The organism is Rhodococcus sp. P4_E4, assembly GCF_056401575.1.
In genome coordinates this window covers 1-56,973 of sequence record NZ_JBFUJB010000031.1, presented here as the reverse complement: position 1 = coordinate 56,973, position 56,973 = coordinate 1, and the positions used below count along the sequence as shown (strand labels likewise).

The following is a 56,973-nucleotide window of genomic DNA, read 5'->3' as shown; positions in this document are numbered from 1 at the left end:
CGAGTACGTCGTACAGTCCGGACTCACGACGACGGAGATCGAGTTCGGCGACGTCCATCGACGGTTCGACCCGGCTGTGCTCGGGATCGATACCGAGTTCGCGCAGGCGCTGCCACGATCGGCGCACCACGTCCCTTGGGCGGGCCGGTGCGCGGTCTCCGGCCATCGTCGCGTCGTACACCGCGGCGAGGGTCCTCGCGTAGTCGCGAGGATCCTCGCCGGGCGGCATCGCAGGCTCTGGCAACCGCTTTTTCAGTGAAGACACCGCTTTCGGCGAAGACGCCGCTTTCAGTGAAGACACCTCGGTCAGCGGTAGACGAGACCGCCGTCGATGAGACCGGCCTGCCCGGTCATGTAGTCGGAATCGGGCCCAGCGAGGTAAGAGACGAAACCGGCTACGTCGTCGGGGGTTTCAGCTCGACCCAGCGCAATTCCGCCGACGAACTTCTCGTAGGTGGCGCCCTCTGGCGCACCGGTCAACTCGGCGAACCTCTTGTCGATCGTCACCCACATGTCGGTGCCCACGACGCCGGGGCAGTACGCGTTGACGGTGATTCCGTCGGTCGCGTATTCCTTGGCCGCAGCCTGAGTGAGGGCCCTGACCGCGAATTTTGTTGCGCTGTAAACACCTAACATGGCGAACCCGTCATGACCGGCGATGGACGACGCGTTGATGATCTTTCCGCGCTGACCGAGCGCCTGGAACTTTGCCGCTGCGGCTTGAATTCCCCACAGGACACCGTCGACGTTGACGCTCCAGATCTTGGAGACCTCGTCCGGCGTCGCATCGGAGATCGGGCCGACGAGAGCGATTCCCGCGTTGTTGACGATGACGTCGAATCCGCTCAACTCACTGTGCGCGTGTTCGACTGCGGCGTGAACCTGCGCGCGATCGCTGACATCGGCGATAAACGTCGTCGCACGACGACCGATCTGTCTGATCTCGTCGGCAACCGCATCCAGCTTGGTCTGGTCGAGGTCGACCAACGCGATGTCGGCGCCGTCGTGGGCGAGGCGGAGAGCGATTCCGCGTCCGATTCCTTGGCCGGCGCCGGTGACCAGTACTACCTTGCCCGTGATGCTCATGCAGATCTCCTCGTAAGCAGTGAACCAGTCGGTTGTGAACCGGTGAGTGATTTGTATGTGACGGCGACCACAATGCGGAAGGGTTGCACCGTGTTGCAATTCCGGAAAATCGGACAGCAGTTGCAACCCTCGGCAACCCTCCCGGTACCCCGCGCGACGGTTCCATAGTTGCGCCACCACTTCGCGAATCATCTTGCGAGACAATCTGGGAGAGGGCACATGACCGCTACAGTCGACACACCCACGGAACCGGCCACGCCGAGCCGACAACCGTCACGCCGCTGGATCGGGTTCGGGATCGCGAACCTCGTGATCGTTCTCGTGCTGGCCGTGGCGAGTTGGTACCTTCTGGCCGATCCGACCACCAGTCCCTGGAGTTTCTATCCTCTGCCGTTCAACGCGGCGCTTTTCTGGGCAATCCTTTTTGTTGTGTTCATCGGCTTCAATTGCGAGTTCGCCGGCTTCGATCGACTCCCACAGCCGGCGAAAGGCTTGGCGATCATGGTCGCGACCGCGGCCTTCGCCGTCGTGGTGACGTGGCTCCTGGCAAACGGCTTGGGGAGTATGTACCCGGATTTCGCGGCCGATCGTGAGGGCGGCCTCGGATATTTCGCGGGTGCGCTGTTCGTGCTCTTCGGCTTCGGGACCTGGGTGATGGTGGTCCTGAACTGGCAGCATTGGCCGTGGACTTCCCTAGGGATGAAGCAGCCGTTGGTGGGTTTGTGTGAGATCGCGTTTGTCGCCGTTCCGACGCTGGCGCTGTACTTCGTGTTCGGTCTGCCGTCCGTGTCGCTGTCCGCCACGGATCCGTTGATGCCCGTCGACACCGTACTCGGGTGGTTCTACTGCGTCGTGGTGGTCGTGATCCTGACTGGCCAGACGCTCGACAACTGGCCGTGGCGACTGTTCGGCGGCGGCGGTAAGACGGCGCTCGCAGCCACGATCGGTAACTTCGCCGTCGGAACCGGCTTGTACTTCGTGGCACTTCCGGTCGTGAAGGTGTTGGTGGGAAGCGATGCCGTTGCCGAGTTGGGTGGTGTGGTCCATCAGTTCCCGGCGCAGCTCGGTGTGTGCTGGGTCTTCTGGATGATCTTCTGGGCCAACGCCTTCGGTAACAAGCCCACGGGCTTTGCGGACGGGGTCAACCTGGCGATCCGCGCGCTGCTCACGTTTGCGCTCGCGGTGGTCACATTCTTGTTCTATTACCGCTTTGCGGCAGAGCACATTCTTCACGAGCCGGCAGTTGTCGACGGATTACACGGCAATGCACTGGGTTTCGTGGACTGGGCCGTGTTGTGGACGCTGTTCTACGTCGTGGGATTTCAGTCGCTGGGACTCGGCAAATTCAAGCCTACTGAGGGGTGAGTCGGTTGCCCGCACATCGGTGCGGGTAACCGGTATCGGGCGGCGGCACCGCGCCCGCTGATTGCAACAGACTGCAACGCTTGTGACCGGGGCCACTTATGGGATGTGCTGTGTGTCACATTCACAAACAAGGAGAAGTGATGACGCAAACCATCGATTCCGCAGTCACCCCCGAGGTGAAGTTGACGGCGGTGACACCTCAGGAACGCGTCGACGCCTGGCTGGCGGATTTCGAGTCGGCCCTCGCGGCTCGTGACATCGAGCGTGTGGCAGGCAAATTTGCACTCGACAGCTTCTGGCGCGACTTGGTGTCGTTCACCTGGAACATCAAGACCGTCGAAGGTCGCGAGCAGATTGCCGACATGCTCTCCGAGCGTCTCGACGACACCGATCCTTCGGGATTCCGGACCACCGAGACACCCGACGAAGCCGACGGCGTCACGTCGGCCTGGATCGAATTCGAGACTGCAACCGGTCGCGCGCACGGGCACCTTCGTTTGAAAGGAGATGAAGGTTGGACCCTGCTGACGTCGTTGCAGGAATTGAAGGGACACGAAGAAGGTAAGGGCACTCGCCGGCCTCGTGGAGCGAAGCACGGAGCAGACCCGAACCGCATCACGTGGGCCGAGCAGAAGGAGATCGAGGATCGCGAACTCGGTTACACCACACAGCCTTACGTCGTGATCGTCGGCGGCGGCCAGGGAGGCATCGCCCTCGGTGCCCGGATGCGCCAACTCGGAGTTCCGGCCATCGTGATCGACAGCCACGAGCGGCCGGGCGACCAGTGGCGTGGACGCTACAAGTCCCTGTGCCTGCACGACCCGGTTTGGTACGACCACCTGCCATACATGCCGTTCCCCGACAACTGGCCGGTGTTCGCGCCCAAGGACAAGATCGGCGACTGGCTCGAGATGTACACCAAGGTCATGGAGGTTCCGTACTGGAGTTCCACGACCTGCACCTCTGCGTCGTTCGACGAGAAGACCCAGGAATGGACCGTCGAGGTCAACCGCAACGGCGAGAAGCTGACGTTGCGTCCCAAGCAGTTGGTGATGGCGACGGGTATGTCCGGCAAGGCCAACGTTCCGACGTTCCCCGGGCAGGACAAGTTCCTCGGCGATCAGCACCACTCGAGCAAGCACCCCGGCCCGGATCAGTACGTGGGCAAGAAGGTCGTCGTGATCGGGGCCAATAACTCCTCGCACGACATCTGCGGCGCACTGTGGGAGAACGGCATCGACGTCACGATGGTGCAACGCAGCTCGACGCACATCGTGAAGTCGGATTCGCTGATGGATTTGGGCTTGGGCGATCTGTACTCGGAGCGAGCACTGGCCGCGGGCATGACGACACACAAGGCGGACCTCACGTTCGGTTCGCTGCCGTACCGGATCATGCACGAGTTCCAGATCCCGGTGTACGACGCAATCCGTGAGCGCGACAAGGATTTCTACGATCGCCTCGAGAAGGCGGGCTTCGAGCACGACTGGGGCGACGACGGTTCAGGTCTGTTCATGAAGTACCTACGCCGCGGTTCGGGGTACTACATCGACGTCGGCGCGGCCGAACTGGTTGCCAATGGAGACATCAAGCTCGCGCACGGCAACATTCGTGAGCTGACCGAGAACAGCGTGATCCTCGAAGACGGTACGGAATTGCCTGCCGACGTGGTGGTCTACGCGACCGGCTACGGCTCGATGAACGGCTGGGTGGCGGATCTGATCGGTCAGGACACCGCCGACAAGGTCGGCAAGGTGTGGGGCCTGGGCTCGAATACCACCAAGGATCCGGGACCGTGGGAAGGCGAGCAGCGCAACATGTGGAAGCCGACGCAGCAGGAAGCGCTGTGGTTCCACGGAGGCAATCTGCACCAGTCGCGCCACTACTCGCTGTACTTGGCGTTCCTTTATTAACCGCCCGCGGTTAATAAAGGCGCACAGCAGGTTCAGCGAAGGGCGTACTTCTTTGCTACTTCGGTGTTCTTGGTCGCGCGCTCGGTGAGGAAGGCGAATGCCAACCCGAGTACGAGCCAGAGCGTCGCCTGCGTAGCGAGCGAGGAAAGTCGGAACTCCCACAGCAGAGTTGCCGGGAAGTCCTCGCCCACCTCGTTGATGCCGGGAAGCGAGACGTAACCGATCGTGGCGATCACCAGGAACGCAGCCACCGGAGCAGCGATGCGCACGCTGAGGAACTCGTGCCCGGAAACTGCCTTTGCCGCCGCTGCTGCCGCGGTGACGGACAGTAGCCCGAGAATCACGGCGGCCAGCCACAGCAGTGTGCGCTGGTTGATGGTGTCGGGATCTCCGACGGCCGGCGGATTGGCCGGGTACTTGAAGAAGGGCACGGCCTCGATGGCCAGCCAACCACCGACGGCGATGGTGATCGCCAACAACGGCCCGGACATTCCGGTGAGTCGTCGAGCGTAATTGGCAACGACCGAGAAGATCGCCCCGAGTGCCAGTCCGGCCAGCGCTGTGGCCAGGAACAGCCCGGCGCGCTGCCCGTCGCGGCTCACCAGTGGTTCTTCTTCGTCACCGTGCGAATGCCCAGCGGCTTCGCCGGCAACCTCACCGGTGGCGCTGTTGGCTTCTTCGATCGCAATGGCGGCATTGACGTGCGGTTCACCCAGCACGAATGCAACTCCGCCGGCAAGGATGCCTGCGATCAAACCAGCCAACAAACCACGAATGAGAAGCTTCGTGAAATTGTCGACTAGTGGCACGGCAGGCCCATCAAGTGTCGACCGTCGTGCATCAATTCATGCATGTACATGCCGGTGCGAGAGATAGCGCCCTGGTCGAATCCGACCAGGTAGAGAGCGAGCATCGCGAACAGAACTACTGCAGCGGCGAGGAAAGCAAGACGAGTCGAATCGATCGACGTATCGGGAGAATAGGCGAGAGCCATCGAAGCCTCCTGGGATTTTCGCGTCCCCTAGGTCCATGCGATGGCCGAAGTGTCTGGCTGTCGAAATAGTCGTGCCGAAAAAGGCACTTCACCTCGAATTACAGTGGCGCGACCGCTCCGGGCTTTCACCGGATTCCTGTCGGACCATCGCGTTTACATGCGAACTTTTGCACTACTGCCCGCACCGTGTCAACGCGTAAGCCGAGATGACCGTCGATTGTGCCCGCCAAGGCGGGCACAATCGTTCTAGATCAGCTCTTTGCGGCGACGTCCAGAACAACTTCGAACTCGAGCAACGACGCACCCGAAGCGACGGGCTTCGCACGCTCGCCGGAATGGGCTTCGCGGGCAGGGCCGTCACGCCAATCGGCGAACGCCTGCTCGGACTCCCACTGCGTCACCACGAAGTAGCGGCTCTCACCTGCGGTGGGGCGGAGGAGTTGGAATCCGAGAAAGCCCGGGGAGTTCTCGACTGCATGAGCGCGTGCTGCGAAGCGCTTCTCCAGTTCGGGGCCGGCGCCCTCGGGGACCTCGATTGCATTGATCTTCACGACTGCCATGCAAGCGACATTACCCGCGCACCTTCACCGCGTACCGTGACACTCGTGTTGCATGACGAAGGTGGAACAGGACAACCGATTCTGTTGTTGCACGGCCTCATGGGCAGCTCGAGGACGTGGCGACGCCAGGTGCCGTGGATCCGCGAGTTCGGCCACGTCTACACGTTCGACGCCGCCGGTCACGGCCGGCCCGCGCCGTCAGAGCTGACCACCGAGGCATTCGTCGACGACCTGGCATCTGCCGTTGCGTCCATCGAGGAGCCGATGATCGTGATCGGCCATTCGATGGGGGCTCTGCACGCGTGGTGCTTCGCCGCATCGCATCCCGAAAAGGTTTGTGCACTGGTCCTCGAAGACATGGCTCCGGATTTTCGCGGACGCACCGCCGCGGATTGGGCTCAGATGATCTCGGCGTGGCCGCAGCCGTTTGCTTCCGAGGACGCGATGAAGGAATTCTTCGGGCCCGTCGCCGGCCAGTACTTTCTCGACTCTTTCGACCGCCGCGACGACGGGTGGTACCTGCACGGCGAGGTGTCGACCTTCCGCGACATCTCGGAGGAGTGGGGCACGAGGCATTTCTGGGATCAGTGGAAGGCGATCGACGTGCCGACCTTGCTGATCGAGGGAGAGTTCACCATCACCCCCGAGGGACAGATGCGAGAGATGGCCGAGAGGCCGGGAACTCGGTACGTACGTATTGCCGACGCAGGCCACCTGGTTCACGACGATCAACCGCAGCGCTATCGCGAAGTGGTGACGGAATTCCTTCAGACGGTGAGCTGACTGCGGATCGACGCGCCCACCTGCTCCAGTTCGACGGCTCGCCTGGCCAGGAGTCCGGCAGCGAACTTCGCCTTGTCGCCGCGATGGCGGGGGACGACGTGGAGGTGCGAGTGAAACACGGTTTGGCCCGCGGCACGCCCGTCGTTGACGAGAAAGTTGACTCCGTCAGCGGCGATGTCGCAGCGGCGTAGAGCTCCGGCGATGAGCGTGCCGACGCGGAACATCTCTGCGCCCTCGTGGCTTTCGAGAGCATCGAGGTTTTCTGCATGACGCTTGGGGACCACCAGGGTGTGTCCGCGACTCACCGGTCGGGCGTCGAGAAATGCAAGAGTCGTCTCGCTCTCGTGGACGAGAATCGCCGGCTCGGTCAGCGCGACGATCTTGCAGAAGACACAGGTATCGGTGCTCATGCCTACAGAATGTAGTCCGAATCAGATCCGACCCGGGACTACAGCAGGCGCAGCTGACGTGCCTTCGTGATCGCTTCGTTTCGATTGTGTACGTCGAGCTTCTTGTAGAGAGTGCGCAGTTGAGTCTTGACGGTGTTGACGGACACGTACAGTTTGTCGGCCATCGCGGCCGACCCCATGCCGAGCGCCAGGAGTGAGAGGACCTTCTGTTCGCGTTCGGTCAGCTCCACGATACGTACGAATCCCGGAAATGATTCCGCAGGAGCCCTTTTCGAGAACTCGGCGAGTGCACGCGATTTTGTTACTGCCATCGATTCGAGTTTCTCGACGTCCGCCGATCCAATGGTCGCGAACGGACGCAGAAGTCCGGTTTGGTCCGCGATACTGCACGCTCTGGACCACTCCTGAGAGGCGAGGCGTGGCTCACCCAGCTCGGAGTGTGCAACCGCTTGCACCAGAAGCGATTCCATCTGTGCCCGCGGATAGGATTCGCCAGACCAGTCGAACTGATGGCACAGCGCCACAGCGGCCTCGTTCTGGCCGATTCGCTGACGTAAACGCGCCACCGACGCGAGCGTCCACGGGTTGGCTGCAGGATCGGCAATTTCCTTGGCCAGAGCCGTCGCCTTGTTTCCCTCGCCGAGTGCGAGCAGGAGATCGATTTCTGCGGATTGCAGCAGAGGAAGCGCGAAAGACGTGGCCGTGTACTGCTTGGAATGCACTCCAATCGCGTTGTGGAGCAAGGACAGAGCGGAAGATGCACTGCTCTGAGTCAGGGCGAATTGGCTGTGCGCATAGACGACGAACGCCCATAGCTCCTCGGTGTCAGACGGAACGCCGAGGTCGGTCAGTGCGATACGTGCGTCACCGAAGTCGAGTGTGTCGAGAGCGGCGAGAGCCCGTGCCGTCAAGCCGGCGATCTTGACTACAGGTTCGAGCCAACCCCCGGGGTCAGGATGCTTCTGTTCGAGTTCGAACCAGTGTCTGGCCTGCCGCGGCTCACCTGCCAAAGCCCAATTCAGGGCGGCACTACCCGCAGAGTTGCGAGCGATGAAGTCGACTCCGTGAGACAGGGCGCCGTTGTATGCCATTCGAGCCTTGATCGTGGATTCGGTGAACCTGCCGCTCAATTGAAAATTGATCGCCCATTGAAGTCGCATCAGGGGGAGTTGTGCGCTGACCGCTTCCGGATTGTTTTCCAGCGCACTGCGGCTGAGGTGAGACAGCCGCCTGGTGGTCTCTGCCGAGAGCCCGTATTCACCGGCCATCCTGAGCATGATCGATTGAACGCAGGCGATGCTCAAGGCGTCCTTCGCGCTGGGTTGGGCGCCGAGTTCCCACAGTTCGGCCGGCGATTCGGGTAGCAAGTCGATTACCGTGGATCGCTTGCTCGGATGCATCGTGAACAAGGCACGCCCGGCCTGAACGGCAGAGTGCTTGTCGGCAGCTTCCGCCGGAATCCGTTGGAGGGCGGAGCGAACCGAGTCCAGGTTATGCACGATCATCGTCACCCAATGTTGTTCGACGATGTCTACTGCCAGGGTCCAGTTCTGTGCCTCGACCGCGTAGTCCAGCGCCGACGCGTGATGACCGTTGTCGAGTCGATTGTGAGCGAGGAATGAAAGACGTTGCGACGGATCGATTCCCGCGCGGGTGTGGTGCGCGAGTATCGATCGTCGAATGGCGGGAGGCAATGCCCATGTTTCGTCGGCTTCGGCCTCGACGCGCGACAACAAGCCGGCTGTCTCCAGCGTCACCAGCCGCGAGCGGATCTCATGAACGGTTTCGGCAGTGTCAGGGCGCTGGGACTCGAACAGCATTGTGGCGACGCCGACGGTGATCGATCGACCAAAGGCGGTCGCGAGTAGGAACTCATGTTGCTTTAGGCGCTCAGCGGTGGCGAGAACGGAATCAGTCACGTAATCGTCTATCTCTTGCGCGGTGTTCGTTTTGATCTCTCGCTCACGGTTGCTGTTACGTGAGTCCCTGACGGCGGCGACTGCGGCGCGAACCAATGCGGGCAGCCCACCCGTCAGGGATGTGATTTGTTCTGCATCACCTTCAGCCGTGCGCACCCCCGCCTGTTCCAGCAATTGGGCGGTATCGGATGTCGTGAACAACAGCTCATCGGCGCCGATGACCTCGTGATCCGTGTCGAGAAGGTATGGCTCGGCGAACATGCCGAATCCCGAGAGCGTGACCACGAGGTCCAGGTTGTGGCAGAGGGTGAGGAGATCGATCAACTGATCGTCCAACTCTGGTTCCGATATCAGATCCGGCCTGATCAGCACGAGCAGCACGGGGCGGCTGAGGGCGTTCAGGGATTTGGCGGCAGCGGTGAAAGGATCGGCGAGATCGTCGACGTCGGGCAGTGCGATTCCGGCAGCGTGGATTCGATCGAGGACAACGGCCCAGAAATCTTCGAGTGTCGACGAGGGCTCTGGGGCCGAGACCCAGACGAGTATTCGTTCGGATGCCAGATGGGCGCGCAGCCACGATGCGATCAACGACGATTTCCCGTGGCCGTTCGGTGCACGGACGATGGTCAGAGCGGCGCGTCGATCCAGTTTCGCGAACAGTGCTTGCCGAGGAATCGACTCGGTGAGAGTGCGCCTTTCGGGAATAGCTGCCCAGTCGTGGCCGTCCCTCCCGAACATCAACGCGGACCCTTTCTGCTTTCACGCCCCACGCTAATTGGCGGATTTGGGCGGATTGTCTCGATCCATCTATCTACAGGGAGGAGCGTAGCTGGTGCGAATCCAGAGCGTGTCATCCCGGGCAATTCACCCGCGACTTCACCCCGGGTGAGAGAAGTTCACCCACATAATCATGCCGTCACCATTGGCTTTCGAGTCCCTCGAGCGACTTCTATTGAACGTAGCTCGGGATTCGCCAAATCTGGTCGAGAGTGCCCGACCGGGCCCCGAGGGTCGGCCATCGAAGGAGTGTCGTGAGAACTCGTCTGTCAGTGGTGTGGTCGAAGGCGGTTACGGTCCGACTCCGACCGAGAGCGTGCGCCCGAAGAGTGCGAGGCGTAGTCGTGGTGACAGGAGTGTTACTTGTCGGCGCAGCTGCGCTCGGTGCGCTACCGATGCAGTCGGATGTTCGATTGGCAGCCGAGGGAGAGTCCGCTTCTCCCTTCACCGTCGAGTTGACGGCGATTGACGGTGCGCCGCCCTTCGACCCCGGTGACGGTCCAGGGCTCGATACCGGACCGTCCAACGGCATTGTCCGAGAGGGTGATCCGGTGACGTATGTCGTAGACATCGGCGTCCGGGGCAACCCGCTCTCGGACGTGGTCGTGCAGCTTCCGGTGCCTCGAGGTTTCGTTCTACCCTCCGTGCCTGACTACTGCGGAGACGGCTCGGGTGTCGACGAGTTCGGGTTACATTGCCTGATAGGCAATCTGGAAGCGGACCGGTACTTCACCCGGACAGCGACGATGACTGCGGGAAAGCGGGAAGACGCCGACGGTCTATCGATTGCTGCACTGGTCACCGCAGATCGAGGGACGGCTCGCGTGCGGTCGGACGATGTCACCGTGCGGGTGGCGACCACCCCGGGAGTGTGTGATCCACAAGGGAATTCTGTTGGTGGTCGGAGAGACCAGGGGACAGCTGTCTCGGCAGATGGTCGGATCTCAGGTCTGGTGACGTCGGGCATCTCGGAGGCGGTGGTGGTCAACGGCGTCGATCAATGCGGGCACGCGATAGCGCGGACGGTGAAACCGTTCGAGGGTCGCTTCTCGTTTGTCGGACTCCTGCCGGGGACGTATCGCGTCACGGTCGACGGCCGAGCGCCGGTGGACGTGGTGTTGGAACCAGGCGCAATGGCGGTCGGTGGCCTGACGTTCTGATACAGCTCCACAGTGATAGCAACACCTGAAACAGTTCAGAACCAGTTGGAAACAGTCAATGGAGGATCCAGTGCGTGAAAGCCTGGGCGTGGTATTCGAAAACAATTCCATTTCAACAGCTCTCGTAGATGCGGACACACCCCTTCTCGGCTCGATCGACGAGTTCCGTCATCCGTGGGGCGCGAACGGGACTGTTCCCTCTGCGCAAGCGTCGGCACGCGCGCTCGCCTCCGCTGCCGAGGTCGCCACAGGTCGGGCCCTGCGCTCGAACCTGTGCCCCACCGTCCTCGGAGTGCTGTGCGAGCGCGCGGACGTGCGCGAATTTGTCCCGGATTCATTGTTCTCCAGCACTTTCGAGAACATCGAGTTGGTCAACGGTCTGGACGCTCGCCTTGCCTACTTGCGGACGGTCGACGCCCTGAATGGTATTTCGCCGATTCTCGCATTCTGGCCGGACGGCAGTGAGACTGTGATCGCTGCCATCGATCCGCGCGCGGGCGTCGTGGACTCGGCGCACCGTTACGCTACCGCCGAGTTGCTTACAGACAGCTCGACATTTGCTGCGACATTGGACCTGCTCGTCGCTGAACGAAACCCCGTGCCCAAGATGCTCGTCGCCATGCTCGGCAAGGAAGAGTCACGGCAGTTGTCCGCCGAAGCCGCCGAATCGGCAGGGCTCGGCTTCCTGTATCTCGGCGAGCGCGCCCAACTGGCGATAGGCGCTGCGCTGGTAGCGGCCGGTCGGGGGAGTGAGGTCAGGTCCGCTGGCGGCGCGGCTGTTCAGCCCGTCAACAGAATCCGGTGGGCGGCGGCAATAGTGCTGCCGCTCCTGCTCATGCTGACGGGATTGCTGATCGCTCTGTCGCCGGACGGGTCGCGAGCGGTGTCCACTGATCGCCCGAACGTCGGCGCCGAGCCGGCGAACCCGACGAGCGGGCCACCGTCCGGAGCGGCCCTACCGATCCTGACGCTCCCGCCTTGTGACCCGGTGGTACCCGTCGTTCCCGCTGCGTTTCGGCGTTCGGATCCTGAAGTTGCACCACCCCAGACCGTCGAACCAGCAGAAGCATGCGACCCGATGCGAGTGGGCTAGGGCGTACCTTCTCCAGCCAGTGCAAACAGGCCGTCATCGGTCTGCTCGACCAGTCCGTCGACCAACAAGGAATGTAGTGCGCGGTCACGCTGACCAGGATCGGTCGGCCAGACGATGTCGAGTTGCGCGCGTTCGACCGGACGGTGGCTATCGCGCAGAACGGCCATCAATTTTCCGCGAACTTGGCGATCGGTGCCCGCGAACTTCTGCACCTTCTTGGGCGGTCCGGTGTGTGCCGGTTTGCCCGAAGCGACCCACGCGCAGTTCGGCAAAGGGCAGTTCTCGCAGTTCGGCGTCCGCGCAGTGCAGATCAGTGCACCGAGTTCCATGAGAGCGGCGCTGTAGGTGGCGGCGCGCGCTCGTGTCCGTGGCAGCAGCGCCGCGACGTCGGCGAGGTCTCGCGTGTTGGACGGATTGCCTGGTTCCGCATTGCCGTGGACGGCTCGCGCAACTACGCGTCGTACGTTGGTGTCCACCACCGGCACTCGCTGTCCGTAGGCGAAGCACGCCACGGCGCGGGCGGTGTACGAACCGATTCCCGGTAGCGAGAGCAGGGTGTCGACGTCTTCCGGCACCACGTCACCGTGCTCGGCGGCCAGGACGCCCGCGCATTCGTGTAACCGAAGCGCGCGTCGTGGGTAACCAAGTTTGCCCCACGCGCGAAGTACTTCTGCCTGACTCGACGCTGCCATCGCGGACGGTACCGGCCAGCGCTCCACCCACTCTTCCCAGATGGGCGCAACGCGCACCACCGGCGTCTGCTGGAGCATGATCTCGCTCATCAGGATCTGCCAGGCACTGACGCCCTCGCGTCGCCACGGCAGGTCACGAGCCGTCTCGGAGTACCACTTCAGTAGCACCGAAGATTCCACTGCCACTGCTACCGACACACTCCTCGAACCTGTGCTCCTGGTCGACGAAGGACACGTCGACTTGTGGGGGCCACTTTATCGGCAGTCACCGACACGGCTGCCTGTGACGCCAGACCTTCGGGTCACAACAACTGCACGTTACTCAGTTTCCACTCGCCGTCCTCGCGGACCAGAGAAAGTTGCATGCGGTTACGGTCGATCCTCGGATCGGGGGAGTTGGTATTGGTGATCGTCTGATCGAGGAACACGAGCACCTCGGCGTTGTCGCAATCACTGCTCGCCAGCCCGGCTGAAATGATCTGAGCGGACGAGGTCGCCTGATACTGCACGATCATGTTCTGCAGGTTGGCTGCCACCTGGGCGTACTGACCGGCGAACTCTCCGACAGAGTTGTCACGCACCACGGAAAGATTCTGATCGAGGTTCTGGAAGTTGTACGTCGCAAGATCAGTGGCGAATTGTCGTCCGCTGTCCAGTGCGCTGGTACGCGCGTCTTCGTCGGCCGATTTCTGCCAGGTCGCGAATGCGCCCCATCCGAGCGCCGCGACCACGACCAGGACGCCGGCAACGATCAACAAGGTCTGCTTGCGAAGCCGCTTGGGCTTTTCGACGATTGTGGGTGTCGGACTCTCGGGTGTCGGACTGTCGGGGGTCTGGGATTGGGGTGTCTCGGTCATTGCGTTCCTTGTACTAGTAGTGCGGCAAACGAGTTGTCACCGAGAACGGTGTTCTGACCACCGTTGAGGCCCAGACGAATCGACGTTCCGTCACCGGCCGCAACTGTGCCGAGAGCAGGATCGTATTCGGCAACCCCGTCGATCGTTCCAGTTCCGGTGGGGACGTTCTGCGAACCGCGATTCTGGATCCGGCCCGACTGGTCCGCGCAGTGTTGGTTCTTGTCGAGCGTGGTCGGTGAGGTGTCCTGTACCGATCGCCGGGGCGTGTCGTAGATACAGACCGGGCCGAGTGCTGTGATCAGATCAAGCTGTGCCCGTCCGTCTTTGACGATACTTCCGAACTTCTCGAATCCTTTGGGCACCACCACCAACAAGGCATCGACGGCAGGCATCCGTGCAGTGACGATCTGAGTGGAGACGAGAGAATTGGCCAACAGCAGACTGAACGGCTCACGACTCTGTTCGATGAGAGGCAGTATCTGATTGTCGAGAACACTCGGGCTTCGATCGAGGAGTGTGCGCAGTTGCGGATCGGAGTTTCGTACCTGATCTGTCAATTGGCGAAGTGTGAGTGCAACTTCGGGAAGAGCGTCAACATTTTCCTCGTTCGCAGTGAACAGTGAGCGCGAGTTCTCGACGAGTGTGTTGACACGCGGTTGATCGGCTTGGACAGTGCGCGCGAGCACGTCGAAGTTGTCGACGAGCGCCTGCAGATCCGGACCCAATCCGTTCAATCCCTCACCGAGTTCGTGCGAGAGGGTACGCAGATCTGCCGGATCGACGGTGTCGGCAGCAGCGTTGAAATTCGCAATCACGGTTCCCAACGCGACCGGGATCGAAGTGCGCTCAGTCGGAACAACCGAACCTTCAACCAGATACGGGCCGCCGTCGGTCTGCGAGGACAACTGAACTTTCAATACGGGAACGGCGGTGTCCTGGCTGATGGCCACATGCGAATCGTTGGGGATCTGTTTGTCGGCGGCGATGCTCAACGTCATCACGACGAGGTCCTGGGCAGAGTCCACCTCCACCGACTCGACGTCGCCGACGGTGACTCCGCGATAGGCCACTTCCGAACCCGGAGCGATTCCGGCCGCGTTCTCCAATTCGACGGTGACCGAGAACGTTCCGGTGAAAGGATCTCCGGCACCTACTTGTCGGAGCACATACGTCGTGCTGACCACCGCGATGAGGAGAAAGGCGACGATCTCGAAATAGACGGTTCGGTTCTTCATCGCGTTCCTCCTTGCAGGGGTGTCGTGATCGGCAGTTCCCGATCGGAGGCGGGCAGAGGTGGCAGTGGCGGTGCGGCGCCCGGAATTATCTCGTTGAGCACCCCGGTCACGGTGCCCTCGACATCGACGTCGAGGTCGATGTTCACGTAATCACCTGGGCTGGCGCGCTCGAGGAGCACTCTCGCGTTGTCCAGGTTGGACATGGTCTCACTCAGAGTCGGGCCCATTGCCGAGAACTGGTCGAGGATGGGTGACAGTCGTCCGGTGATCTCGGAAATCTGGTCGGCCGACTGGTCGAGCACGGAATTGGTTGCGGTACTGAGCCGATCGGTTTCGTCGAGAAGATCGAGGAGCGGTTGTCGTTGGTCGGCGATCACGCCCAACGCGGGTGTGAGTGTTCGCAAGCCTTCGTCGATGGTGGCGCTCTCGTCACCGATCAGAGCGCTGAGCCGGTTCAGTGAATTCAGTGCCGAATTGATCGATTCCTTTCGGTCGTCAAGTGTTCCGAGAAAAGTGTCAAGGCGCGCAAGCAGATCGCGGATCGTCTCCTCCCTGCCGTCGAGAATCTGATCAGCCTCACTGACGATGTTCTTGACCTGCGCCAACCCGCTGCCGTTCAACAGAGTTCCGACGGCGCCGAGCAGTTGTGCGACATCGGGTCCGCGCACGGTCTCCGATCGCGCGATGGTGGAACCTGGTTCGAGCCTGGGGCCCGTTGGATCGACCGGAACTTCGAGGTTGACAAATGCGTCGCCGATCGGGGTGGACAGCTCGATCCGAGCGCGAGTGCCGACGGGTAGTTCGATGTCCGATTCAATTTCTGTATGTACTACGGCTGCAAATGTTTCCGCGCTCATCGACGTGACTCTGCCGACCACTGCCTGGCCGATCCGCACCTCGCCGCCGACGGGGAGTAATGACGCATCGACGAATTCCATGTTCAGCGGGTACGACTCTCCTGGCAGACCGCGCCCGAGGGGGAGGTGCTGGAAGTTGAGACTGCAGCCGGTCAACGGCGCCGCGATGACAAGTGCCACGACAACGCTCACCACGGACTTGTTCGACGCCATCAGTTGCCCCCACCGAGGATGCGTGCCAGGTCGGAGCTGCCTGCCGAAGGAAATTCGATGGGATTGACGATCCCAGGCCCGGTGCACAGCGGAATCGGCATCTTCTCGCACAGTTCTCGCGTCGTGTCGAACTGTGAGAGATCGGTGGCGACGTTCAATCGCGCTCTGGCTCGGCCTTCTTCGGTGACGAGGTTGGCGACGTTCTCGAATCCCGTTGGTGCCGTTTCGATGATCTCGCGCAGTTGGTCCTGTTTGGTCGCGACTGCACCGGCCAACTGTGCGAGCGCACCCAGATCGGCGGTGACCGCCTCGCCGTGTTCGGCGAGTAGCGCTGAGACCTGTCCGAGCAACGTGGTCAGGGAATCGAGCGCCCCGCTGATGTCTTCTCGCTGGGTACTGAACGCGCGGGCGGTGACTGTCACCGAATTCGACAGCGAGTCGACCTTGGTCTGGTTGTCCGCGATCAACTGCACGAGGGTGTTCAGGTTCTTCACGAGTTCGGAGATTTCGGGACTTGCACCCGCCAGTACCGAACTAGCCTGTGAGATGGACCGAACGGCATCGTTGAATGCTTGCCCGTTGCCGTCCAACGCGTGGGCGCCTTCTCCGATGAGGTCACCGATCCCACCGCCGTCCGCGCCAGGGCCGAGCGCCACCGTCAGTTCGTTCACCGATGCGGTGAGCTGGTCCCATGTCAGAGGGGAGTGAGTTCGTTCGAGAGGGATCACTGCGCCGTCCGCGAGGAACTCACCGTCCTCGTAGCCGGGGCCGAGTTCGATCGTGCGGTCGCTGATGACCGAAGGAGACAGGACCCAGGCCTGCGCGTCGGCCGGTATGCGTGTTCCGGACGGCAGGCTCATCGCCACTCGTACCCGGGACCCTTCCGGCGTGACGCTCTCGACCCTCCCGCTGGGAACTCCGAGAATAGTCACCGTGTTTCCGGTGAAGATGGCGTCGGTCGAGGTGAATTCGGCAGTGAGAGTGAGTTGGTGTTCGTCACGCGTGACGAACAGGACCGCACCGATCGCGCAGATCATTATCGCTGCCAGCACGGCGAGCTTCTTGACGGTCGTGGTCATCGACACCCCTGAACGAGCCCGACGACGCACAACCAGTTGTCCGGGATGAGGGTGGAGGGTGAGTTGAGGTCGAGCCAGTTGCCGTTACCGGTCGCATTGGTGACGTACCGAACGCTGGGGGCGAAGTTGTCGAGCAACGTGGTCAGTGATTGTTCGTTCTCGGAAAGAACTCCCGTCACCTCGTGGATGTCTCCCATGACCGAGTCGACCAATGCCTGGTTGTCACCCAGGAACTGGGCAAGTGTGGTGCTCAACTGATTGAGGTCTTGTACAAGCGCATTCAGCACATCTCGCCGGTCGGCGATCGTGGCCATCACCAGGTCCGCATTTCCCAGAAGGGTTTGCAGAGTGTCCTTCTGCTCGATCAGTGTTGCGGTCGTCTGCTGCGCTCCGGTGAGAAGGGAACGGAGCGCAACGTCGTTGTCGTTGACTACTCCGGAGAGTGCGTCGATTCCCTCGAGCGAGCGGCGAATGAGTTCGGGATCGTCCGGTGAGTTGTCGGACACCACGGTCAGCATGTTTCGCAGTTGTTGCAGATCAAGGTTTTCCGAAGTGGATTGTGCTCCTCGTCCGAGATCGTCGAGAGTGAACGGAACACTCGTGTTCTCGATGGGAATGGTCGAACCTGCGGGTAACGAGCGCGATCCGTTCGGAGTGATGTCGAGCGAGCGTCGGCCGAGCAGAGTCGAGATCTTGATGTCCGCGCGCGAGTTTTCGCCGAGAGTGACGCCGTCGTCGAGTCGGAAGGTGACTTCAACGGAGTTGCCGCTGACCGCCAACGAGGTGACCACCCCGCTCGGGACTCCCGCGACGTTGACCGGATCGTCCTGCGTCAATCCGGTGGCGTTGGCAAACACGGCGTTGTACTCGTTGGTCTTGACCTTCAAGATCAGTTGAGGGACAACGAGTGCGGCCAGAACGACACAGACTCCGACGAGAATGCAGATCATTCCGTTGCGGACGGGGTTCTTGACGGTGAGCCAGTTCATCGGCACACCGCCGAACGCTCGGGGCCGCCGAGAGTCACCGATTGGTCCAGCGCGCTGAGCCGGAAGTTACAGATGTAGATGTTCGCCCAACTGCCGTAGCTCATTGCGATTCCCAATTGGGTGAACAGTTGATCGAATGCGGTGATACCGGTCGCCAGCGACTCACGATTGTCGACGACGACGCTGGCCGACTGATCGATCGAAGTCAGCGCGCCAGCCAAGTCCGGTTCCACGCGCGTCACCAAGTCCTGAAGGGAAGAAGTCAGGGCACCTGCGGAATCAACTGCGGCCGAGATCTGTTGGCGATCCTGTGCCAAACTGCCTACCAGCGTGTCGAGCGTGTTGATCATCTCGACGAAGTTGGGTCGATTCGTCGTCGTGACGGTGAGTACCCGGTCGAGGTTGGTCAGTAGTTGGTCCAAGATCGCGTCTCGGGACGTCAAGTTCTCGGTGACGGCAACTGTGCGCTCCAGCAGGCTTTCGATGGTGGAACCTTGTCCTTGGAATACCTGGACGACATGTGCGGCAAGCTCGTTGACTTCTGCGGGGTCAAGTGCGTCGAACAGGGGACGGAAACCGCCGAGGATGTCGGTGAGGTCGATCGCCGGCTGAGTCTGTTCCACGGGAATTGTGGCTCCGGGGGAGAGGTAGTTGCCGGCTACGAGTTCGCCCTGTCCGGGTTCGATCGAGATCGTCCGTGCCCCCAGCAGATCTGCATACCTCACCACAGCCCGACCGTCGGTCGGAATACGTTGTGTAGATTCGAGTTCGAAGCCGACGACGGCTTGGTTGTTCACCAACTCGACGCTGTCGACGCGCCCTACTCGCACCCCGGCGATCTGAACATCGCTGCCGGTGACCAGGCCGGAGGCATTGACGAAGACGGCCCGGTACTGCGAACTAGACCCGGAGACTGGGTTGATCAGAGTGCTCACCACGACCACGGTGGCGAGAATCGACAGCGCGGCAAACAGTCCGAACCTGATCAGCGATTTCTTCACGCTCATCCGCCCACCACCGTCGTGCCGCGAAATACCGGCCCCGCCACGAGAGTGTCCAAAGCTGTACCGCCCTGGGTGATAGCTGAGATCAGGGATTGTTCGGCAGGGCTGCCGACCGGGCCGACGGTTCCGCCGAACGCGGTCGCGGCGGCAGGGCAGTTGGGGCCGCGGGTCCCGTCGTATTGTGGGCAGTCGGTCTTTCCGTACGGATACAGATCTGTGACAGACAGGCGCAAGTCAGTGCTGAGCCAGGGACCGTGCGCCAATGCGGGCGGGAGTTTGATCGTGAGATTGCGCAGGCCGTTGTAGAAGGTGGTGATGTGGTCCGGCCGCGAAGTGATTGCACCGGTGAGGGAATCGGCGTCGTCGACCAAGGTGATCAGGCGGTCGCGATTGTCGCCGATCAGACTCGTGGCAGCAGATCCAGTGCTGGTGCCTGCTCGCAGAAGCCCCGCCAATCCGTCGGATTTCTCGACGACGGTCTTGGATGTGGTGATGGAGTTCTCGAATGCGGCGAGCATGTCGGGCGCACTCGTCGAGAGACTGTCGGCGAGCGTGGCTATGTCGTCGAGATCGTCACCGAGTCCGTCGATGACGGGCTGCGCACCGACCAACGCTTGGTGGACTGAATCGAGAGACTCACCGATCTGGTTTCCCTTGCCGCTCATCGCATCCGAGACTGCCGTGAGTGCCACGTTGATGTCGGCGGGGTCGAGGGAAGAAACGAGCGAGTAGATCCGTGAGATCGATTGGTAGAGCTGGACCGCGACTTCGGACTGATCTGATGCCAACTCGGTACCCGGCGCGAGAGCAGGACCGCGCGAGAGACCGTCAGGTTGAATCAGGTCCACGAAGAAGTCGCCGAAGATGTTGCGGGGCATCAGCCGCACCTGACTTGTCGACGGTATGTCCTCGAATGCACCCTCGTCGATTGCGAGTGAGATGGTGGAAGCGGTGGTGCCAGGCTCGATGTCGGCGACCGAACCGACGACGACGCCGCGGTACTGAACCGAGGATCCGACTCGCAGCGCACCGGCGCTGGCAGGGACGACAGCACTGACCTGCGGTGTGGAACTGAACGTGTCCGTGCCCCTGCTGAACAAGAAGACGTAGGCGACGATCAGGAGGACAATCGCAAGTAAACCACGCAGTGCCAGTGCAATTCGACTGGTGCCCGTGACGATCATCCGGTCAACCCGGGCACCTGAGGTTTGAGTCCCCAGAGCGCGATGGTCATGGCGACGTCGGTGAAGGCCAGGAAGACGATGCTGGTGCGCAGCGCTCGCCCGGCTGCTCGCCCGACGCCTTCAGGTCCGCCCGTCGCAGTATAACCGTAGTAGCAGTGCACGAGGGTCACGACGACCGCGAACACCATGACTTTGATCAACGACAACCAGATGTCGTTGGGAGAGAGGAAAAGACTGAAGTAGTAGCCGTATGTTCCCTCCGACTGGCCTTTGACCCGGATCACCGCGAGCGCCGTTGCCATGTACGAAGCAAACAGGCCGACCAGGTACAGCGGGACCACCGCGATGAGCGCCGCGATCATTCGGGTGGTGACCAGGTATCGCAGCGAGGGAATCGCCATGACTTCGAGTGCGTCGATTTCCTCGGAGATCCGCATGGCTCCGAGCTGCGCGGTGAATCCAGTTCCGACCTTGGCAGCCAAGGTGATTGCGGCAACGAGTGGTGCGACCTCACGAGTATTCGCGATGGCGGACATCACGCCGGACAGCGGTGCGAGGCCGACGAGGTTGAGTCCGCGATAGCCCTCGAGTCCGATCTGGGAACCTGCGAAGAACGAGATCGCGAAGATCACGACGACGCTGCCGCCGCCGGCGAGCAGGGTGCCCGAACCGAATGCCACCTGGGCGACGAGACGGGCGACTTCACGCCAATATCGCTTGAGGGTTGCCGGAATCGAGATGATGACGCGCGCGTGGAACGTGAACTGATCGCCGAGTCGACTCAGACCGTCGACGGTGCGCGAACTGGCCCGCTTGGCACGAATTGCGATGGGCAGGTGCATCAGTAGGCACCCTTCACCGAGACGAACAGCGGGTAGAACTGGGTAATTGCGAGGTTGGCGACGAACACGAGGACAAACGAGAGCACGACGGTCTCGTTGACTGCGTCGCCGACGCCTTGAGCTCCGCGCTTGACGGTCAGGCCCTTGTAGCAGGCCACGATTCCCGAGATGAGAGCAAAGGCAACGGCTTTGATACCGGAGACGACGAAGTCGCTCGGTTGACTGAATTGAACGAGATTGCGCAGGAAGCTCTGTGCGTTGCCGTCGAGTATCAGGACGTGAACGAAGAGGCTTGCGCCCAAACCGATCACGAGAACTATCGAATTCAGCAGGAGGCAGACGACGGCAATTGCGATCATCCGCGGCACGACCAGGCGTTCCAACACCGGCAGGCCCAGTACTTCGAGCGCATCGATCTCTTCGCGGATCGTGCGCGCTCCCAAATCTGCGCAGATTGCGGAACCGCCGACGCCGGCGATGATCAGGGCGCAGACCAGCGGTCCGGCCTGTCCGATGATGAGGAACGCGACGACTGCACCGCTGTATGAACCCGCGCCGATTTGGTCTGCGAGCGAACCGATCTGGAGAGCTACGCCCACGCCGAGGGGAATCATCACCAGTGCCGAAGCGACCGAGGTGACGTGGGCGAGAAACCACATCTGGTCGAGCGCTTCACGCCAGGCGAGGCGCTTGTGTCGCAGAGTTGTGAAAGCGGCGACGCATACGCGAACGGTGAAGGTGAACAGCAGTCCGATCTCGGACAGCAGGTTCGAGAACATGTTCGTCTTGGCGGGGGAGGCAGGCGTTGCGTCCCCGGTTGTTCCAACTTCAGTGCTCACGCCATCCCCCTTTCCGGCCGAATCGTTCTGGTCGGGTTTCTTCGATCACACTCGGAAGGTCGAAGTGCTCCAGGTCACGTTCGGAGACGGTATCAGGAAACTGACTCTGAAGTAAGTTCCAATTCGGGCACGCCATCACAAGGCGTGAATGTGGACGCGGAGCTTCCGTTTGCGTCTACGCAACCTTCCCGGCGAGAGTCCGAAATGCGACGGGTGCACAATGAGTGAATGCCACGATCAAGCCCCATTTCCGCTTGGAAGTCCCTTCGCGAAGGCAACGAGCGATTTGTCAACGACGCGTCCATTCACCCCAGCCAGGGAATCGCCGATCGCGCGAAGCTCGTCGATGGGCAGCACCCCACCGCGGTGCTGTTCGGTTGCGGTGATTCGCGCGTAGCCGCCGAGATCATCTTCGATCAGGGCCTCGGCGACATGTTCGTCGTGCGTACGGCGGGTCACGTGCTCGACGATTCGGTGCTCGGTTCGATCGAGTACGCCGTTCACGTGCTCAACGTGCCGCTCATCGTCGTCCTCGGTCACGACGGTTGCGGTGCGGTGAAGGCAACGCTCGACGCCCTGGACAAGGGTGCGGTTCCCGACGGCTTCATTCGCAGCGTGGTCGAGCGCGTTGCTCCCTCCATCCTGATGGGTCGCAACGAAGGCTTGTCCACCGTCGACGAACTCGAAGGTCGACACGTCGTGGAGACCGGCTCGTTGATCATGCAGAGGTCGCGGATCATCGCAGACAAGGTGGACAACGGTGCGTGCGCGATCGTCGGCGTCACGTACACATTGTCCGACGGTCACATGCGAGTTCAGGGCGCGGTCGGCGACATCGGCGAGAGCGTCGAGACCGTCGAGGGTTAGATCTTTCGGGGCAGTGATACCCGGTAGCAGACAATGGGTACCGACACGCCGCCTCAGCTGACGGTTAGTGGACCCTGCGCCAACTACCGTTGAGTCCGTGTTGGAACCGAATGGACCACTGCCCCCCGAGATCTACTGGCGTCGCCGGGCGCTGGCCATTGGTGCCGCCGTCATTGCACTGGCGTTGATCATCTGGGCGGCGTCCGCCCTCTTCGGCGGTGGAAGCGATACTCCTGAGGCCAATTCGGCCGCTGCGAGTTATTCGCTGACGACGGACGTCTCCTTCACCCCCAACCCTTCCGGCTCCAACGCGCCGGACGGTAACGGTGGTTCGGGTGGCGGTGCTGCGGGTGGATCAGGTGGCTCGGGCACGCAGGCTTCGGGATCGTCGACGTCGGCATCGTCCTCGTCGACCACCGGCGCTCCGGTCCCGGCTGGTCAGTGCGCGGACTCGTCGTTGGCAGTCAAGGCGACCGCAGACAAGGCGACCTTCGCTCCCGGTGAAGAGCCGTCCTTCACGATCGTCATCACCAACATCGGTTCGGCACCCTGTGATCGAGATCTGGCGGGCGGCCTGCAGCAGGTGCTCGTCTACAGCATCGACGGCAAGACCCGTTTGTGGTCCAACGTCGACTGCTATCCCCAGCCCGCAGCCGACGTACGCAATCTCGCTCCCGGCGAGCAAGCTGCGTTCAAGGTCGCCTGGTCGGCCACGACGTCGACCCCCGAGTGCGCGACCGCGCAGAACCCCGAGCGCAATCCGGTGGGCGCAGGCGCGTACACGGTTGTCGGTCAGCTCGGCGCACTGCGAAGCTCCCCGGAGCCGTTCAACATCGCGTGAGAGCGGGCAAGCCCGAACAGGCCCGCTAGTTGAACGATCCGGTGATCGACGTCTCCGCGAGCCGGGAAAGTCCCTCACGTATGTGACGGGCCCACAGCCCGCCGATGCCCTCGACCGACTGCAGATCGGCAGCCGTAGCGGCCAGCAGCGACTGGAGAGTGCCGAAGGATCCGACCAACCGGTGGATCTGATGGAACTGCAATCGAGGCACACGCATCAGTACGCGATATCCGCGAGGAGTCATCGGAGTGTCGAGGGCTTCGATCGTGCCCGGATAACCGAGGACACGCGCAAGAGTCGTGAGATCGAGTAGGTCGGCGTCGGTGACGCGATCGAGTGCGACGAGGACGTTGTCCATCGCCGCGGTGCCGATGGGTTCGGGGCCGGCAAGGTAATCCCGAACGATCAGTTGACGTGCAATGTCGTTGTCGCCGACCAGTTCTTCGAGCTGCAGTGCCAGCTGGCGACCGTCGGTGCCGAGCTCGAGGACATCCTGCTCGATTTCGATCGACACACGGCGAACCATTTCGAGTCGCTGTACGACGGTCAACGCGTCGCGCAGAGTCACGAAATCCTCGATCTCGACCACCGACAGTTGCCGTGTCACTTCGTCGAGTCGCGCTTTGTATCGTTCGAGCGTCGCGACGGCCTGGTTGGCGCGCGAAAGTATGGTGGCCGAGCCGTCGATGACGTGCCGGATACCACCGACGTACACACTGACGATCGACATCGACTGACTGACCGAGACCACGGGATAGCCAGTTTGAATTGCCGTGCGCTCGGCGGCACGGTGCCTGGTGCCGGATTCGACGGTGGGAATCTTGTGATCGGGAACCAGTTGGACATTGGCGCGCACGATGCGTGTGCCGTCCGTCGAGAGGACTACCGCGCCGTCCATCTTCGAGAGCTCACGCAATCGGGTCGGTGCGAACTCCACGTCGAGGTTGAATCCGCCGTCACACAGCGCTTCCATCTCCTCGTCGTATCCGAGGACGATCAGCGCGCCGGTACGTCCGCGCAGAATTCGTTCGAGCCCGTCTCGCAAAGCGGTACCCGGCGCCAACCTGGCGATGGTCTCTCGCAATGCCGACGACGACTGTGTGTCCGCCATCGCACTGATCATTGAGAAACTCCCTGCTGAGGTCGATGTCACTTCGGTCGGGTCCGATGCCTGCGCCGGACTGATCCCCGTTTAGATTACCTATCCATGAGTAGTACCTGGACCCTGCCTGATGACCTGACTGTCCCGGAGCCGGTCGAATTCTTTCCGGCCGCCGGCGAGAAGTTGCCTCAGCACTGGTCGAAATGCTTCGGCTGCGGCGACGACCAGCCTGCGGGAATGGCGATGAGTTTCAGGGCTGGTGACGGGTTGGAAGTGACGGGCCGTCTGGAGGTCGCCAAGAAGTATCAGGGCGGTCCGGGGGTCATTCACGGCGGCATTTTGTCGACGGCTTTCGACGAGGCGCAAGGCATGGCATGCATGGCTCTCGGCTCGCCGGTGGTGACCGGGCACCTCGAGATCGACTTCGCCCGACCGATCCCGTTGGGATCGGTGCTCGAATTTCGGGCTCGCATCGACGGCGTTGTGCGCCGCAAGGTCTACACCAGCGCGGAAGCGGTGATCGTCGAAGGTCCGACAGCGGATCCGGACACGGTGGTGGGAACGTCCCGCGGACTGTTCCTGACCATCACGTCGGAACACTTCGCCAAGACCAAGGAGTTCGTGGACGGCGAACCGACTTCCCCGTTCGGCACCTCGTCGGTCTGACGCGGTAGTCGGCCGCAGGCCGGTCACTTCACCGGAGTGAGCTTGGGGCGAGACGGGGCTTGTTTGCCGCCCATCAATCCGGCATAGGCGAGTGCCTCGGCCAGGTTCGCTACTTCGTTGACGCGCATGCCGGGAATGTTCGGGCCGGAATCGACCGGCACGATGGCGCTGGTGAATCCCAATCTGGCAGCTTCGATCAGCCGTCGGTTCACGCCGGCAACTCGTCGAACCTCTCCGGCGAGTCCGACCTCGCCGAGGATGACGAGCCCCTTGGGGACAGGTTTGGCTTTCACAGCGGAAGCGACCGCTATGGCAAGAGCCAGATCGGCACCCGGCTCGGTCATCCGCATACCGCCGACGGTCGCGGCGTAGACGTCGGCCTTCGAGATCGACACCCCGACGCGGCGCTCCAACACGGCCAGAACCATGGCCACACGGGCGGTGTCGAGCCCACTGACGGCTCGACGAGGTGTCGGTAGAGGCGTGGCGGCGACGAGGGCCTGAACTTCACCGAGTAGCGGTCGCTTACCGTCCATCATCACGGTGACGGCCGTGCCTTCCACGGCTTCTTCGCGGTGATGCAGGAACAGGCCGGACGGATCGCTGATCTCGTTGATGCCCTGCTCGCTCAGCTCGAAGCATCCCACCTCGTCGGCCGCACCGAATCTGTTCTTGACGCCGCGGACCATGCGCAGCGTGGAGTGCTTGTCGCCTTCGAAGTGCAGAACCACGTCTACGAGATGCTCGAGCGAGCGCGGTCCGGCGACGGCGCCGTCCTTGGTGACGTGGCCGATCAGAAGCACCGGGATTCCACTGGCCTTCGCCAGGGAGGTCAAGGCGCTGGTGACGGCCTTGACCTGAGTCACGCCGCCGACGACTCCGTCGACGTCGGCAGCAAGCATGGTCTGCACCGAGTCGACGATGACCAGGGTCGGCTTGACCTGCTCGATGTGGCCGAGGATGGTCGCGAGATCGGATTCGGCCGCCAGATACATCCGTTCGTGGACAGAGTTGGTGCGATCTGCCCGAAGTCGAACCTGACCGGCGGACTCCTCGCCGGTGACGTACAACGCTCGATCATCCGCGCTGCGCATCGCCCAGCGGTAGACGACCTCGAGAAGTAGCGTCGATTTTCCGACTCCGGGCTCGCCCGCGAGCAGCACCACCGAACCAGGTACGACGCCACCGCCGAGGACGCGGTCCAACTCGCCGATCCCGGTGGGCTTGGCCTGCGTCGAGGTGCTGTCGATCTGTGTCAACGGCGTGGCCGGCGTCGTAGGGAGTACGGCGCTCGATCCCGCTTTGGCGAGTGAGGCGCCGGCGCGACTGGCGACGGGTGCCACTACCGCGACCTCGGTCATCGAGCCCCACGAATCGCAGTCCGGACATCTACCGACCCACTTGGGCACTACCGACTGGCATTCGGAGCATCGGTAGTTCGATTTCACTTTGGCCACCGGGACAGACTAGAGGCGGGGTCCGACATGGACCCCGCCTCTAGTGTGATTCTGAAGTTGTTCTGCGAAGCGCAGTGTGCGCCTTGGTGATTCGGCGCTCAGTGCCCGGCTTCTGCGACGTCGGGCGACTTGTCCGACTCGTTGCGCTCGAGCTGCGGGCCTGCGTCGACCGGTACGTCGACGGTGACCGAGCCGGCCTTCTCGAACTTGAAGGTGATCGGGACGGTCAAGCCGGGGCGAACGCCTGCCTTGATGTCCTGCAGAACGACGAGAGTGAGCGCAGCGGGTGCGTCGTCGTTCTCTTCGTTGTTCTTGATCTGGGTCTCTGCCTCGGTCGCGGCACCTTCGCCTGCGGGCAGCTGGCCGGCCTGCAGCGACGTCTGCGGCTTGATCGTCAAGCCGCCTACCTCTTCACCTGCGATGACGCGTGCTGCGTAATCGGTGGTGATGCTGACGAGCTTGTCCGTGGTCTCGGCGCTGTCGTTCACGACGGTGAACGCGAGCACGGCGTTGCCGCCCGGCTCGATGCTGTATTCCTCGGACGAGGGGTAGGCGATGTGCACGTTGCGCAGTGCGATCTCACCGAGGTTGGCGCTGTTGCCGTTCACGGCGGCCTGCTGGACGGCGGTCTGGCTCACCTGTCCGGAACCGCAAGCGGACAGCGCGATGGCTGCGCCTGCAGCCAGTGCAATGGCGGTAGCGACTCGACGAGTCGGCTTACGGATAGCAGTCACGATTTGTCCTCCACGGCGTCAGGTTCGCACTCCACTAGGCAGAGTAGTAGATAAGGTCCCGCGGGCTGGCCGTCGGGTCGCCACAACGGTTGTCTGCGTGGGCTTTCAGTCGGTTATGCAGGGGTGCTCCAGACCAGTTGGATGCACGTACAACAAGCCCTGTCAACCCCTACGCTCGAGCAAGGATGCCCCTGACCTGCACAGTTGATGAGTGGTCGGTTCTTTCACGTGTTAAACTAGTGGAATCGAAAGGGGCACGGGACACATGATTTTCAAGGTCGGAGACACCGTCGTATACCCCCATCACGGTGCGGCGCTGATCGAAGCTATCGAAACCCGCACCATCAAGGGTGAGCAGAAGGAGTACCTGGTTCTGAAGGTCGCTCAAGGCGATCTCACAGTACGGGTTCCTGCAGACAACGCAGAGTACGTCGGAGTTCGTGACGTGGTCGGCCAAGAAGGCCTCGACAAGGTTTTCCAGGTTCTGCGAGCACCGCACACCGAGGAGCCCACCAACTGGTCTCGTCGATACAAGGCAAATCTCGAGAAGCTTGCCTCAGGTGACGTGAACAAGGTTGCAGAAGTTGTTCGTGACCTGTGGCGTCGTGAGCAGGACCGCGGGCTTTCCGCTGGTGAGAAGCGCATGCTCGCCAAGGCTCGTCAGATTCTCGTCGGAGAGCTCGCGCTCGCCGAGGGCACTGACACCGAGAAGGCAGAGACCATTCTCGACGAGGTCCTCGCGGCCGCGTCCTGACTGCAACACAACAAAGCTGACAGTGGCAGTAGTAGCCCTGGTACCTGCCGCAGGTCGGGGAGTGCGATTGGGCGAGAAATTGCCCAAGGCATTTGTCGAACTCGGTGGGTGCACCATGCTTGCACGCGCGGTCGATGGACTCCGGAAATCCGGAGCGATCGACCGCGTTGTTGTCATTGTGCCGCCTGAACTGGTCGAATCCGTCGTAGCCGACCTCGGTCGTGCAGCGGACGTCGACGTCGTCGGTGGTGGTGCCGAAAGAACCGATTCGGTTCGAGCCGGTCTCAGTGCTGCCGGCGACGCAGATTTTGTACTCGTGCACGACGCCGCGCGGGCATTGACACCACCGGCGTTGATCGCGCGCGTCGTCGACGCTCTCCGAGCCGGCAGCTCCGCTGTCATCCCGGTACTCCCGGTTACCGACACGATCAAGTCGGTCGACGTACTCGGCGCAGTCACCGGAACGCCTCTGCGTTCGGAGTTGCGTGCGGTTCAAACTCCTCAAGGCTTCTCCACCGACGTCCTGCGCAGTGCGTACGACGCCGGTGATGTCGCCGCGACCGACGACGCCGCTCTGGTGGAGCGTCTCGGTGTTTCGGTGCAGACGATTCCCGGCGACGCTCTCGCCTTCAAGATCACCACTCCGCTCGACCTCGTCCTTGCACGGGCGCTCCTGATCTCGGAGACAGAGTTGAGCGCGGACTCACAGGACGGAAAATAGATGCGCGTCGGTCTCGGCACGGATGTTCATCCCATCGAGGTCGGCCGACCTTGCTGGATGGCCGGGTTGCTGTTTGAGGAAGCAGACGGGTGCTCGGGGCATTCGGACGGCGACGTCGCCGTCCACGCGCTCTGTGACGCGTTGCTCTCCGCCGCAGGTCTTGGCGACCTCGGTTCGGTTTTCGGCACCGGCAGGCCCGAATGGGACGGCGTGAGCGGCGCTCGAATGCTTGCCGAGGTTCGTCGACTGCTCGAAGAGAACCAGTTCACCGTCGGCAACGCCGCGGTGCAGGTCATCGGCAACCGACCGAAGATCGGGCCGCGACGCGACGAGGCGCAGAAGGTGCTCTCGGACATTCTCGGCGCGCCTGTTTCGGTGTCCGCGACCACCACGGACGGGCTCGGCTTGACCGGTCGCGGCGAGGGGATCGCCGCCATGGCCACCGCGTTGGTCATGACAACCGAACACGACAGGTAAGATCGCTGGTCGTGACCCTGCGCCTATACGACACCGGTACGCGGGCCCTTCGGGATTTTGTTCCGTTGGCCCCCGGACATGCATCGGTGTACCTGTGTGGGGCGACAGTTCAGGGCGATCCTCACATCGGACACGTTCGTAGCGGCGTCGCTTTCGACGTGCTGCGACGCTGGCTGTTGGCGCACGGCAACGACGTTGCCTTCGTGCGCAACGTGACGGACATCGACGACAAGATTCTCAACAAGGCCGCCGGCGCCGGTCGACCTTGGTGGGAGTGGGCGGCGACGTTCGAGCGGTCGTTCACGTGGGCCTACGACCAACTGGGTGTGCTGCCGCCGTCCATCGAGCCGCGGGCCACCGGTCACGTGACGCAGATGGTCGAGATGATGGAACGCCTGATCGAGAACGGCCACGCGTACGCGGCGGGCGGCGACGTCTACTTCGACGTGCAGAGCTACCCCGAGTACGGCGCACTGTCCGGCCACAAACTCGACGACGTTCATCAGGGCGAGAGTGCGGCCGAGGGCAAGCGCGATCCTCGCGACTTCACCCTCTGGAAGGCCGTCAAGCCCGGTGAGCCCTCGTGGCCGACACCGTGGGGACCTGGCCGTCCGGGCTGGCACCTCGAGTGCTCGGCCATGGCGGAGTTCTACCTCGGGGCGGCATTCGACATCCATTGTGGTGGACGCGATCTCGTCTTCCCGCACCACGAGAACGAAATTGCGCAGGCCAAGTGCGCCGGCGACGATTTCGCTCAGTACTGGTTGCACAACGGCTGGGTCACGATGAGTGGCGAGAAGATGTCCAAGTCGTTGGGCAACGTTCTCTCGGTGCCGAACGTGCTCAAGAAGGTTCGTCCGCAAGAACTTCGGTACTACCTCGGTAGTGCGCACTACCGTTCCAATCTCGAGTACTCGGACGAGGCGTTGGACGAAAGCGCGAAGTCCTACCAGGGGCTCGAGTCGTTCGTCCTGCGCACACACAAGCGTGCGGGTGGCGTCGAACTCGGTACTTGGACCGAAGGTTTCGCGGCGGCTCTCGACAACGACTTGTCGGTGCCGATCGCGTTGGCCGAGATTCACGGCAAGGCGAGCGAGGGTAATTCCGCGCTCGCTGCCGGTGATCTCGACGCGGCTCGGGTGGCTGCCGGTCAGGTGCGGGCCATGCTCGCGATCCTGGGCGTCGACCCACTCGACGAGCATTGGACGCAGTCCGGTGGCGACACCGAGACGGCAATGGAAGCTTTGGACGTGTTGGTGCGGGCCGATCTCGATCGTCGGCAGCAGGCACGTACGGAAAAGAACTGGGCGGTGGCGGACGAGGTCCGCGATCGCCTCATCAAGGCGGGTATCGAAGTAACCGATACTCCCGACGGACCCGAATGGTCCCTTAAGGCAGGGCAGTAACAATGGCTGGAAACTCGAGCAGGCGCGGCGCAGTCCGTAAGGGCGGCACCAAGAAGGGCCAGGTTGCCGGTTCCGGTGGCCAGCACAAGCGTGGTCTCGCCGGCCGCGGTGCTACGCCTCCCGCCGAGGCACGCACCAAGCACCCAGCGGCGAAGCGTGCAGCGCGCGCCGCCCGGGCCGACGATAAGCAGAACCAGGGCCGCGGTGGCCGTCCGGGGCCGGGCCGCAAGGTTCTCGACGGTCCCGAGACCGTGCTCGGTCGCAACCCGGTGGTGGAGTGCCTGCGCGCGGGTGTTCCGGCGACGGCGCTGTGGGTGGCTGTCGGTACCGAGAGCGACGACCGGTTGAAGGAATCCGTTCAGCGGGCTGCCGACGCCGGTATTTCCATTCTCGAGGTGCCGCGCTCGGATCTGGATCGCCTCAGCGCCAACGGTCTTCACCAGGGCATCGCTCTGCAGGTTCCGCCGTACCGCTACGCGCACCCGGACGATCTTCTGTCCGAGGCACGTAAGCACGCCGAGCCGCCACTGCTCGTCGCGCTGGACAACATCACCGATCCCCGCAACCTGGGTGCCGTTGTGCGCTCGGTCGCAGCTTTCGGTGGACACGGCGTCGTGATTCCGGAGCGTCGTAGCGCGAGCGTGAGTGCTGTCGCTTGGCGTACCAGCGCCGGTGCTGCCGCTCGTCTGCCGATTGCTCGGGCAACCAACCTCACTCGCACGCTCAAGGACTGGGCGTCGAAGGGTGTTCAGGTCGTCGGTCTCGACGCCGAAGGTGACACCACTCTCGACGATTTCGACGGCAGCGGTCCTGTGGTGATCGTGGTCGGTTCCGAGGGCAAGGGCCTTTCGCGCCTCGTCCGCGAGAACTGCGACGCGATCCTGTCGATTCCGATGGCGGGTCCGGTCGAGTCGCTCAACGCCTCGGTTGCCGCCGGAGTCGTCCTGGCGGACATCGCCCGCAGGCGTCGTAGCAGCTGAGTTGTAACGGCTTTCAGGTGAGCCTGGCGGGGTTCTAGCTCCGTACCGACCAGGCTTCCCACAGTGCAGCGTAGGAACCGTCCGCGCCGATCAGTTCGTCATGTGTCCCGCTCTCGACCACGCGGCCACCGCTCATGACGAGTATGCGATCGGCGCGGACTGCTTGGCTCAGGCGGTGTGCGATCACCACGGCAGTCCTGCCGGTGACTGCGAGCTCGGCTGCCTGATCGAGTAGACCTGCTGCAGTGGTTCCGGCTTCGGCAGTCGCCTCGTCGAGGATGACGACGGGCGGGTCGAGCAGAGCCAGCCGGACGAGGGCTATGTGCTGTGCCTGTGCCGCCGTCAACTGGTACCCGCCCGCCCCGACCCTGGTCTCGAGCCCGTCCGGAAGCTCATGGATCCATTGAGCTTTCATCGTTTCGACGGCTTCGGTGATCTTCGCATCGTCCGAATCTGGTGCGCACAACCGGAGATCGTCGGCGATCGTCCCGACGAACACGTGAACTTCCTGGCTGACCAGGACGACTTTGTGCCGAAGTTCGGCATCACTCAGGTCGTCAATCGGTGTGCCGTCGACGGTGATTCGCCCGTCCCCGACGGGAATGATGCCGGCAATCAGTTTGGCGAGTGTGGTCTTTCCGGCACCACTGCTGCCGACGACGGCGATTCGTTCCCCCGGTGCGATCGAGATCGAGATCGAATCGATCACCGGGGTGGAGTTGTCGTACGAGTAAGAAACCCGCTTCACGTCGACTCCGATGGGTGCGGACCGAGCCGAGGCAGGATTGCCCGCGGGACGCCCGGGCATCGCGGTGACACCGATCAGGCGAGCCAGGCTGGCACCCGCATCCTGCAATTCGTCGATGTTCGAGAGAAATACCGCGATGGGGCTGAACAGACTGTGGAAGTAGAGCGCAGCGGCGGTAGCGGCCCCGATGGACACCGATCCCGTGGTCACGAGCCAGTAGCCGACGCTCAGGACCGCGGCCAGTCCGAGCAGTTCGGCGCCGTTGAGTTGAGCGAAGAAGTTGGTGCGCAGTCGAACTGCCTGCATGTCGAAGCTGATGGCATGCTCGGAGGTCTCGGCGATTCGGCCGATGTGCTCGTCGGTTCGACGCAGGGCAGTGACAGTACCTGCACCACCCAGGGTTTCGATGAGCTGCTGTCCCCGCCTGGCCTGCGCAGCGCGAGAGCGTCGGTAGACGGGTCCGGAGCGTCGGAGGAAATGGCGAAGAGCGAAATAGTGAATTGGTGCAACGGCAACGATTGCCACGGTGAATCGCCAATCGATCACTCCCACACCGACAAGCGTCAGTGAAATCATGAACAGGGCGGACACCGTTGCGGGCAGCACCCGTGCGATAACGGTGTTGACCGCTTCGACGTCACCCGAGACCCGGGAAATCAGATCACCGGTTCCGGCATCCTCGACCAGTGACGACGGCTGCGCGAGCGTGGCGGCGAACACGTCCTCACGAAGATCGGCCAGCACGTTCTGCGCGACATTCGCGAGAAGCTGTGTGCTCCACCAGGTCAGCGCAACTCCTGCTGCCGCTGCACCGAGCATGAATGCGGTGATACGCAGAAGTGAGACAAACGGTTTGCCCTCCGTAACCGCATCGACCATGAGCCCGAGCAGCGCCGGGGTGGACAGGCCGCAGGCCGTAGCGGAGAGAAGTACGACGGTCGTGAGTGCGAGCGCTCGCCCCCGTGGCCGAAGCAGTGCGATCAATGCGCGGACCGTCTGTGTGGTCGACGCGATCGGCAAGGCAGATGTAGCCGGAACAGCAGATGCATCCGGAAGGGTGTCGGTCACAGTGAGTCTCCGTCCCGAGCGGCGTGGTCGATCGTGACGACACGGTCACACGAATGGAGCAAGGTCGGACTCGAGGTGATCACCACAATGGCCTTGTCGGGAAAGTTTCTCAGTGAGTGTGCAATTCGATGTTCGGTGACAGAGTCCACGGAAGTGGTGGGTTCGTGGAGGACCAGGATCGGCTGGGGTTGATGCAAAGCGCGGGCGAGGAGAAGGCGTTGCCGCTGACCTCCGGAGAGTTTCTTTCCTTGCTCACCTACCTCGGAGAGGTGGCCGTCGGGCAGATGCGTCAACACGTCGTCGAGCGCAGATGACGTCATTGCCGACGAGTCGACGTTCGGTGCAGCCAGGTTGTCGAAGACGGTGCCGGTGAACACGGTTCCTTCATGAGCGGAGACGAACACCTGATCGCGAACTCCGTCCGGACCGAGTTCGGTTGCATCGGTGCCGAATACGAAGTAGCAGTCGGGGTCCAGCGGAGTCTGAAAGGCGAGTTGGCGTGCCAGTCGGTGAGCGGAATCGTGCGCGCGCACGCCCACCACCTCGCCGCGGCGAGCTGAGACGACAGTTCCGTTGTCCGTCGAAATCAGCAGGGCGTCTTCACTTCTGACAGCGCTGATCGGGGCGGTGGAGGGCGGCGATTCGATCAGGTGCGGCTCGGCCAGGAGTTCGGACAGCCTGCGTGCGGAGCCTCGCTTGGCAGCGAGTTCTGCACCGAAGAACCCCAGAGTTTCCATCGGACCGGCAATGACCCTGCTCAAGCCGACAACGGTGACGAAGTTGCCCACGGTGATCGTGCCTTGATGCGCCATCCACGCGGCTCCAAGTGCGACCGACGCCAGCACCAACGCGGAGACCCCGGAATTGAGCGCGGTCAGACTGGACATTGCTCTGACCGTCCGGATCGCTGCTTTCATCGACGCCCGGCTCGCCTTGACGTATCGCGACAGGGCAGTGGGCTCAGCCCCGAAACCCTTCAGTACTCGCAGGCCCAGCGTGAAATCAGTTGCAAGCATGCCTGCCTCGGCTGCCTTCTTCTGCTCTGCATACACACGCTCGTCCAGTGGACCGCTGATCTTGTGAATGAATACGAGCTGCGCAGCAGTGATGAGTACGACGATCAGTGCGAGCGGCCACGAGACGAAGGCAAGCGAAATCACTGCCGCGGCGAGCCCCGCAAAAGCTGAGCCCTGTTCGGCGACAACCCAGGAGAAGCCCGAGACGTGTGAGGCGTCCGAGGTGGAGATGGTGAGAACTTCACCCGTCGAGCGCTGAGCTTGCATGCCTCTGGCATCGAGTACCCGTCTGGCAGCGTTCAATCGTAGGTCGTGTTCACCGTAGACGAAGACCTGCGTGTTCAGGCGAACCGCGATGCGCCACGACAGAGCAAGTCCCACGAACAGAGCACACAACACAGCAAGCCACACGAGAAGTGCTGTGCTGTCGGACTTTCCGATTGCACGGTCGACGACGGTACCGATCAGCACCGGAATGAGGGCTTGAGCTACCTGATACGACGCCTGGCCGGTGACGGCTGCAACCAGTCGCGGGCCGCGTCCGGAGGAGAACGATCCGACTCTGATCATCTCCATCGGACCGGAACGAGTTTCGGGCAGCGCTGACACTCGTGAAACTCCTCGCCCAGATCTGAACACTCGTTGTGCAGTTCTACGGTAGAGCCGGAGCGGGTGCGGAAAGTGCTCGCAGATGCCAAGGGCTACGCGGCAGCGGACAGATGGAGTATCGACACCCCATTACCGGGATCAGGTCTCGATATACCTGCCTGGTCGAAACAAGTACGTTTGCGAAGAGAGCTGACAGAAGATGAAAAGCACTACCCGAATAGTGGCTGCGTTGGCCGCGATTGCCCTGCTCGCAGGCTGCCAGAGCAGCACCGAGTCAACAGCGTCGGAGGACACGACGCAGTTGGCCGAGGCCGGCGCTCTGCCGGTCACCGTAGATCACGCGTACGGCTCGACCACCATCGAGACCGAACCTCAGCGGATCGTGACCATCGGCTGGAACAGCCAGGATTCGGTCCTGGCACTGGGCAAGACGCCCGTCGCCATGGAGTCGTTCAGCGGGGCAGGCTTGGAGAACGGAATCCTGCCGTGGGACGAAGAATTGTTGGGCGACGTCGAACCCACGTTGCTCGACAGCACTTCCGGTGTGCCATTCGAGCAGATCCTGGCGTTGGAGCCGGACGTGATCATCGCGGTGGTCTCGGGAATCACCGAAGACGACTACGCACGTCTTTCTCAGATCGCACCCACGATTCCGTTCAAGGAGACCGCATGGGCGACTACGTGGCAAGAGCAGATGTCGACCATCGGTTCAGTACTCGGACAACCGAAGCGGGCGGCTGAGCTGATCGAGGAAACTGACGATTCCATAGCCGACCTGGCTGCTGGGTCCCCGAATCTGAACGGGAAAACCTTGACCTTCCTGTCGGGAAACATCGACGGCCTCACCAATTACTGCGCCGACGACGGCAGAGTCATCCTGATGTCCCAGCTCGGACTGAAGCAGTCGGCCGGAAGCGCAGAGCTGTGCGGGGACACCCAGGGGTCGGTGACTGCATCGCGCGAACAGTACAACGAACTGGACGCGGACGTGATCGTGCTCAACGACGCGAGTGGTCAGGGGCTCCCCGGATTGATGGGGGACAAGTTGTTTGCCGACCTGCCTGCAGTCAAGGACGGCAGGCTGATTCAGCAGCTCGGTCTGGCACGAGTCATGGCACTGGCTTCGCCCACGTCGCTGAGCGTCAAATATGCCTTCGCCGAACTGGTCTCGAAGATGAACGGCTTCTGACCAGTTAGGCTGACAATTCGCACGCGTCCGAGTAATAGTTCTTCGGTGTTCGTCCGGTGACCTTGCGGAACACGCTGGTGAAGGCGCTGGGGGTTTCGTATCCGACGCGACGGCTAACCGTCGAAACAGGAACGCCCGCAGCGAGATAGGACATCGCGGCGCGGACGCGGACTTGAATCCTCCACTCGGTGAAGGACATCCCCGTTCCCTGAGAGAACACGCGGCTCAGGGTACGGGGGCTTCCACCGACCACATAGGCCCAATCGGCAAGCCCGCGTTGATCGGCGGGGTCGGCGATCAAGCGGCGTGCAACGGCGAGGGCCCGGGGATCGGCGGGCATCGGCACTGCGACATCAGCCGCCTCGATGGGCGCGAGCGTGTCGAAGACTACGGATTCCGCCCGCAAGCGAGCCTCGGTAGGCATGTTTCGCTGGTGCAGATGGATGAGCATCGTCTTGACCACGTCGTCGATGCCGATGATCGCGGGTTTTGTCCACGGGTGGGGGAACGACTCGGGCCGGAAATAGGTGAAGCGAGCCTCGGTGGATGCGCCGAGCGTGATGCGCCGTGGAGTTCCAGCCGGAATCCACATGCCGACCGTCGGTGGGATCTGCCAACGAACGTCGTCGATGTACGCGCTCATCTCGCCGGAAGCGCCCCACAGGAGTTCGTGCTCGGGATGGCGGATCTCACGCCACGCGCGCTTCTGATCGCGCCCGATGGTGGACGTCGTCATGGCGAAGGGGAGCGGAACGTACCGGCCTGCCGGCACAGCCCAGTACGGAAATCCTGTGGAACTCATCGGTGGATCATACCGCGAATGACTTAGGTAATGCTTTCCTATTTGGTTCTTTGACGCAGGGCACGAGGGAGTGCGGTCGCGACAAAAGACCGAGGGTGGCACCGAGTCCGAAAACTCGATGCCACCCTCGATCACATTCCCCGACGGAGTGTTTACAGGTGGAGCAGGTGAATCAGCTGCCGTTGGCCAGGACACCGCTGATGATGTCGGAGATGAAGCCGGCCGGGTTGTCGAGGATGGACGAGCCGGCCGAACCGGTTCCGCCCTCGCCGTCAGAAGAGCCGAAGCCCAGATCTGCAGAGCCTGATGCGGCAGCCTCACCGGGGTTCTTGGCGCGGATCTTGGCGTACACGCCGCTGATGTTCTGCTCGGTGTTGAACGTCGAGATGCCGATCGAACTCGACATTTCCTGGTACGAACCGATCGGTGCATCGTCGGCGACGAGGTACTGCGCCTCGATCGTCACGGTCTTGCTGCCGGTGGGCGAGATCAGCCAACCGGTGCTGGGCACATTCACGGTTCGGGCGGCAGTGTCAACCGAAGGCGTGACGGATTCGGTCTTCTGACCGCCGATCAAATGCCAAGCGTTGACCGTCGCCGTGCCCTGGATGTATTTGAACGTGGCGGGGTAGCGGTCGACGAACTGGTCGACGTAACGCTCGGGGTGGCCGGTCGTGGAGATGACCGTGCGCACGGTGACTTTGCCGCCGGGTGCAACTTCGCCGTCGCCGACGATGTTCTTGGTGATCCGGACGTTGGAGGAGTTGACCGTTGCCGAGGACGGGTGGGTGGCATCGGCGCTCGCGGTGCCTGCGGTCATTACGAGCCCGCTGGTTGCAAGTGCAGCGATTGCTACTCCGGTGAGTGTTTTGCGCATTGAGAAACGTGACATGAAATTCTCCGTTCGAGGGGTTCACGCTGACGGCGATGGGGATGACTCTTCAAAGGTTGCGCCGTGGTAACCATTGAAACCTATCGGACGCTTGCCTATGTGTCAGTTCGGCAGAATTTACGGAAAAGTCCGAATTGAGAGGACTTTTTCGACCTTGATTGCCTGTTGTTAACTGATTGGCGACCAATTCGGCGAAAAGCTGGGCGAATGTCCAGGTCGACTGTATCGTACTTCGAGAATCGGGTTGCAATAAGTTCCAGTAATCAATGAATTCGGTTGTCCTGGAACCACACAGAGTGGAGATTGTTCGTGGCAAAGTTTGGATCCAGGAATCGTAGTCTGTCCACCGTTGGAGCTGGTTTGGGGGTGATTGCTCTTGCTGTGGGCGCAAGCGCGCTGGGTGCGGGAGTCGCGACTGCCGAGATAGCAACTTCTGGTGCCTACACATTTACTCGCACCGTGGACAATGCGTCCCCGAAGGTCGGTGACACGATCACCTACACGACAGTGTCGAAGAAGAGCGGAATCGACGGATATATCAGCAGGTTCACCGAGACGCATGCCGCATGCTTGACCTTTGTCCCGGGCTCGGCGAAGGTCACGAAGTTTCACGTTGGCGGGACGATGACCGAAACCACTGAAACGCCGGAACTGACAGCCACGACGCTCGAGGTGACCAGTGCCGGCTGGATCAACAACGGCAGCAAACCGGTGACCATGAAGACCAGCTACACGGTCACTGCTTCGTGTGCGCCGGGAACCGTGTACGGAAGTGGATTGGCGGTAGGTGCCACGGTGATGGGCAACGGATTCCAGTCGAGTGCGAATTTCGCCAACTTGGGCCCGTCCATCACTGTCCGCGCCGCGGATGTGGTCGATCCCGTTGACCCGGTTGATCCCGTTGATCCCGTTGATCCCGTTGATCCCACTGGCCCCGGAACCGGAACCGGTGGCGGAACCGGATCGCTCGGCGTCGTAGTCTCGGCCCGCCGCGGTTGTTCGGTGATCAAGTGCTCAAATCATGAGGTGCTCAGCCGAATTCGATCGAGGTGTTGATTTCTTCCACCTGGTTGGAGGTCTGCATGTTCGTCGTGTCGGTGAACTGATTCGCAAAGCTGACCAGGTAGACCGGCGAGTTGTCGTCGGCTTGGTAAGCGACGACTGTCATGACGGCGTAGAGCGGAACGTCCAGGTTTGGGGCGGTCCAGGTTCCGGAGAGGCGGAACCCCTGCTGTCCGTCGACGTCGATCTCGGTGTACTTCACCTCGGTCCATCCGTCGAGGGTGGCGATCGTTTCACGCTCAGCGGCAAGAGCCTCGTCTTTTGTTGTGGTGCCTTGGTTTTCGACCTTCACGGTGGTGTTCGGCATGAAACCGCTGGGTTCCTGGCTGTTGCTGGACAACGCATCCGTAACGCCGGCAGGGATGTTCTCGCCGTGAGTCCAGCTCGGCGGGAGGCTGACGCTGATGTTCGGCGCTTCGGGGTCGTCGCCGGTTTCGATCGTCGTCCGCTCACCGATGAACGGTGTCCCGTCCCGCAAAGTCGGCGTCGCGGCAGCGGCAGACGACGAGGATGCAGAACTTTCGGAAGCAGTGGTCTCACTGGTGTTGGTATCACTGGAGACAGCGTCTCCGCTTTCCGAACTGCTGCATCCGGACAGGACGAGTGCAGCAGTGATCATTGACGCTATTCCGAGAGCAAGTGTGCTGCTCTTAGGGCTCATAGTGTGAAAGTCCTTCAGGTTCTGGCGACGGCCGAGCGCCGCCGGCAGCATTGCTGGCGCGGCTGAGACTATCAGCGCTAGGACGGCCTGGTAGTGGCCTTCAAGGTAATGGTGCTGCCGGGCCGCAGCTGTGCCAGCGACGCAATCCCTGCGTCGGAAACGACGGCGATGACCGGGTATCCGCCGGTCACGGGATGGTCTGCCAGAAACACGACGGGCTGGCCGCCTGGCGGCACTTGGATGGATCCCATCACGACGCCTTCGCTCGGCAATTCCTCGGTGCGTGAGCGATGTAAAGGCCCTTGGCCCTGTAACCGGACCCCGACTCGGTTGGTGTGTTCGGTGACTTTCCACGTGGTGTGAAGGAGCGCGTGAACGGATGCGGCGGTGAACCAGGAATTTCGGGGGCCGAGCGTGATCTCGATCGGAACCGCGCCGAGTGCAGGTGCGGGCGGTGGAATCAACTCTTCGGTGGGCCACGTCCCTTCCTCTGCCCCGAGGAGGAGTAGATCGCCGGCGGCGAGCGGCGGCGGCCCGAGCCCGGAGAGTGTGTCGGTGGATCTGCTGCCGAGTACCTGTGGGACGTCGACGCCACCGCGTGCAGAGATATACGTTCTCAACCCGGTTGTGCTGTAACCCAATTCGATAATGCTGCCACCGCCCAGGTGGATGCTCGCGTAGTCAGGTGCCGGCCGTCCGTCGACGACCAGCGGCACCCGCGCGCCTGTCACTGCCACCGTCATCGAACCGACGGCCCGCATCGCAAAACCCCCAGTGGTGACTTCGATGGTTGCTGCTCGAAAAGTGTTGCCTACGAGTCTGTTCGCGCTGTCGTGCGAGATCATGTCGACGGCGCCGGATCTGCCGACCCCGAGAGCGCCGTAGCCTCTCCGCCCGCGGTCCTGAACTGTGGCGAGCGGGCCGGTACGCACTACCTCGAGCCAGGCCATGAATCCATTGTCCCGCAACAACGCGGTGAAGACACCAAAATTATCCTTGCACCTAAATCATGCACGGACAAAGGTGACTGTGGTGCCGGGTAGAAGCAGCGCCGGCGGGCGGCGCTCGGCATCCCACACCGACAGTTCCGTCGTTCCGATCAACTGCCAGCCGCCCGGGGAGCTACGCGGGTAGACGCCCGAGAACGGTCCGGCCAACCCGACTGCACCGGCCGGGACCTGCCTGCGCGGGTCCGATCGACGTGGAACTTCGAGCTTTCTCTCGTTGCTGGTCAGATACGCGAAGCCGGGGGCGAAACCGATGAACGCGACGGTCCACGACGCAGTCGTGTGAGCCTCGATGACACCGTCGACCCCGAGTCCGGTCAGCTTGCCCACTTCGACGAGATCGTCGCCGTCGTAGCGGACCGGAATCTCGACAGCAGGCCCGCTCTCATCTGCTGTGAGTTCGATGGGTACGGCCCCACGTACCCATTTCTCCACGAGTTTGTGTCCGGTAATCGTGTTGTCGTACTCGATCAGGATGGTTCGCGCCGCGGGAATCAGATCGATCACTCCGGGGATTCGACTGGCGTCGAGAGCCCTGAAGTTGCCCAGCACGCTCGGCAGTTCGTCGTACTCGACGAGGACTGCGGATTCACCGGCGGGCAGGATCGTGATCATGTGAACGGTGTGATCTCGACGTCGGAGGATTCGAGGAGATCGCGGATCGCTGCGGCCATGTCGACGGCTGCCGGACTGTCACCGTGTATGCACACCGACTCCGCGGTGATTTTGAGGGTGCTCCCGTCGACCGCATCCAACTCGCCGTCGACGACCATTCGTCGAACCCGTTCTGCAACAAGCGCCGGGTCGTTCAGAACGGCGCCCGACTCGGTGCGGGGGACCAAAGTGCCTTCTGCCGTGTACGCGCGATCGGCAAAAGCCTCGGCGACCACGTCGAGGCCGGCTTCGCGCGCCTCTTCCAGAAACACCGAACCAGGTAGTCCGAGAACAGGTAGCGAACTGTCGTAGGCAACGACGGCGGCGACCACAGCCCGCGCCTGCCGTCGGTGATGGACTATTGCGTTGTAAAGCGCGCCGTGGGGTTTGACGTACGTGACCCGCGATCCGGCGACGCGAGCCAAACCGTCGAGTGCCCCTATTTGATAAATGACGTCGGCGGTGAGGTCTTTCGGGGACATGTCGATGAAGCGTCGGCCGAAACCGGCGAGGTCTCGGTAACCCACCTGCGCGCCGATCCGCACGCCGCGGGTGGCTGCGGATTCGCAAGTCGCCAACAGCGTCGTCGGGTCACCGGCATGGAATCCGCAGGCGATGTTCGCGCTGGTGACAAGTTCGAGCATGGCGTCGTCGTCGCCCAGGGTCCAGGCTCCGAAGCCCTCGCCGAGGTCGCTGTTCAGATCAACGCTGTAGCCCATACCTCGATTCTAGGTAGGTATGGGCTCTCGGTGTTCAGGCGTGCGCCGGAATCCGTCCCGCATTCTTGCGGCGTGCGGATCCGAAGAGTCGGCATATCAGGTAGATCACGAACGAGACCGAGGTGACGAAACTCGAGACGGGAACGCCGGGTGCCAGCGAGAGAAGGATGCCGCCGACGGCTGCCAGTTCGGCGAACACGACGGAGAGAATTGTCGCCTTGAGTGGGCTTGCCGTGACGTACGCGGCGGCCGCTGCGGGGGTGATCAGCAGCGACATCACCAGCAGCGCACCGACGATCTGTACGCCGAGTGCTGCGGTGATGCCGACCAACACGGCGAACACGATCGACAGTGCCCGAACCGGAACACCGCGAGCTGCAGCAACTTCGGGGTCGGTGCTCGCGAACAGCAAAGGGCGATAGATGAATCCGAGTGTGCCGATCACGATGACCGCGCACAGCAGAAGAAGTTCGAGACCACTGTTTCCCGGCGCCACGATCTGTCCGACCAACAGTGAGAAGCTGGTTCCCGTGCGACCGTCGTACGCCCAGAGGAACAACACCGACAGGCCGAGACCGAAAGCCATGATCACGCCGATCACCGAATCTCGGTCGCGCGCTTTGGCTCCGAGCAGCCCGAACAGCACAGCTGCGACCACGGATCCGACGATGGCGCCGAAGCCGACGCCCACACCGACGAGAAGTGCGGCGGATGCACCCGTCAGTGACAGCTCGCTCGTTCCGTGCACCGAGAACGACATCTGACGACTCACGATCAGCGGCCCGATGATGCCTGCCAACAATCCGAGGATGGCACCGGCAATCAACGCCTGTTGGACGAAGTCGTACTGCAGTAGGTCGACGGTGGCGGACACGTCGAACATCCGCGACATCGCGTCGGTGAACTTGTTACTCACTGGTGGTGATCCTCATCAGAATGGTGAACGCCTTCTCCCGGGCGTAGTCCGCCTGCGCTGCCGAGTGCGTCGATGGCGTCTCCGGTGCCGATCACGACGAGGCGGCCACGAACCTGCAACACTTCGACGTCGGTGTTGTACAGATCCGAGAGAACCTCGGACGTCATCACTTCGGCCGGCGTCCCGATCCGGAATTTGCCGTCCACCAGATAGAGCACTCGATCGACCAACGGCAGGATCGGATTGATCTCGTGCGTCACGAACAGCACTGCGGTGTCATGGCTGCGCCGACGCTTGTCGATCAGCGTCGAGACCAGGTGCTGGTTGGCGAGGTCGAGGCTGAGCAGCGGCTCGTCGCACAGCAGGATCCGCGGGTCGCCGACCAAAGCCTGTGCGATCCGCAGTCGCTGCTGCTCACCGCCGGACATGGAACCGATGGGAGCGTCGGCAAACGACTGGGCGCTGACCTGTGCGATGGCGTCGTCGACGATCTTGCGGCGACGCCCCCGGCGCAGTAGGCCCGTACCCCACTGGTGACCGTCGACGCCGAGGCCGACCAGGTCGCGGCCGCGGAGCGGGAGGCCGTCGTCGATGGATTTCTGCTGCGGGATGTACCCGACGTGTGAGTTCCCGGCCCGTGCCGGCGTGCCGACGATCTGGGCGCTACCGCCGCTGAGTTGTAGTTGGCCCAGCAGAATCTTCAGGAGCGAGGTCTTGCCCGACCCGTTCGGCCCGAGTACGGCGATGAACTCACCTGGCTGTACCTCGAGATCGAGCCCGTCCCACAAAGTGCGGGCGCCGAAGGACAATCGAGCGTCCTTCAGCGTCACAGCGGGCACGGTGTTGCCAGAAGGCACGGTGTTGCCAGAAGGCACGGTGTTGCCAGAAGGCACGGTGTTACCAGGGGGCACAGGAGTATTCGCGGAAGTTTCTGTCACAAGCCGATCGGTTCTTCTCGGAAATGGTGGGGCAAATAATTACTGGGCAGAGAGGGCGTTTGCGAGCGACTCCGCGGTCTGCGTCTGCCACTGAATGTAGTCCAGGCCCTCGGGGAGAGTCTCCGTAACCTCGACGACGGGCACTCCGGCGGTTTCGGCTGTGGTGCGCATGTCCTGGGTCACTTTGTCCTGCGTCTGGATGTTGTAGACCAGTGCGCGGGCTTGCTTCTCCGAGAGGAGCTGGCGCGTTGCGGCGATTGCGGCCGGTGAAGGATCGTTGCCGTCTTCGATGGCACTGGTGAACTCTTCGGGAGTTGCGTCCTTCAGTTCAGCTGCGACCAGGAGGTAGTGCGCGATCGGCTCGGTCTGCGCCACCGGTGCGCCCGCGTGGGCAGCGGCGATGGAATCGGTGATCGCTGTGACGCCGGCGAGCTTCTGGCTGTATGCCTTCGCGTTGTCCTCGTAGGTCGCCGCGTTGTCCGGATCGAGAGCGCTCAGCTGATCGGCAACCGAATGTGCGACGGCGTCGACGGTCGGAATGTCGAACCAGACGTGTTCGTTGACTGCGCCGTGGGTGTGACCGTCATGCGATTCGCCCGCGGTTTCGCCGGCGTGGATGCCACCGTCGAGCAGGTTGTAGGCGTTGACCGTCTTCTGCTCACCCTTGCCCGCGTCGAGGACGTCGGTGATGAACTGGTCGTAGCCGCCGCCGTTGTAGACGACGAGCGATGCGTCGGTGATCTTGGCGGCATCGGCGGGAGTCGCCTCGAACGAGTGCGGGTCCGCGGACGGCTCGTTGATGATCGACGTCACGGTCAGCTTGTCGCCGGCGACGGCCTGCGCGACGTCGCCCCACACGTTCGTCGATGCGACGACGGTGATGCCTTCGTCTTTCGACGAGCTGGAGCTGCACGCGGTGAGCGCGAATGCTGCGGCGACCGAGACGGCCGCGAGGGCGGTGGCGGTGCGGAATTTCGACGACGAACGCACGTGCTTTTCTCCTGAACAAAGGCTGGGCTAAATGCTATTGGAAACCGTTACCGTTACACATTAGCGCATAGTCGCTGGTAGTTCACCTTCGGTTCAGCCCCAACGCGCCGTCTGCGGGCACTACGGCTAACGTCCGTTTATGCCCCGGTCCCGTCAGCCACGCCGTCAAGCCACTTTGGCGTCGCTTGCCGCCGAGCTCAATGTGTCGAGAACTACAGTCTCGAACGCGTACAACCGACCCGATCAGCTCTCCGTCGAGCTGCGGGATCGAGTGCTCCAAGCGGCCAAGCGACGCGGATATCCCGGACCCGATCCGGTCGCCCGCTCCTTGCGAACTCGCAAAGCCGGTGCCGTCGGTCTCCTGCTCACCGAAGCACTCAGTTATTCGTTCCGCGACCCGGCCGCCATGAGCTTCCTCGCCGGTCTCTCGGAATCGTGCGAGGACGCCGGCCAGGGCTTGCTGCTCATCCCGGCCGGGCCCGGCCGCGACGAGGTGGATGCTGCAGCCGTGGTCCAGCAGGCGGGCGTCGACGGCTTTGTCGTCTACTCCGTGGCCGACGACGATCCGTATCTCGCTGCCGTGCTCGAGCGTCACATTCCGATCGTCGTGTGTGACCAGCCGCGCGAGATTCCCGGTGCATCCCTCGTGGGCATCGACGACCGCGCTGCCATGCGCAAGGTCGCCGATTACCTCATCGGGCTCGGCCACCGCGACATCGGCGTGCTCTGCATGAGGCTGGGGCGCGACCGGATGGACGGCGTGGTCAGCCAGGAACGACTCAAGTCCCCGCACTTCCACGTCCAGCGTGAGCGCATCGAAGGAGTGCGCGACGCGATGGTGGCGTCCGACATGGACCCACTCTCACTCACGGTGATCGAGCGGTACGTCCACACATCGCAGTCCGGGCACTCGGCGGCGGCGGAAGCTCTCGCGACCAACCCCGAGATCACCGCACTGGTCTGCACCACCGACGTGCTGGCTCTCGGCGCCTTGGACTGGGCGCGCTGGCAGGGCATCGATGTACCTGGCCAACTGTCTATCACCGGATTCGACGGCGTCGATGAGGCGCTGCGCGAATCACTGACAACGGTGCGCCAGCCCCAGGAAGAGAAGGGCCGGCGCGCCGGTGCGCTCCTGATGTCGCCGTCTGGATCCGGCGTTCCGATAGTCGAGATGCTCGACACCGAACTACTGGCAGGGCGAACATCAGGTCGGATCAAGGGGTAGCGCTCACGCCAGGAGTTGGGCGCACCGCAACAATCCCAGATGGCTGTACGCCTGGGGATGGTTGCCCAGCGAGCGTTCCGCGATGGGGTCGTACTCCTCCGCGAGTAGTCCGGTGGGACCCGCTGCCGCGACCAACTGGTCGAACAGTGCCTCTGCTTGCAGGCGTTGTCCGATAAGTAGGTAGGCCTCGACGAGCCAGGCGGCGCAGAGGTGGAATCCACCTTCGATGCCGGGCAGGCCGTCGTCGTGATGGTATCGGTATACCGTTGAGCCGCTGCGTAGTTCAGCCTCGGTGGCTACGACGGTCGCTGCAAAGCGTGGATCCGTCGGATCGATCAGTCCCGACAGCCCGATGTGCAGAGTAGCGGCGTCGAGATCGGTACCGTCGTAGGCCGCGGTGTACGACTGGACGTCGTCCTTCCAGCCTTTGTGTCGTACTTCGTCGGCGATCTGGTCACGCAGTTCCGCCCACTCGGGCAGAGCCTCGCGAGAAAAGCGAGTAGCAAGATCGACGGCGCGATCGACGGTGACCCAACCCATCACCTTGGAATAGACGTGGTGGCGCGGGTTGTCGCGAATTTCCCAGATGCCGTGGTCCGGTTCGAACCAGCGCCGCTGCACTGCTTCGACCATGGCGCACACCAGTTCCCAGTCGCGATCACTCAAAGGATCGGGAGCACCGGCCTTTTCGCGTGCATTCGCCAGTTCGACGATCAGCTCGACGATCGGGCCGAACACGTCCAGTTGAACCTGCTGATTCGCGGCGTTTCCGACGCGGACCGGCCTGGAGCCGGCGTATCCGGGAAGTGAATCGATGACGGCCTCTGGCGGTAGCGAAGTCCCGTAGAGCGTGTAGAGGGGGTGCAGGCGCTCGGGTCCCGGCAGCGTTTCGAGCACGCGGTGGACCCAGTCGAGGTAGTTCTCGGCTTCATCGGTGGATCCGACGCTCACGAGAGCTGTTGCGGTGAGGGCGGCATCGCGCAACCAGCAGTAGCGGTAGTCCCAGTTGCGGACTCCGCCGATCTCTTCCGGCAGGGATGTTGTGGCGGCGGCCATGATGGAACCTGAATCGGCATGAACCAGCCCGCGCAAGGTCAGCGCCGAGCGTTTCATCAAGTCCGGCTTCAGCTTCGGCAGTTCGAGCGTCTTGGCCCAATCGGACCAGTACGCCTCCGAAGTCGCTCGACGCTCGAGTTCCGGAACTTCGGAAGGGCCGATTTCTTCTGTTCCGCAGCGCAATTCGAGTACGACGTCACCCTTGGACGGCTCGACGATGGCGTGGGCAGTCTGCTGGTTTCCGTCGGTGGCGATGTTCCACAGCACACCAGGGGAGCGGAGCACGTACGGCTCGTTGGTGCCGAGGACTCGAATGCCCTCGTCGACGACCTCGAGCGTGACCTGACCCTGGCCGAACTCGGGACGGGGTGCAAACGAGACGATCGCGTCGGCCTGACCGGAAATGATGCGGGTCAGGTCGGTTCGCCCCTGCGGGACGTCGTGGGGGAGGTAGTCGGTGACGGACAGGCTCGCCCAGCGGGTCTGAACGGTCATCGTGCTGTCGATGTACTTCTGGCTCAGCGGCAAGGCTGTGCGTCGAGGCCCGACCGAGAAGTGGCCGGCCCCGGTTCCGCCGAGAAGGTGTGCGAAGACGGCCGCTGAATCCGGTTCCGGGTGACACAACCAGGTCAGCGTCGCATCCGGGGTCACCAAAGCGACGGTCCGCGGACTGGCGAGCATCGAGAGTCGCTCGATGGGCGGAGCGTCGGCACCGGAAAGCCACGTACGACGCTCGTCGAGCAGGAACGCCAGAGCAGCAGCGACATCCTCGGTGCTGTCGACGCGATAGTCGGCGACGGTGTCCCCGCTGCCGACCTTGATTCCGATGTCCGGCCCCTGCAGCCTGCTGAACGCCTTTTCGTCGGTCACGTCGTCCCCGATGAAGACGGCAGCGGTAGCGCCGTCCTGATGGCGGATCAAGTCGAGTGCGTGGCCCTTGTCGGTGGCTATGACCGCCAACTCGACCACCGACTTACCCTCGGTGACCTGAACGCCCGGCCAGAGTGCCGATTCGGTGCGAACGGCGATGAGCGCCTTCTCGGCGTCGTCGGCACTGGTGTTGCGTACGTGCAAGGCGACGCTGGCGGGCTTCTTCTCCACAGTTGCGCCGGGGGTGTCGGCGGCGATTCGGCCTAACTCGGTGACGATCTCGTCGAGCAGTTTCCTGGCGTCGGCGTCGATCGCGTGAACGAATCCGATGTCGAACTCGGAGCCGTGGCTGCCGACCAATTGCACTTCGGCGGGAAGCCGGGACAGCGCCGCCAGATCCTTGAGGGCGCGGCCCGAGATCACGGCAGCAGTCGTCGACGCCAGGCTGGCGAGGGAGCGGAGCGCACGCACCGTTTCCGCGCGGGGATACGCCTTGTCCGGGTTGGCGACTATGGGTGCCATCGTCCCGTCGTAGTCGGAGGCTACGAGCAGACGCGGCGTGCGTGCCACGCCCGACAGCGCTCGGCGGAGTTCGATGGACAGATCTTGTGCGCTCACCTCTTCAAATCTAGGTGATGCAGCGACTCCTGGCTCGATACGTTTCTGCCAGATCAGTGCAAAAATGACAGATGCGACAAAGGATGTCTATTCGGGTTTCCGTGTTCCATCACCGAGCAGCAGTTCAACCGTCAATTCCAGTCGATTGGCGACATCGGTAGCCGAAGAACGTCGCGTGAGCCAGGCCACCAAATTGGACAGCCACACATCGGAGATCACGCGCGCGATTGCCAACTGCTCTTCGGTCGGCTCCTCTTCGGTCATCGCTCGTGCGAAGAGGCGGTCCATCAACTGGCCCACCTGATCGACCTCTGCCGCTGCGGAGGCATCGGCGAACATGAACGCGCGAGTCATGGCTTCGGTGAGGAGCGGATCGCGCTGCATCGCGCGGGTGATGAGGCTGAGGATCAGCTGCATCCGCTCGAGCGGGCTGGTTCCAGGTGGGATCTTGCCCTTGGAATCGATCTTCTCGAATTCGCGTGCCAGAGCGGACACCAACAGGTGAACCTTGGACGGGAAGTAGCGATAGAGCGTTCCGACTGCGACGTCGGCGCGCTCGGCCACGGCGCGCATTTGAACAGCCTCGTAGCCACCCTTGGACGCCAGGGCGAGGGTTGCGTCGAGAATCCGCTTGCGGCGTTCACGTTGCGCGTTGGAGCTGAGATCGTCGTCCCCGAGCGTTGCAGAAGCAACCGCGTTGGAGCGGGATCGGGATGTTGTGGTCATCGACAAATTCCTTCGCGCCTTGACTCTTGGCCAGGTGTCATATTAGAACACGTTCTAAACAATTGTGTCACTTATCGAGAGGCGGGAACCAGTTGTGACAATCGCCACGACCGATGAACAGCGGGCGGTCCAGGAATCGATAGAGGCCTGGGCTCGCTCGGCCACGCCGATGGACATGGTACGCCGTGGACCAGCAGTTTCGTGGCGGGAGAAATGGTCCGAGTTCGCGTCTCTCGGGATATTTTCGGTCGCCGTTCCTGAATCGGTAGGCGGAGCCGGAGCGGAAATCGTCGATCTCGCAGCAATGCTCGAGCAGGCGGCAATCGAACTCGTGCCGGGTCCTGTTCTCACGACTGCGCTTGCAGCTCTGGTGGTTGGGCGTAGTTCGTCGCCCGCTGCCAAACGCTGGTCCGAAATGCTCGCCGACGGTGCGTTGCCGTGTGCCGTCGTATTGGACGAAAGTCCAGTTGCGGCAACGGCGAATGCGTCCGGCGGCATCGAGCTTCATGGCGAAGGAGGTTACGCCTGGGGTGGAGACTCGGGCGTATCGGTCCTCGTGTCGGCGGGCGTGGTGTCGGAAGGTGAAGGCTCGCGTGTCGTCTGGGCTCTCGTCGACGGAGACAGCGAAGGTGTGACCTACGAAGCGGTCGACACGATCGACAAGTCGCGACCACTGGCGCGAGTCTCCTTCGACCGAGTGACGGTCGACGCCGACCGAATCCTCGATGACATTGCGCCAGGATCGGTTTCCGATCTAGCGGCGGTACTTGGGGCTGCCGAAGCTGCCGGAATTGCGGCGTGGAGTCTGCGTACTGCGGTGGAGTACGCGAAGATTCGCGAACAATTCGGAAAGCCCATCGGTTCGTTCCAGGCGATCAAACATATCTGTGCCGAAATGCTGTGCCGAGTGGAAAATGCCGGAGCTGTCGCCTGGGATGGTGCGGTCGCTGCCGAGTCGGGCGACGAACTTCCGATCGCGGCGGCGGTGGCGGCCGCGGTGTCTCTGGACGCCGCTGTCGATACGGCGAAGGACTGCATTCAAGTGCTCGGCGGCATCGGATTCACCTGGGAGCACGAGGCGCACTTCTACCTTCGCCGAGCACTGTCGCTCCGGCAGATTCTGGGCGGATCGTCCCGCTGGCGCGCACGCGTCGCTGAATTGACGATCGGCGGCGCACGGCGTCACCTTCAGATCGACTTGAGTGAGCTGGAATCCGACCGGTCCGACATTCGCGAAGAGGTAGCGCAATTGGTGGCGCTGCCCGAATCCGAACAGCGCAACGCGTTGGCCGAATCGGGCTACCTTGCGCCGCACTGGCCGAAGCCGTACGGCCGGGGCGCCAAGGCCGCGCAACAGATTTTGATCGAGGAAGAGTTGGCGGCCGTCGGTATCGGCCGGCCCGATCTCGTGATCGGGTGGTGGGCAGTTCCCACCATCCTCGAGCACGGCAGTGCGGAGCAGATCGAAAGATTTGCGACACCGACGCTCAAGGGCGAGATCATCTGGTGTCAGCTCTTCAGTGAACCTGGTGCAGGTTCCGATCTTGCCGCGCTGCGTACGACCGCGGAGAAGGTCGACGGCGGTTGGAAGCTGAACGGCCAGAAAGTCTGGACTTCGCTTGCGCGTGAAGCTGACTGGGCCATCTGCCTCGCCAGAACCGATCGCGAGGTTCCTAAGCACAAGGGCATCACGTACTTCCTTCTCGACATGAAGACGGCCGGGATTCGGATCTCGCCGCTGCGTGAGATCACCGGCGATGCTCTGTTCAACGAAGTCTTCCTCGACGACGTCTTCGTGCCGGACGACTGCGTCGTCGGCCAGCTCGGCGGAGGCTGGAAACTGGCCCGAACGACCCTCGCCAACGAGCGAGTCGCGATGAGCGGGGGCTCTTCGCTCGGCGGTGCGATGGAGGAATTGCTCGAGCTGGCGGGCGATCCCGATCCTGTGGTTGCAGACAAGCTCGGTGGGCTGATCGGAACCGCCATGGTGGGCTCGTTGCTGGAATTGCGCACGACACTGCGGCAATTGGATGGTCAGGATCCGGGCCCGGCGTCGAGCGTCCGCAAGCTGGTGGGCGTGCGCCAGCGTCAGAATGTCGCAGAGTTCGCCATGGAATTGGGTGGCCCAGCCGGATGGGTGGAGGGTCCGCTCTCGCGTGAGTTCCTCAACACGCGATGCCTGTCGATTGCCGGCGGAACCACGCAGATTCTGTTGACCGTCGCCGCGGAGAGAATTCTGGGCCTGCCCCGTGATTAGACGGCGTGAGTAGAGGCCTTTAGAAATGTCCACGTTGGTGATACAACTAGAACACGTTCTACATCAGAGACAGGATTGCCAGCGTGGACTTCACTCCCGATGAAACCCAGGAAGCGGTAGCCGAGGTGGCTACCGCGCTCCTTGCCCGTGAACTGGAGCCGGACGCGCTCTGGGCGGCATTCGCCGAAGCCGACCTGCTCACGTTGGCACTGCCCGAGCGTCTGGGCGGCGAGGGACTCTCCGTCACCGACGTCGGCTCTCTTCTCGTCGAGGTCGGCCGGGCCGCCGCTCCCATTCCGGCTCTCGCAACCCTCGGCTTCGGCGTACTTCCCATCGTTGCTCTGGGGACCGACGCTCAGCAGGACGAATTGCTCACCGGAGTCAGCGCCGGACGGGTGTTCACCGCGGCGCTCGGTGAGCCGGGTCAGCAGTTCCCGGCGCAGCCGTCGACCACCGCCCATCAGTCGGGCGACTGGTATCGCGTCAGCGGGACGGTGCTTGCCGTGCCTTTCGCGGCGAGCGCACACAGAATTCTTGTGCCAACCGACGCCGGAGTCGTGCTCGTCGATCCGACCGCCGCCGGCGTCGCATTGACGCCGACACCCAGCGCGTCCGGCAGTCCGGAGTTCGCAGTCACGATGGACGAGGCAGTCGGTGAACTTCTCGGTGCCGGCGAGGAAGCCGTCCAGACGCTGTACCGGATCGCTACGGCGAGTATCGGAGCCGTTGCAGACGGTTTGGTGTCCGGTGCCGTCGATCTCACTGCGGCACATGTCGGCTCACGCGAGCAATTCGGCAAGCCGCTGGCCACGTTCCAGGCGGTCTCACAGCAGATCGCCGACGCCTATGTCACCTCGCGGACTCTTCACGTCGCGGCGTTGTCGGCGTCCTGGCGCGTGTCGGAGGGCCTGGATGCCCAGTCGGACCTCGACGTCATGGCGTACTGGATCGCCCAGGAAGTACCCGCCACGATGCAGGTGCTTCACCACCTGCACGGCGGTCTGGGCGTCGACGTCACGTATCCGCTTCATCGTTACTACTCGACTGCAAAAGACTTGGCGCGCCTGCTCGGCGGCGCTTCGCAGCGACTCGACCTCGTGGGGGCCCGGTGTTCATCGATCTGACCGACAGTCAGCGCGCATTGCAAGCTGAACTTCGACGCTACTTCTCGACGCTGATCTCGCCCGAGGAGGCCAAGATCATGCGTGTGGAGCGGCATGGCCCTACCTATCGTGAGGTCATCCGTCGTATGGGCAAGGACGGTTGGCTCGGCGTCGGTTGGCCGGTGGAGTACGGCGGACGTGGGTTCGGTGAAGTCGAGCAGCAGATTTTTGTCAACGAGGCTGTGCGGGCGGATGTCCCACTGCCTTCGGTGACGTTGCAGACCGTCGGTCCGACTCTGCAGAAGTACGGCAGCGAGGAGCAGAAGCAGAAATTCCTGCCCGCGATCCTCGCCGGTGAAGTGCACTTCGCGATCGGCTACACCGAACCGGAAGCCGGCACCGACCTTGCAGCCCTGCGTACTTCGGCGGCACGAAATGGTGACGAGTACGTCGTCGACGGCCAGAAGATTTTCACCACCGGCGGGCATGACGCCGATTACGTGTGGCTCGCCGTGCGAACCGGGTCTGCCGATTCGCGGCACCGCGGCATCTCCATCCTGATCATGGACACCAAAGATCCCGGCTACACCTGGACCCCGATCATCACTTGCGACGGTGCGCATCACGTCAATGCCACCTACTACGAGGACGTTCGCGTTCCGGCGAACATGCTTGTGGGTGAAGAGAATCAGGGTTGGCGCCTGATCACGACGCAGCTCAACCACGAACGCGTCATGCTCGGTCCGGCAGGTCGCGTCGCAGGGATTTACGACCACGTCTTCGATTGGGCCAAGCGTGAAAACCTGCTTGATCACGTTGACGTACGACGCGCGCTCGGCGAGATTCACGCGACGTATCGCCTCAACGAACTGCTCAACTGGCAAGTGGCATCGAGTGATTCGGAGTCGGTGGACATTGCCGACGCTTCGGCAACCAAAGTATTTGCGACCGAACGCATCCAGCGAGTCGGTCGCCTCGCGGAAGAGATCGTCGGACGGTACGGAAATCCGATCGATCCCGAAACGGCTGATCTCATGGAGTGGCTGGACATGCAGATCAAGCGCAACCTGGTGATCACCTTCGGCGGTGGAGTCAACGAGGTGATGCGCGAATTGATCGCTACCGCCGGCCTGAAGCTTCCCCGCGTTCCGAGATAGGAAACAAATCGTGTCAGATCCCATTCTCACTGCTGCCGAGCGGGTTCGAGAGGACGGGCCAAGCGCTCCTCGCGCCGGCCGGGACCCCGTGAACTTGCCGATGATCCGCAACTGGGTCGAGGCGATCGGTGACGAGAACCCGATCTACGTCGACGAATCGGCCGCCCGCGCCGCCGGACACGACGGAATAGTCGCGCCGCCGGCGATGGCGCAGGTATGGACGATGCGCGGTCTGGGGGCAATTCGAGAAGCCGACGATCCGTTGGGCCGGATGACGGACATTCTCGACGAGGCCGGATTCACGTCCGTCGTCGCGACCAACTGCGATCAGATCTACCACCGCTATTTGAAGCCGGGTGAAGAAGTCACCATCTCTTCGGTGTTGGAAGACGTAGTGGGACCGAAGAAGACAGGTCTTGGTGAAGGGTGGTTCTTCACTACCCGCAGCTTCTGGCGGGTCGGCGAAGAACTGGTCTCGGAGATGATGTTCCGGATCTTGAAGTTCGCGCCGCCGGTAAGTGAGCGTCCCTCCACTGACGTACCTGCGGACCTGGACGCATCTCGGATGCTGCGCCCGACGGCGTCTCTCGACACACAGTTCTTCTGGGACGGTGTCGCCGCACACGAGTTGCGTATTCAACTGCGTGCGGATGGTTCGGTGCAGCACCCACCCGTGCCCGCGATCTGGAAGGACAAGTCGGAGCAGACCGACTACGTGGTCGCGTCAGGACGGGGAACGGTCTTCAGTTTCGTCGTTCACCACGCGCCCAAGGTTCCTGGTCGGTCGTTGCCGTTCGTCGTTGCCCTGGTCGAACTGCCTGAGGGTGTGCGAATGCTCGGCGAATTGCGCGGTGTCGATCCCTCGAGTGTGTCGATCGGAATGGAGGTGGAGGCGATCTACCTCGACTTCCCCGGAGACGACGAGACCGGGGAAACTCCCTGGACTTTGTACGCCTGGCAGCCGGTTGGGGCTTCTGCGGTTTCGGCGGTTCCTGCGGTTTCTGCGGGGAAGGAGTGACGATGACTTTGACGACGGATATCACTGTGGGAGAAGTTCTTCCGCAGCTCTCGATTTACGGCGACCCGACGTTTGTGGTCTCGGCAGCGCTCGCTACCCGCGACTTTCAAGATGTTCACCACGACCGTGATCTCGCACAGAAACGCGGCTCGAAAGACATTTTTGTCAACATCCTCACGGACACCGGCCTGGTGCAGCGATTCGTGACCGACTGGGCAGGACCGCGGGCAGTACTCACGTCGATCAAGCTCCGCCTCGGGGTTCCCTGGTACGCCTACGACACTTTGACGCTCTCCGGCACGGTGACCTCCTACGACGAGGATCTCGTTTCGCTCGCGGTGGTCGGCAAGAACAGTCTGGGAGATCACATCACTGCGCAGGTCACACTGGCATTTCCGACGTCGGGCTCGAATGGAGACATTGAAAACGGAGACATTGAATGAGCGCATTGTCCGGCAAGGCCGCGATCGTCGGAATCGGAGCCACGGATTTCTCGAAGGACTCCGGTCGCAGTGAACTGCGACTGGCCGCCGAGGCTGTTCAAGCCGCGTTGGACGACGCCGGTCTGACACCCGCCGACGTCGACGGTCTTACCTCGTTCACCATGGACACCAACACCGAAGTGGCAGTGGCTCGTTCGGTGGGTATCCCGAACCTCAAGTTCTTCAGTCGTATTCACTACGGTGGCGGTGCCGCTGCGGCGACGATTCAGCAGGCGGCCATGGCGGTCGCCACTGGCGTCGCAGACGTCGTCGTCGCTTACCGCGCGTTCAACGAGCGATCGGGTGCGCGTTTCGGGCAGGTGAACTCCGGCCTTGTTGCGCAGGTCAATTCGTCGGGAACGGACAACGCCTTTTCCTATCCTCACGGATTGGGTACTCCCGCATCGTTTGTCGCGATGGTCGCGCAGCGATACATGCACGTATACGGAGCGTCCAGCGAGGACTTCGGTCGAATCGCCGTCGCGGACCGTAAGCATGCAGCCACCAATCCGAAGGCGTTCTTCTACGGAAAACCGATCACCCTCGAGGACCATCAGAACTCGCGATTCATCGCTGAACCTTTGCATCTCCTCGATTGCTGCCAGGAATCCGACGGCGGCATCGCCATCGTCGTCACCTCGCCAGAACGAGCCAAAGATCTGAAGAACACACCCGCCGTTATCGCTGCCGCCGCACAGGGCAGCGGGGCAGATCAATACATCATGACCAGCTATTACCGCGACGGTTTGACCGGCCTACCGGAGATGGGCCTTGTCGGCGATCAACTCTGGTCACAAAGTGGGCTGCGCCCGTCGGACATGCAGACGGCGATCTTCTACGACCACTTCACGCCCTATGTTCTGATGCAACTCGAGGAACTCGGTTTCTGTGGTAGGGGAGAGGCCAAGGACTTCATCGCCGGTGGCGCAATCGAACTCGGAGGCAAGCTTCCGATCAACACCCATGGTGGACAGCTCGGCGAGGCATACATTCACGGGATGAACGGTATCGCCGAGGGAGTTCGGCAGATCCGCGGTACTTCGGTCAACCAGGTCGACTCCGTCGAGAATGTGCTGGTGACCGCGGGAACGGGCGTTCCGACATCGGGGCTTGTGCTGACTCGCTGATCGTTGTGAGCACAGCTTCATCAAGCGTCACGGCCTGTTGGCACCGCATCGAGGTCTCCTTCGATGCGGTGCTGGGCCGTGTTCTGTTGTGCCTGAGGTTCGTCCTCAGGTTTTGAAGGTGGTGTTCGCCGGTCGGGGGTGCTGCTGCGGGTCGATCGAGGGTGGTGGGATGAACCACGGTTTGTTGTCGACGCCGATGCGGAT

54 protein-coding genes, 1 pseudogene and 1 riboswitch (1 of these 56 only partly in view) are annotated in these 56,973 nt (G+C 62.4%); of the genes and pseudogenes, 22 read left to right on the top strand and 33 right to left on the bottom strand.

Translation table 11 applies throughout. The annotated features are described in order from the left end of the window. Nucleotides 1–229 carry the 5' portion of a GAF domain-containing protein gene (locus AC1DVN_RS28580; RefSeq protein WP_477994613.1) on the bottom strand. 1,040 nt of this gene lie to the left of the window's left edge, so 229 of the gene's 1,269 nt are visible here — the first part of the coding sequence; it begins with the start codon at nt 227–229; its stop codon lies beyond the left edge, outside the window. Nucleotides 230–306: 77 nt separating this feature from the next. Continuing rightward, nucleotides 307–1,086, bottom strand: coding sequence for an acetoin reductase (locus AC1DVN_RS28575; RefSeq protein ID WP_029254419.1), 780 nt, complete (start codon nt 1,084–1,086; stop codon nt 307–309). 219 nt (nt 1,087–1,305) lie between these two features. Between AC1DVN_RS28575 and AC1DVN_RS28570 the strand changes: the two genes are divergently transcribed. Beyond that, nucleotides 1,306–2,451 (top strand): hypothetical protein, encoded by a 1,146-nt coding sequence (locus AC1DVN_RS28570; RefSeq protein WP_477994583.1) that lies wholly within the window; start codon nt 1,306–1,308, stop codon nt 2,449–2,451. Nucleotides 2,452–2,591: 140 nt separating this feature from the next. Beyond that, nucleotides 2,592–4,352: pseudogene (locus tag AC1DVN_RS28565) on the top strand (NAD(P)-binding domain-containing protein); the annotation flags it as partial. Between the two features lie 44 nt (nt 4,353–4,396). Here AC1DVN_RS28565 and AC1DVN_RS28560 read toward each other — a convergent pair. The 3 genes from AC1DVN_RS28560 to mhuD all read right to left on the bottom strand — a co-directional run bounded on the left by AC1DVN_RS28560 (nt 4,397) and on the right by mhuD (nt 5,918). Then, nucleotides 4,397–5,173: a CbtA family protein gene (locus tag AC1DVN_RS28560; RefSeq protein ID WP_019746815.1), complete on the bottom strand. Its 777-nt coding sequence runs from the start codon at nt 5,171–5,173 to the stop codon at nt 4,397–4,399. Next, complete coding sequence (locus AC1DVN_RS28555; protein ID WP_003945915.1) at nt 5,164–5,358, bottom strand: CbtB domain-containing protein; 195 nt, start codon at nt 5,356–5,358, stop codon at nt 5,164–5,166. The genes AC1DVN_RS28560 and AC1DVN_RS28555 overlap by 10 nt, the downstream gene beginning before the upstream one ends. A 25-nt stretch (nt 5,359–5,383) precedes the next feature. Further along, nucleotides 5,384–5,522, bottom strand: a riboswitch (cobalamin riboswitch). A gap of 87 nt (nt 5,523–5,609) precedes the next feature. Continuing rightward, nucleotides 5,610–5,918, bottom strand: a complete 309-nt coding sequence (mhuD, locus tag AC1DVN_RS28550) for a mycobilin-forming heme oxygenase MhuD (protein ID WP_007726927.1) — start codon at nt 5,916–5,918, stop codon at nt 5,610–5,612. A 45-nt stretch (nt 5,919–5,963) separates the two neighbouring features. Between mhuD and AC1DVN_RS28545 the strand changes: the two genes are divergently transcribed. After that, nucleotides 5,964–6,701 carry an alpha/beta fold hydrolase gene (locus tag AC1DVN_RS28545; RefSeq protein ID WP_029254422.1) on the top strand — a complete coding sequence of 246 codons (738 nt, stop codon included), beginning with the start codon at nt 5,964–5,966 and terminating at the stop codon, nt 6,699–6,701. Here AC1DVN_RS28545 and AC1DVN_RS28540 read toward each other — a convergent pair. Both AC1DVN_RS28540 and AC1DVN_RS28535 read right to left on the bottom strand, forming a co-directional pair. Then, nucleotides 6,686–7,111 carry an HIT family protein gene (locus AC1DVN_RS28540; protein WP_019746817.1) on the bottom strand — a complete coding sequence of 142 codons (426 nt, stop codon included), beginning with the start codon at nt 7,109–7,111 and terminating at the stop codon, nt 6,686–6,688. The genes AC1DVN_RS28545 and AC1DVN_RS28540 overlap by 16 nt on opposite strands. A gap of 38 nt (nt 7,112–7,149) precedes the next feature. Continuing rightward, nucleotides 7,150–9,768 carry a helix-turn-helix transcriptional regulator gene (locus AC1DVN_RS28535; RefSeq protein ID WP_477994581.1) on the bottom strand — a complete coding sequence of 873 codons (2,619 nt, stop codon included), beginning with the start codon at nt 9,766–9,768 and terminating at the stop codon, nt 7,150–7,152. A gap of 383 nt (nt 9,769–10,151) precedes the next feature. Here AC1DVN_RS28535 and AC1DVN_RS28530 point away from each other — a divergent pair, with 383 nt between their 5' ends. Both AC1DVN_RS28530 and AC1DVN_RS28525 read left to right on the top strand, forming a co-directional pair. Continuing rightward, complete coding sequence (locus AC1DVN_RS28530; protein WP_477994579.1) at nt 10,152–10,967, top strand: hypothetical protein; 816 nt, start codon at nt 10,152–10,154, stop codon at nt 10,965–10,967. 70 nt (nt 10,968–11,037) lie between these two features. Beyond that, nucleotides 11,038–12,060 (top strand): hypothetical protein, encoded by a 1,023-nt coding sequence (locus AC1DVN_RS28525; RefSeq protein WP_400822902.1) that lies wholly within the window; start codon nt 11,038–11,040, stop codon nt 12,058–12,060. On the opposite strand, the gene AC1DVN_RS28520 is transcribed toward AC1DVN_RS28525, so the two are convergent. From AC1DVN_RS28520 to AC1DVN_RS28475, 10 genes are all read right to left on the bottom strand, one after another. Next, entirely contained in the window at nt 12,057–12,938 is an 882-nt protein-coding gene (locus tag AC1DVN_RS28520; RefSeq protein ID WP_029254426.1) for an HhH-GPD family protein, read from the bottom strand. The genes AC1DVN_RS28525 and AC1DVN_RS28520 overlap by 4 nt on opposite strands. Nucleotides 12,939–13,054: 116 nt before the next feature. After that, a complete protein-coding gene (locus AC1DVN_RS28515) occupies nt 13,055–13,609 on the bottom strand; it encodes a hypothetical protein (protein WP_477994576.1) in 555 nt (184 codons plus the stop codon). Continuing rightward, complete coding sequence (locus AC1DVN_RS28510; protein ID WP_019746823.1) at nt 13,606–14,844, bottom strand: MlaD family protein; 1,239 nt, start codon at nt 14,842–14,844, stop codon at nt 13,606–13,608. The genes AC1DVN_RS28515 and AC1DVN_RS28510 overlap by 4 nt, the downstream gene beginning before the upstream one ends. Continuing rightward, a complete protein-coding gene (locus AC1DVN_RS28505; protein ID WP_019746824.1) occupies nt 14,841–15,914 on the bottom strand; it encodes an MCE family protein in 1,074 nt (357 codons plus the stop codon). The genes AC1DVN_RS28510 and AC1DVN_RS28505 overlap by 4 nt, the downstream gene beginning before the upstream one ends. After that, entirely contained in the window at nt 15,914–16,993 is a 1,080-nt protein-coding gene (locus tag AC1DVN_RS28500) for an MCE family protein (protein ID WP_019746825.1), read from the bottom strand. Before AC1DVN_RS28500 ends, AC1DVN_RS28505 begins: the two co-directional genes overlap by 1 nt. Then, nucleotides 16,990–17,982: an MCE family protein gene (locus AC1DVN_RS28495; protein WP_037133987.1), complete on the bottom strand. Its 993-nt coding sequence runs from the start codon at nt 17,980–17,982 to the stop codon at nt 16,990–16,992. Before AC1DVN_RS28495 ends, AC1DVN_RS28500 begins: the two co-directional genes overlap by 4 nt. Then, entirely contained in the window at nt 17,979–18,989 is a 1,011-nt protein-coding gene (locus AC1DVN_RS28490; protein ID WP_019746827.1) for an MCE family protein, read from the bottom strand. Before AC1DVN_RS28490 ends, AC1DVN_RS28495 begins: the two co-directional genes overlap by 4 nt. Continuing rightward, nucleotides 18,986–20,170 (bottom strand): MCE family protein, encoded by a 1,185-nt coding sequence (locus tag AC1DVN_RS28485; protein ID WP_020906103.1) that lies wholly within the window; start codon nt 20,168–20,170, stop codon nt 18,986–18,988. Before AC1DVN_RS28485 ends, AC1DVN_RS28490 begins: the two co-directional genes overlap by 4 nt. Next, nucleotides 20,167–21,012, bottom strand: coding sequence for an MlaE family ABC transporter permease (locus AC1DVN_RS28480; RefSeq protein WP_019746829.1), 846 nt, complete (start codon nt 21,010–21,012; stop codon nt 20,167–20,169). Before AC1DVN_RS28480 ends, AC1DVN_RS28485 begins: the two co-directional genes overlap by 4 nt. After that, nucleotides 21,012–21,851, bottom strand: a complete 840-nt coding sequence (locus AC1DVN_RS28475) for an MlaE family ABC transporter permease (protein WP_020968384.1) — start codon at nt 21,849–21,851, stop codon at nt 21,012–21,014. Before AC1DVN_RS28475 ends, AC1DVN_RS28480 begins: the two co-directional genes overlap by 1 nt. A 228-nt stretch (nt 21,852–22,079) precedes the next feature. Between AC1DVN_RS28475 and AC1DVN_RS28470 the strand changes: the two genes are divergently transcribed. Continuing rightward, nucleotides 22,080–22,718, top strand: a complete 639-nt coding sequence (locus tag AC1DVN_RS28470; protein WP_019746832.1) for a carbonic anhydrase — start codon at nt 22,080–22,082, stop codon at nt 22,716–22,718. A gap of 97 nt (nt 22,719–22,815) precedes the next feature. After that, nucleotides 22,816–23,559, top strand: coding sequence for a DUF4232 domain-containing protein (locus tag AC1DVN_RS28465; RefSeq protein ID WP_477994569.1), 744 nt, complete (start codon nt 22,816–22,818; stop codon nt 23,557–23,559). Between the two features lie 25 nt (nt 23,560–23,584). Here AC1DVN_RS28465 and disA read toward each other — a convergent pair whose 3' ends face one another. Next, entirely contained in the window at nt 23,585–24,670 is a 1,086-nt protein-coding gene (disA, locus tag AC1DVN_RS28460; RefSeq protein ID WP_024487741.1) for a DNA integrity scanning diadenylate cyclase DisA, read from the bottom strand. A 96-nt stretch (nt 24,671–24,766) separates the two neighbouring features. Here disA and AC1DVN_RS28455 point away from each other — a divergent pair, with 96 nt between their 5' ends. After that, nucleotides 24,767–25,327 (top strand): PaaI family thioesterase, encoded by a 561-nt coding sequence (locus tag AC1DVN_RS28455; protein ID WP_019746834.1) that lies wholly within the window; start codon nt 24,767–24,769, stop codon nt 25,325–25,327. 23 nt (nt 25,328–25,350) lie between these two features. On the opposite strand, the gene radA is transcribed toward AC1DVN_RS28455, so the two are convergent. Beyond that, on the bottom strand, nt 25,351–26,784 hold the full coding sequence (gene radA, locus AC1DVN_RS28450; RefSeq protein WP_003945739.1) for a DNA repair protein RadA: 1,434 nt from the start codon (nt 26,782–26,784) through the stop codon (nt 25,351–25,353). A gap of 98 nt (nt 26,785–26,882) precedes the next feature. After that, entirely contained in the window at nt 26,883–27,518 is a 636-nt protein-coding gene (locus AC1DVN_RS28445) for a copper chaperone PCu(A)C domain-containing protein (protein ID WP_021342814.1), read from the bottom strand. 265 nt (nt 27,519–27,783) lie between these two features. Between AC1DVN_RS28445 and carD the strand changes: the two genes are divergently transcribed. From carD to rlmB, 5 genes are read left to right on the top strand one after another with little or no spacing between them, the layout of a single operon-like run. Then, nucleotides 27,784–28,272 (top strand): RNA polymerase-binding transcription factor CarD, encoded by a 489-nt coding sequence (carD, locus tag AC1DVN_RS28440; RefSeq protein ID WP_003945666.1) that lies wholly within the window; start codon nt 27,784–27,786, stop codon nt 28,270–28,272. 22 nt (nt 28,273–28,294) lie between these two features. Further along, on the top strand, nt 28,295–28,993 hold the full coding sequence (gene ispD, locus AC1DVN_RS28435; protein WP_029254433.1) for a 2-C-methyl-D-erythritol 4-phosphate cytidylyltransferase: 699 nt from the start codon (nt 28,295–28,297) through the stop codon (nt 28,991–28,993). Next, the gene (gene ispF, locus AC1DVN_RS28430; RefSeq protein WP_020968387.1) at nt 28,994–29,470 is read left to right on the top strand and encodes a 2-C-methyl-D-erythritol 2,4-cyclodiphosphate synthase; all 477 of its coding nucleotides are present in this window, start codon (nt 28,994–28,996) and stop codon (nt 29,468–29,470) included. It abuts the gene before it with no gap. A gap of 11 nt (nt 29,471–29,481) precedes the next feature. Then, entirely contained in the window at nt 29,482–30,876 is a 1,395-nt protein-coding gene (gene cysS, locus AC1DVN_RS28425; RefSeq protein WP_003945830.1) for a cysteine--tRNA ligase, read from the top strand. 2 nt (nt 30,877–30,878) lie between these two features. Beyond that, entirely contained in the window at nt 30,879–31,856 is a 978-nt protein-coding gene (gene rlmB, locus AC1DVN_RS28420) for a 23S rRNA (guanosine(2251)-2'-O)-methyltransferase RlmB (protein ID WP_019746838.1), read from the top strand. A 34-nt stretch (nt 31,857–31,890) separates the two neighbouring features. Here the strand turns inward: rlmB and AC1DVN_RS28415 are convergent, their stop codons facing one another. Both AC1DVN_RS28415 and AC1DVN_RS28410 read right to left on the bottom strand, forming a co-directional pair. After that, entirely contained in the window at nt 31,891–33,672 is a 1,782-nt protein-coding gene (locus tag AC1DVN_RS28415) for an ABC transporter ATP-binding protein (RefSeq protein WP_477994568.1), read from the bottom strand. After that, complete coding sequence (locus AC1DVN_RS28410; RefSeq protein WP_477994567.1) at nt 33,669–35,297, bottom strand: ABC transporter transmembrane domain-containing protein; 1,629 nt, start codon at nt 35,295–35,297, stop codon at nt 33,669–33,671. The genes AC1DVN_RS28415 and AC1DVN_RS28410 overlap by 4 nt, the downstream gene beginning before the upstream one ends. A 199-nt stretch (nt 35,298–35,496) precedes the next feature. Between AC1DVN_RS28410 and AC1DVN_RS28405 the strand changes: the two genes are divergently transcribed. Further along, nucleotides 35,497–36,486 carry an iron-siderophore ABC transporter substrate-binding protein gene (locus AC1DVN_RS28405; RefSeq protein ID WP_031330914.1) on the top strand — a complete coding sequence of 330 codons (990 nt, stop codon included), beginning with the start codon at nt 35,497–35,499 and terminating at the stop codon, nt 36,484–36,486. A 4-nt stretch (nt 36,487–36,490) separates the two neighbouring features. Here AC1DVN_RS28405 and AC1DVN_RS28400 read toward each other — a convergent pair whose 3' ends face one another. Continuing rightward, nucleotides 36,491–37,288: a helix-turn-helix domain-containing protein gene (locus AC1DVN_RS28400; RefSeq protein ID WP_019746842.1), complete on the bottom strand. Its 798-nt coding sequence runs from the start codon at nt 37,286–37,288 to the stop codon at nt 36,491–36,493. A 172-nt stretch (nt 37,289–37,460) separates the two neighbouring features. Then, nucleotides 37,461–38,180: a hypothetical protein gene (locus AC1DVN_RS28395; RefSeq protein WP_241895978.1), complete on the bottom strand. Its 720-nt coding sequence runs from the start codon at nt 38,178–38,180 to the stop codon at nt 37,461–37,463. 366 nt (nt 38,181–38,546) lie between these two features. On the opposite strand from AC1DVN_RS28395, the gene AC1DVN_RS28390 reads away from it, so the two are divergent. Then, complete coding sequence (locus AC1DVN_RS28390; protein WP_477994564.1) at nt 38,547–39,236, top strand: hypothetical protein; 690 nt, start codon at nt 38,547–38,549, stop codon at nt 39,234–39,236. On the opposite strand, the gene AC1DVN_RS28385 is transcribed toward AC1DVN_RS28390, so the two are convergent. The 7 genes from AC1DVN_RS28385 to AC1DVN_RS28355 all read right to left on the bottom strand — a co-directional run bounded on the left by AC1DVN_RS28385 (nt 39,211) and on the right by AC1DVN_RS28355 (nt 45,127). Next, nucleotides 39,211–39,903 (bottom strand): LpqN/LpqT family lipoprotein, encoded by a 693-nt coding sequence (locus AC1DVN_RS28385; RefSeq protein WP_080909048.1) that lies wholly within the window; start codon nt 39,901–39,903, stop codon nt 39,211–39,213. The two genes, AC1DVN_RS28390 and AC1DVN_RS28385, sit on opposite strands and share 26 nt — an antisense overlap. Nucleotides 39,904–39,980: 77 nt before the next feature. Beyond that, the gene (locus AC1DVN_RS28380; RefSeq protein ID WP_069146949.1) at nt 39,981–40,853 is read right to left on the bottom strand and encodes a 5-oxoprolinase subunit C family protein; all 873 of its coding nucleotides are present in this window, start codon (nt 40,851–40,853) and stop codon (nt 39,981–39,983) included. Nucleotides 40,854–40,910: 57 nt separating this feature from the next. Beyond that, nucleotides 40,911–41,525, bottom strand: a complete 615-nt coding sequence (pxpB, locus tag AC1DVN_RS28375; RefSeq protein ID WP_336505112.1) for a 5-oxoprolinase subunit PxpB — start codon at nt 41,523–41,525, stop codon at nt 40,911–40,913. Next, nucleotides 41,522–42,283, bottom strand: a complete 762-nt coding sequence (locus AC1DVN_RS28370; RefSeq protein ID WP_477994561.1) for a LamB/YcsF family protein — start codon at nt 42,281–42,283, stop codon at nt 41,522–41,524. The genes pxpB and AC1DVN_RS28370 overlap by 4 nt, the downstream gene beginning before the upstream one ends. Before the next feature lie 34 nt (nt 42,284–42,317). After that, the gene (locus AC1DVN_RS28365; RefSeq protein ID WP_003945811.1) at nt 42,318–43,199 is read right to left on the bottom strand and encodes a metal ABC transporter permease; all 882 of its coding nucleotides are present in this window, start codon (nt 43,197–43,199) and stop codon (nt 42,318–42,320) included. Beyond that, a complete protein-coding gene (locus tag AC1DVN_RS28360) occupies nt 43,196–44,038 on the bottom strand; it encodes a metal ABC transporter ATP-binding protein (RefSeq protein WP_020723636.1) in 843 nt (280 codons plus the stop codon). The genes AC1DVN_RS28365 and AC1DVN_RS28360 overlap by 4 nt, the downstream gene beginning before the upstream one ends. Nucleotides 44,039–44,176: 138 nt before the next feature. After that, nucleotides 44,177–45,127: a metal ABC transporter solute-binding protein, Zn/Mn family gene (locus tag AC1DVN_RS28355; protein WP_019746850.1), complete on the bottom strand. Its 951-nt coding sequence runs from the start codon at nt 45,125–45,127 to the stop codon at nt 44,177–44,179. Nucleotides 45,128–45,266: 139 nt separating this feature from the next. Between AC1DVN_RS28355 and AC1DVN_RS28350 the strand changes: the two genes are divergently transcribed. Continuing rightward, a complete protein-coding gene (locus AC1DVN_RS28350; protein WP_007733995.1) occupies nt 45,267–46,355 on the top strand; it encodes a LacI family DNA-binding transcriptional regulator in 1,089 nt (362 codons plus the stop codon). Nucleotides 46,356–46,358: 3 nt separating this feature from the next. Here the strand turns inward: AC1DVN_RS28350 and otsB are convergent, their stop codons facing one another. Both otsB and kstR read right to left on the bottom strand, forming a co-directional pair. After that, the gene (otsB, locus tag AC1DVN_RS28345; RefSeq protein WP_021332371.1) at nt 46,359–48,899 is read right to left on the bottom strand and encodes a trehalose-phosphatase; all 2,541 of its coding nucleotides are present in this window, start codon (nt 48,897–48,899) and stop codon (nt 46,359–46,361) included. A gap of 87 nt (nt 48,900–48,986) precedes the next feature. Continuing rightward, entirely contained in the window at nt 48,987–49,625 is a 639-nt protein-coding gene (gene kstR, locus AC1DVN_RS28340) for a cholesterol catabolism transcriptional regulator KstR (RefSeq protein WP_003945752.1), read from the bottom strand. 94 nt (nt 49,626–49,719) lie between these two features. Between kstR and AC1DVN_RS28335 the strand changes: the two genes are divergently transcribed. The 6 genes from AC1DVN_RS28335 (at nt 49,720) to AC1DVN_RS28310 (ending at nt 56,769) form a co-directional block, all read left to right on the top strand. Then, a complete protein-coding gene (locus AC1DVN_RS28335) occupies nt 49,720–51,882 on the top strand; it encodes an acyl-CoA dehydrogenase family protein (protein WP_020968400.1) in 2,163 nt (720 codons plus the stop codon). 83 nt (nt 51,883–51,965) lie between these two features. Further along, entirely contained in the window at nt 51,966–53,006 is a 1,041-nt protein-coding gene (locus AC1DVN_RS28330; protein WP_020968401.1) for an acyl-CoA dehydrogenase family protein, read from the top strand. Continuing rightward, nucleotides 52,991–54,142, top strand: a complete 1,152-nt coding sequence (locus AC1DVN_RS28325) for an acyl-CoA dehydrogenase family protein (protein WP_477994557.1) — start codon at nt 52,991–52,993, stop codon at nt 54,140–54,142. Before AC1DVN_RS28330 ends, AC1DVN_RS28325 begins: the two co-directional genes overlap by 16 nt. A 10-nt stretch (nt 54,143–54,152) precedes the next feature. Next, a complete protein-coding gene (locus AC1DVN_RS28320) occupies nt 54,153–55,160 on the top strand; it encodes a bifunctional MaoC family dehydratase N-terminal/OB-fold nucleic acid binding domain-containing protein (protein ID WP_477994555.1) in 1,008 nt (335 codons plus the stop codon). Between the two features lie 2 nt (nt 55,161–55,162). Continuing rightward, complete coding sequence (locus AC1DVN_RS28315; RefSeq protein ID WP_256063847.1) at nt 55,163–55,603, top strand: MaoC family dehydratase; 441 nt, start codon at nt 55,163–55,165, stop codon at nt 55,601–55,603. Beyond that, on the top strand, nt 55,600–56,769 hold the full coding sequence (locus tag AC1DVN_RS28310) for a lipid-transfer protein (protein WP_019746856.1): 1,170 nt from the start codon (nt 55,600–55,602) through the stop codon (nt 56,767–56,769). Before AC1DVN_RS28315 ends, AC1DVN_RS28310 begins: the two co-directional genes overlap by 4 nt. The last annotated feature ends 204 nt before the right edge of the window (nt 56,770–56,973 follow it).

What these genes read in the sequence shown, in the direction of transcription:
- AC1DVN_RS28555 (WP_003945915.1), bottom strand. Translation starts at nt 5,358, where the DNA reads ATGGCTCTCGCCTATTCTCCCGATACGTCGATCGATTCGACTCGTCTT.
- AC1DVN_RS28405 (WP_031330914.1), top strand. Translation starts at nt 35,497, where the DNA reads ATGAAAAGCACTACCCGAATAGTGGCTGCGTTGGCCGCGATTGCCCTG.
- AC1DVN_RS28505 (WP_019746824.1), bottom strand. Translation starts at nt 15,914, where the DNA reads ATGGCGTCGAACAAGTCCGTGGTGAGCGTTGTCGTGGCACTTGTCATC.
- AC1DVN_RS28570 (WP_477994583.1), top strand. Translation starts at nt 1,306, where the DNA reads ATGACCGCTACAGTCGACACACCCACGGAACCGGCCACGCCGAGCCGA.
- AC1DVN_RS28535 (WP_477994581.1), bottom strand. Translation starts at nt 9,768, where the DNA reads ATGTTCGGGAGGGACGGCCACGACTGGGCAGCTATTCCCGAAAGGCGC.
- kstR (WP_003945752.1), bottom strand. Translation starts at nt 49,625, where the DNA reads ATGACCACAACATCCCGATCCCGCTCCAACGCGGTTGCTTCTGCAACG.
- AC1DVN_RS28575 (WP_029254419.1), bottom strand. Translation starts at nt 1,086, where the DNA reads ATGAGCATCACGGGCAAGGTAGTACTGGTCACCGGCGCCGGCCAAGGA.
- AC1DVN_RS28350 (WP_007733995.1), top strand. Translation starts at nt 45,267, where the DNA reads ATGCCCCGGTCCCGTCAGCCACGCCGTCAAGCCACTTTGGCGTCGCTT.
- AC1DVN_RS28480 (WP_019746829.1), bottom strand. Translation starts at nt 21,012, where the DNA reads ATGCACCTGCCCATCGCAATTCGTGCCAAGCGGGCCAGTTCGCGCACC.
- AC1DVN_RS28510 (WP_019746823.1), bottom strand. Translation starts at nt 14,844, where the DNA reads ATGAAGAACCGAACCGTCTATTTCGAGATCGTCGCCTTTCTCCTCATC.
- AC1DVN_RS28400 (WP_019746842.1), bottom strand. Translation starts at nt 37,288, where the DNA reads ATGAGTTCCACAGGATTTCCGTACTGGGCTGTGCCGGCAGGCCGGTAC.
- AC1DVN_RS28395 (WP_241895978.1), bottom strand. Translation starts at nt 38,180, where the DNA reads ATGTCACGTTTCTCAATGCGCAAAACACTCACCGGAGTAGCAATCGCT.
- AC1DVN_RS28310 (WP_019746856.1), top strand. Translation starts at nt 55,600, where the DNA reads ATGAGCGCATTGTCCGGCAAGGCCGCGATCGTCGGAATCGGAGCCACG.
- AC1DVN_RS28515 (WP_477994576.1), bottom strand. Translation starts at nt 13,609, where the DNA reads ATGACCGAGACACCCCAATCCCAGACCCCCGACAGTCCGACACCCGAG.
- AC1DVN_RS28495 (WP_037133987.1), bottom strand. Translation starts at nt 17,982, where the DNA reads ATGAACTGGCTCACCGTCAAGAACCCCGTCCGCAACGGAATGATCTGC.
- AC1DVN_RS28500 (WP_019746825.1), bottom strand. Translation starts at nt 16,993, where the DNA reads ATGACCACGACCGTCAAGAAGCTCGCCGTGCTGGCAGCGATAATGATC.
- AC1DVN_RS28315 (WP_256063847.1), top strand. Translation starts at nt 55,163, where the DNA reads ATGACTTTGACGACGGATATCACTGTGGGAGAAGTTCTTCCGCAGCTC.
- pxpB (WP_336505112.1), bottom strand. Translation starts at nt 41,525, where the DNA reads ATGATCACGATCCTGCCCGCCGGTGAATCCGCAGTCCTCGTCGAGTAC.
- carD (WP_003945666.1), top strand. Translation starts at nt 27,784, where the DNA reads ATGATTTTCAAGGTCGGAGACACCGTCGTATACCCCCATCACGGTGCG.
- rlmB (WP_019746838.1), top strand. Translation starts at nt 30,879, where the DNA reads ATGGCTGGAAACTCGAGCAGGCGCGGCGCAGTCCGTAAGGGCGGCACC.
- AC1DVN_RS28485 (WP_020906103.1), bottom strand. Translation starts at nt 20,170, where the DNA reads ATGATCGTCACGGGCACCAGTCGAATTGCACTGGCACTGCGTGGTTTA.
- AC1DVN_RS28380 (WP_069146949.1), bottom strand. Translation starts at nt 40,853, where the DNA reads ATGGCCTGGCTCGAGGTAGTGCGTACCGGCCCGCTCGCCACAGTTCAG.
- AC1DVN_RS28540 (WP_019746817.1), bottom strand. Translation starts at nt 7,111, where the DNA reads ATGAGCACCGATACCTGTGTCTTCTGCAAGATCGTCGCGCTGACCGAG.
- disA (WP_024487741.1), bottom strand. Translation starts at nt 24,670, where the DNA reads ATGGCGGACACACAGTCGTCGTCGGCATTGCGAGAGACCATCGCCAGG.
- AC1DVN_RS28455 (WP_019746834.1), top strand. Translation starts at nt 24,767, where the DNA reads ATGAGTAGTACCTGGACCCTGCCTGATGACCTGACTGTCCCGGAGCCG.
- AC1DVN_RS28385 (WP_080909048.1), bottom strand. Translation starts at nt 39,903, where the DNA reads ATGAGCCCTAAGAGCAGCACACTTGCTCTCGGAATAGCGTCAATGATC.
- AC1DVN_RS28470 (WP_019746832.1), top strand. Translation starts at nt 22,080, where the DNA reads ATGCCACGATCAAGCCCCATTTCCGCTTGGAAGTCCCTTCGCGAAGGC.
- AC1DVN_RS28370 (WP_477994561.1), bottom strand. Translation starts at nt 42,283, where the DNA reads ATGGGCTACAGCGTTGATCTGAACAGCGACCTCGGCGAGGGCTTCGGA.
- ispF (WP_020968387.1), top strand. Translation starts at nt 28,994, where the DNA reads ATGCGCGTCGGTCTCGGCACGGATGTTCATCCCATCGAGGTCGGCCGA.
- AC1DVN_RS28490 (WP_019746827.1), bottom strand. Translation starts at nt 18,989, where the DNA reads ATGAGCGTGAAGAAATCGCTGATCAGGTTCGGACTGTTTGCCGCGCTG.
- mhuD (WP_007726927.1), bottom strand. Translation starts at nt 5,918, where the DNA reads ATGGCAGTCGTGAAGATCAATGCAATCGAGGTCCCCGAGGGCGCCGGC.